The sequence below is a fragment of the Pseudooceanicola sp. genome, assembly GCF_041987405.1.
Lineage (GTDB): Bacteria > Pseudomonadota > Alphaproteobacteria > Rhodobacterales > Rhodobacteraceae > Pseudooceanicola.
Window position 1 is genome coordinate 506,910 of sequence record NZ_JBHIWR010000003.1, and the last position, 55,406, is coordinate 562,315.

Below are 55,406 nucleotides of genomic sequence, written 5' to 3' on the forward strand. Positions count from 1 at the left end.
CGCCGCTTTCATGCCGACCTGATCGGGGCCGATCCGGCCATCGGTTACAAGAACGACGCCGAGATCATCAAACTGATCCACGCCAGCGGGATGGACGTGATCGACACGGTCCAGATGCCCGCCAACAATCTCAGCTTCATCGCCCGCCGGACCGCCTGAGGACCGCCTCGACCGGCGCGGGCGCCGTTCCCGCGTTCTTTTTGCCAGAAGTATCTTGGGGGGAGCGCGGCATGCGCGGGGAGCAAAGCCCCCCTGCCCGCTCAGCCGTCCTTTCGGATGACCTCGTTCTTTGGATCGTAAGGGCTGTCTTCAGTGATCTCGCAATCCCAAAGCTGGTCGAACATCTTCACCTTCAGTTTCGTCCCCGGCACCGCCAGATCGGGCGAGACATAGCCCATCCCGATCGACTTGCCGAAGGCCACGGAATAGCCGCCCGAAGTCAGACGCCCCACCTTGGTATCCCCGTCATACAATGCCTCGCGGCCCCAGGGATCGGCATCCTCCGGCCCGTCGATCAGCAGGGTGACGCATTTCGCACGGATGCCGGTGGCCTCCATCGCCGCCTTGCCGTGGAACTCTTTGGCGAGGTCGATGAAGCGCGGCAGGTCGGCCTCGGCCGGGGTCGCGTCGCGGCCCAGTTCGGTGCCGAAGGCGCGGTAGCTCTTCTCCTGACGCAGCCAGTTCTGGGCGCGCGCGCCGACCAGCTTCATTCCGTGTTTTTCGCCCGCCGCCACCAGCTGATCCCAGAGATAGTTCTGCATCTCGATCGGATGGTGCAATTCCCAGCCCAGCTCGCCGGTATAGGCAACGCGGATCGCACGGACCGGGCACATGCCCAACTCGATCTCGCGCATCGTGAGCCAGGGGAAACGCTTGTTTGACAGGACCGTCTCCGGCTCCGCATCGCGCACGATTTCGTTCAGCACATCTCGCGACTTTGGCCCGGCGATGGCAAAGACGCCCCATTGCGTCGTCACGTCATGGCAGGAGATCCAGCCGAACTCGGGGATCTTGTCCTCAATCGCCTTCTGCAGGAAATCGCTGTCATAGGCCGTCCAGGCGCCGGCGGAGACGAGGTAATATTCATCCTCGGCCAGCCGCACGATGGTGTATTCCGTCCGGGTCGTCCCGGCGGTGGTCAGCGCATAGGTCAGGTTGATCCGGCCCACCTTCGGCAGCTTGTTGCAGGTGAACCAGTCGAGGAAGGCCGTCGCGCCGGGACCTTTCACCAGGTGCTTGGTAAAGGCGGTGGCGTCGATCAACCCGACGCCTTCGCGGATCGCCTTGGCTTCTTCGACCACGTGCGACCACCAGCCGCCACGGCGGAACGATCGCGCTGCGTGGTCGTCAAACCCTTCGGGCGCGTAGTAGTTCGGGCGCTCCCAGCCGTTCACCTGACCGAACTGCGCGCCCGCCGCCTTCTGCCGGTCGTAGGCCGGGGAGGTGCGCAGCGGCCGCGCGGCCTCGCGTTCCTCATCCGGGTGGTGCAGGATGTAGACATGCTCGTAGGCCTCTTCGTTCTTGGCCACCGCATAGTCCGTCGTCATCCAGGACCCGTAACGCTTGGGGTCGAGCGAGGCCATGTCGATCTCCGCCTCACCCTCGATCATAAGTTGGGCCAGGTAATAGCCCGTACCGCCCGCCGCGGTGATCCCGAAGGAGAAGCCCTCCGCCAGCCACATGTTGCGCAGACCCGGGGCCGGACCGACCAGCGGGTTGCCGTCGGGCGTGTAGCAGATCGGACCGTTGTAATCGTCCTTTAGACCCACCTCCTCCGACGAGGGGATGCGATGAATCATCGACATATATTCCTCCTCGATCCGCTCCAGATCCAGCGGGAAGAGGTCGGCGCGGAAGCTGTCGGGCACGCCATAGGCAAACCGCGCAGGCGCGTTGCGCTCATAGGGGCCCAGGATCCAGCCGCCGCGTTCCTCACGGACGTACCATTTGGCATCGGCGTCGCGCAGAACCGGGTGCTCCGCCCCGCCCTGCTTGCGGTACTCGACCAGCGCCGGGTCGGGTTCGGTCACGATGAACTGATGTTCGACCGGAATGGCGGGCGTCTTGATGCCCAGAAGTCGCGCGGTGCGCTGTGCGTGGTTCCCGGTCGCGGTGACGACATGTTCGGCGGTGATCACCGTGGTCTCGTCGGAGGGCACGAGGTTGCCGCCCTTCTCGACCATTTTCGTCACCGTGACCTGCCACTCGGACCCGGTCCAGTGGTATCCATCCACCTGCCACTTCCGCTCGATCATCACGCCGCGCTGACGGGCGCCCTTGGCCATGGCCATCGTCACGTCAGCCGGGTTGATGTAGCCATCGGTCGGGTGGAAGATCGCACCCTTCAGGTCCTCCGTCCGCACCAGCGGCCAGCGGTCCTTGATCTGCGCGGGGGTCATCCATTCATAGGGCACGCCCGCCGTCTCCGCCGTGGAGGCGTAGAGCATGTATTCATCCATCCGCGCATCGGTCTGCGCCATCCGCAGGTTGCCAACGATGGAGAAGCCCGCGTTCAGCCCGGTCTCCTCCTCCAGCGTCTTGTAGAAATCAACGGAGTACTTGTGGATATGGGTCGTCGCATAGCTCATGTTGAAGAGCGGCAGCAGGCCCGCAGCATGCCAGGTGGAGCCGGAGGTCAACTCGTCCCTCTCAAGCAGCATGACGTCATCCCAGCCTCCCCTGGCCAGGTGATAGGCGATGGAGGTGCCGACGGCGCCGCCACCGACAACAAGGGCTTTGACATGGGTCTTCATGGGGGTCACTCCGCTGCGGTCCTCCCCCGGTTTAGCAGGACGCACAGGCAGCGCGCGGTCCAGCCGACATTTTCAGGCCGGAAAGCGACGCGCGTGCGGATTTTCCTAGACGGCCGCGAAGGCGAGGCCGGAACGCGGTCATCCTCGGGCTGGACCCAATGATCCCCTGCCCTACGCGCTCTCGAGCACCAGATCCTCCGGTCAAGCCAGAGGATGACAACGGAAGGACCGGATCACTCCCCGTAGGCGAGCCCTTCGCGCCGTGGGTCGGCCGCGCCCAGCAGACCCTCGGGCGTCACCATCACCGCATGCAGACCGGAATTCATGTCCCCGACTCGCGTCTTGAAACCCCGGGCCTCCATATCAGCGGCCAGACCGTCCGCCCCATTGGCCGTCTCGATCTCGTAGATGCCGAACCTATTGACCAGATGCGGCATCCCGGCGGCGGCCTGAACCTCCTGCCCTTCGCCCAGTACCCGACGGACGTATTCCGCCACATAGCCGATGATCCGCGACCCGCCGGGCGAGCCGACCACCAGGACCGGGCGTCCCTCCTGCAGGACGATCGTCGGTGACATGGAGGACCGGGGCCGCTTGCCGGGCTCCACCCTGTTGGCAATTGGCATCCCGCCGTCATGCGAGCGGAAGGAAAAATCGGTCAACTGGTTGTTCAGCAGGAAGCCACCCACCATGACCCGCGAACCAAAGGCGTTTTCGACGCTGGAGGTCATCGACAATGCGTTGCCGTATTGATCGACGATCGACATATGTGTGGTCGAGGGCAGCGCGCGGCCGAAATGATCCGCCTGCATCAGGGCGTGGTCGAACTCCGGCTCGCCCGGCAGGACCTCGCCCATGGCCGACATGTCGGAGGACAGCTTGGCACGGTCCGTCAGATAGGACGGGTCCAGCAGACCCTTGACCGGCACCGGCACGTAATCGCTGTCCGCCAGATAGCGGCCCCGGTCGGCAAAAGCCATGCGCCCGACATTGCCCCAGAGCGTCAGGAAATCCGCCACCTCGTCGCGCGGGGCCGCGATCCCCGGCAAGGGGCGCCCCGCATCGCGATAGAAGCCTTCAGTCAGCCCAAGGATCTGGCCGACCGCCACGGCGCCGGACGACGGCGGGCCCATGCCGCAGACATTATAGGCGAGGAAAGGCGAACAGACCGGATCGCGTTCCTTGACGGTGTAATTGCGCATGTCCCAGTCGCTCAGCTTGCCGGGCTGCACCGCCGTCTGCACCGCATGTACGATGGCACTGGCCATGGAGCCGTCGTAGAACACCGCCGACCCGTTTTCCGCCAGCGCTTCAAGGCTCGTCGCATAGGCCGGGTTGGTGCGCAGGTCGCCTGCCCGCAGCGGCACGCCCTCGGGCAGGAAGTACGCGGCGGTCACCGGATGCGACGCCAGTCGCTCCTGATCGTAGGCCACCATCGCTGCCAGCCGGGCCGAAACCTCGAACCCGTCCTGAGCCGCGCGGATCGCGGGGGTAAAGAGACGTGACCAGGGCTTGCTGCCCCACCTTTGATGCGTCGCTTCCATCAGCGCGGGGGTGCCTGGGACACCGACCGACAATCCCCCCACGACCGCTTCGAAGAAGCCCATGGGCTTGCCCTCGGCCTGGAACAGGGTCGGCGTCGCGTCCAGCGGCGCGGTTTCGCGACCGTCGAGGGTGAAGACCTCCCCCAACTCCGCGTCGTAATAAACCAGGAACCCGCCACCCCCGAGGCCTGAACTCTGCGGTTCCACCAGCCCCAGCATCGCCTGCGCCGCCACCATGGCATCCGCCGCCGTGCCCCCCTCGCGCAGCACGTCTGCCCCCGCCTGGACGGCCATCGGATGCGCCGCCGCGATCATCCAGCGGTTCGACTGCATGGGCCGTCCCGCCGATTTCAACAGCTGCGCCGCCCGCAGTCCGGGATCGGTGACCGGGGCCGACAGGTCGGTCGTCATTTCCGGCGGAATGGCATCCGCCGCCTGTTGCGCGATGGCCGGGCTTGCGAGGCCCAGGAGGGCCGTCAGGATCAGAATGAATTTCACGGCTGCTCCGCCTGGTGGTGATTCTCTGGCATCATAGCCGTGTTTCCGATAGCGCTACATTATTCCGTCATGCAGAAAAACCAGCCGCCAAGCGGAATTTCGCGACGAGACGTCGCGGCTGATACGTGATTTTGATCTGTCCGACGCTCCCGCAAGATTATATCAACGCGCCTGAACCGGGCTGGCGAATCCGCCATTCCTGATCGAAATGCAATAGGGAGTGACCGCTGATGAAGGTGCTTGTGCCTGTCAAACGCGTGATCGACTACAACGTGAAGGTCCGCGTAAAGGCGGACGGATCGGGTGTCGATCTTGCCAATGTCAAAATGTCGATGAACCCCTTCGACGAGATTGCCGTCGAAGAGGCCATCCGCCTGAAGGAGGCCGGGAAGGCCGAAGAGGTGGTCGTCGTCTCCATCGGTGTGAAACAGGCGCAGGAAACCCTGCGGACCGCGCTCGCCATGGGCGCAGACCGCGCGATCCTGGTCGTTGCCGCCGATGACGTGCACACCGACATCGAACCGCTGGCCGTTGCCAAGATCCTCAAGGGTGTCATCGACGAGGAGGCCCCGGGCCTCGTCATCGCGGGCAAACAGGCGATCGACAACGACATGAACGCGACCGGCCAGATGCTGGCGGCCCTCCTGGGCTGGTCCCAGGCGACCTTTGCCAACGAACTGGACATCGACGGCGACAGCGCCGTGGTGAAGCGTGAAGTCGACGGCGGCCTGCAGACCATCAAGGTCAAGATGCCCGCCATCGTCACCGCCGACCTGCGCCTGAACGAGCCGCGCTATGCCTCGCTGCCCAACATCATGAAGGCGAAGAAGAAGCCGCTGGACGAAAAGACCGCCGACGACTACGGCGTCGACGTCTCGCCCCGGCTGGAGATCGTGAAGACCTCCGAGCCCGAGGCGCGCAAGGCCGGTGAGATGGTGCCCGACGTGGACACCCTCGTGGCAAAACTCAAAGAGAAGGGGATCGTGTAATGGCCGTTCTTCTGCTTGCCGAAGTCAATGACGGCGAACTGGCGCTGGACGCCACCGCCAAGGCCGTCTCCGCCGCAAAGTCCCTGGGCGATGTGACTGTCCTGGCCGTTGGCGCCTCTGCCAAGGCCGCGGGCGAAGCCGCCGCCAAGATTGACGGTGTTGCCAAGGTGCTGGTCGCCGAGGACGCGCTCTATGGCCACCGCCTGGCCGAGCCGGTGTCGGCCCTGATCGTGTCGCTGGCCGGTGATTATTCGCATATCGTGGCCCCCGCCACGACCGATGCGAAGAACATCATGCCGCGTGTTGCTGCCCTGCTGGACAGCATGATCCTGACCGACGTGACCGGTGTGGTCGACGCCGACACCTTCGAGCGCCCGATCTACGCCGGGAACGCCATCCAGACCGTAAAGTCGAAAGATGAAAAGAAGGTTATCACCTTCCGGACCTCCACCTTCGACGCGGCCGGTGACGGCGGCTCCGCCTCCGTTGCGGATGCGGCCACGGCCGAGGATCCGGGCCTCAGCGAGTGGGTCGAGGACGCAATGGCGGCCTCCGACCGTCCGGAACTGACCTCCGCCAAGGTGGTTGTCTCCGGCGGCCGCGGTGTCGGCTCCAAGGACGACTTCGCGATCATCGAGGGCCTGGCCGACAAGCTGGGCGCCGCCGTCGGCGCGTCGCGTGCCGCGGTCGACAGTGGCTATGCCCCGAACGACTGGCAGGTTGGCCAGACCGGCAAGGTCGTCGCGCCCGAGCTCTACATCGCCGTCGGCATCTCCGGCGCGATCCAGCACCTTGCGGGCATGAAGGACAGCAAGGTCATCGTCGCGATCAACAAGGACGAAGAGGCCCCGATCTTCCAGGTCGCGGACTACGGCCTTGTGGCGGACCTCTTCGAAGCGGTCCCGGCGCTGAGCGAGAAGCTGTAAATTTTGAGATGGGTGCAGAGCACCCATCCTACGACATCCGAAAGGCCCGCCATTGGCGGGCCTTTTTCAATATGCCGTCCCAAGCCCGTTCAATTCAGGAATACCGGCGTGTCCTTGGGCACGATCTCACAAAGCACCGGCGCCAGCGCCTCCGCCGCGGTGTGATGAAGGCCGACCCCCAGCTGGCTCTGCGCCGCCGCGTATTCCATCTGGGAGAATACCATCCCCTCCGTTCCTGCGGCCCGTTCGCTGTCCCGCGCGACGACCTCCACCACATCCGTCACCCGATCACGCAGCTGGTCCACCATGCCCCGATCGACGAACAGCGGATCTCCGCGGCCCCAAAGCTGCCCGTCTGCCCCCGGTGCATCTGCCAGCGCATGATCCGCCATCCACAACAACACAACCGGGCTCCCGACCTCCTCGATCAGGCGGATCATCCTGGCCACCCAGGCCTCTTTCAGCTCCACCAGAAGAATACGGAACCGGTCCGGCGACAGGTCCATCAGGTGCTGCAACAGATGCCGCGTGAAGTGGAAGGCCGTGAAGTCCACGTCGCGATAAATGGTCCGCAGCAGTGCCGACGCCTGCAGAAACCGGTCATTGCGGCGCGGGTGCACCGAGTAATAGCGATTGGTAAGGTTCGGCGCTCCGGTGATCTGCACCACCGTCGCCGAGGCCCGCTGCGCCATCTCCATCACGATCGGGTCATTCAGAAACAGGTCCGGCCCCGCATTCACCGCGCCGAGGTTCACACAGGAGAGATGCGTCCGCGCCTCGATCTGCGAGGGGAACGGGCGCGGAATGAATTTCCCATAGGTCGTGGTGCCCCCCAGGAACAGCACATGCGGCCCGTTCAGATCCGCCCTCGGCCCCCGAAACAGGGTCCGCGAGGCACCATATCGGCAAGGTATGTAATCGAGGCCCGAACGGCCCACTCGGTCATAGGTCATGTCACCCACCTTCTTGTCACCCGCGACCGGTGTGCCTTCAAAATCTTTCCAACCTCCTAAATCCGACATTCACCGCAAATCGTCAGCACTTGCGGCCAGCGGCGGCATTGGTCACTGTGACCGGGACGAACAAGGGAGACCGGGATGGAGATCAGATCAGTTGGCGTGATCGGCGCGGGTCAGATGGGCAATGGCATCGCACATGTCTGTGCGCTCGCCGGGTATGACGTGCTGCTGACCGACATCAAGCAGGAGGCTCTGGATGGCGCGCTGACGCAGATCGACCGCAATCTCGGGCGCCAGGTCAGCCGCGGCATGATCACCGAAGAGGACAAGACCGCCGCCCAGTCCCGCATCAAATCCACCCTCACCCTGACCGACCTGGGCCAGATGGACCTGGTGATCGAGGCCGCGACGGAACGCGAGACGGTCAAGGACGCCATTTTCAAGGAGCTGGTCCCGGCGCTGAAGCCCGAGACGATCCTGACCTCCAACACTTCCTCCATCTCCATCACCCGCCTGGCCTCGCGCACGGACCGGCCCGAGAAGTTCATGGGCTTCCACTTCATGAACCCTGTGCCCGTGATGCAACTGGTCGAACTGATCCGCGGCATCGCCACGGATGACGAAACCTACAAGGCCTGCCATGCCGTCGTCGACAAGCTGGGCAAGACCGCCTCCTCGGCCGAGGATTTCCCTGCCTTCATCGTCAACCGCGTGCTGGTCCCGATGATCAACGAGGCGGTCTATGTCCTCTACGAAGGCGTCGGCAACGTCCGCTCCATAGACGAGGCGATGAAACTGGGCGCCAACCACCCCATGGGTCCGCTGGAACTGGCCGATTTCATCGGGCTGGACACCTGCCTCGCCATCATGAACGTGCTGCACGACGGGTTGGCGGATACCAAATACCGCCCCTGCCCGTTGCTGACCAAATACGTCGAGGCCGGCTGGCTGGGTCGCAAGACCGGGCGCGGGTTCTACGACTATCGCGGGGAAACGCCGGTTCCGACGCGGTAGGATGGGGGCTTGGCCCCCCTTGACCCGGTGATGGGTGCCGAGCACCCATCCTACGCCGCAATCGCTACCGCCACCGCACGAACCGCCCCGGCCCGTGCGCCGCCAGCACCAGCAGCCCCCCGGCAACCGCCCAGTTCTTCACCACAATCGTCACCTGCCACGGGTCCGCCCGCAGTTCCCAGTGGAACCAGCTGGTCAGGATGCAATATCCGGCCAGAAGCACCGCCCAGACCCGCACCCGTGGCCCCAGCACCAGACAAACGGCCGCCAGCAGGTTGAACGCGGCCACGACCCAGACAAACCACCCCGGCAACCCGACGGAGCGGATCATCGCCTCCACCGGTCCCGGATCGCCAATTTTCTGCACGAACCCGCCCAGGAAAAGCAGCGCGATCAGCACGCGTCCGGCCAGATCCAGAATGTCCCGCATATTCCGACCTTTTCCACTGTCATCCTCGGGCTGGACCTGAGGATCGCCGACCGCTCTGTTGCGCCCGTGTCAGGTCATCCTCGGATCGCGTCCGAGGATGACCTTTGCGCAAAGGCAATCCGGCACGCTCTACCCCCGCCCGATGTAGGGCATCTTCGTCGCCATCACCGTCATGAACTGCACATTCGCATTCAGCGGCAGCTCCGCCATATGCAGCACCGACTCCGCCGCATGAGACACATCCATCGACGGCGGCGGGTTCTCCGGATCGCGATCAATGATCCCCTGCAAGAGATCGGTCCGCGCATTGCCGATGTCGATCTGCCCGCAGGCGATGTCATAGGGCCGCCCGTCCAGCGACAGCGTCCGCGTCATGCCCGTCACCGCATGTTTCGATGTCGTATAGGCCATCGACCCTTCCCGCGGCACATGCGCCGAGATCGAGCCATTGTTGATGATCCGCCCGCCCTGCGGCTCCTGCGCCTTCATCCTGCCGAAAGCCGCCCGGGCACAGAGGAACATGCCGGTGATGTTGAGATCGATCACCTGCCGCCATTCGTCCAGCGTGATCCCGTCGATCGTATCCGCACGCCCGAACATCCCGGCATTGTTGAACAGCACGTCGATCCGCCCGGCCTCCGCCACAAACCGGTCAAAGGCACCTTCCACATCCGCCTCGCGTGTCACATCCCCCGGCAAGAGCATCGCATTGGCATAGCCGCCAAAGACCTCCTCCAGCACCGCCGACCGCCGCGCCATCACACCGACGCGCCAGCCCCGGTTCAGGAACAACTCCGCCGTGGCACGCCCGATCCCCGCGCTGGCCCCCGTCACCAACAGATGCTTCATCCCTCGCCCCCCTCTGCCGTCAGTTCCAGCGGCGCCACCGGGGCCGCTATCAGATCCGCCACGCCAAGCGGTCCCGTCGGTTTCGCCAGCCGGTTGCGCACCACCCACAGAAGACGCGTTTCCGCCCGGGTGATCGCCACATAGGCCAGCCGCTTCCACAGGGGCTGCCCCGCCTCGATCCGCCCGACCCGCGCCGCCGCCCAGAGATCGGGGGCAAAGACCTGCACATCAGGCCATTGCGACCCCTGCGCCTTATGGATCGTCACCGCCGCCCCATGCAGAAAGGTCGCCCCCATCCGCGCCGCATAGGGGATGAACGGCTCCTCCTCCCCCGGCTTCTCGATCTTCACGATCGAGGCTGCGGAAACCTGCGGGCTTTCCGCCCCCACAACGTGCAGCTTGGAAAAGCCGGGCTTCGACCCGGGGCCCAGATAGACCACCTGCGCCCCCTTGATCAGCCCCCGCGCCTCCAGATCCAGCCGCTTCTTGCGATGCTTCAGCGGCAGTTCGATCCCGTCGCAGATCAGCGGCTCGCCGGGCAGCAACGCATCCTCCGGCGCGCCATGCACGGTTCGGAACGCATTGATCAGCCGGATCCGCGTGGCATTGCGCCAGACCAGAACCGGCGAGCGCGCCATCAGATCGACCTCGACCCGCTGCCCCCAGACGACGCGTTCGTCCTGACCAGCCTTCTCCTCGACCATGCGCTCGAAATCCTCGAACCCCAGCTGCGGGTCCGCCAGCGCATGGGCCAGATCGAGGATCGGGTTATCCGCATCCTGACGATGCACCCGGTCCAGATGCATCACATTCGGCGCACCGACGCGGTCGAACACCATCCGTCCCGATTGCCCCACGGGCGCCAGCTGCGCCGGATCGCCAAACAGCAGCAGCGTCGGAAAGATCTCCCGCAGATCATCGAACTGCTTGTCATCCAGCATGGAGGCCTCGTCGATTAACCCCATGTCCAGCGGATCGTCGCGCCGCTTCCACCCGGTGATGAAATCCGAGCCCCGCAGCCCCGCAGCCGCCAGCGCCGCCGGTACGGATTTGTTGACCTCGTAGGACGCCAGCGCTCGGTCCAGCGCCACATCGGTCAGCCCCTCGATCACCGGCCGCTCGCCCTCGCCCGCCAGCCATTCGGCGATGCGCTCGTACTCGGGGTCATAGACCGGCGTATAGAGAATGCGGTGGATCGTCGTCGCGGGCACGCCGCGCAGCCGCAGGACGGAGGCCGCCTTGTTGGTCGGCGCCAGGATCGCCAGCGTGCGCCGGTCCTTCATCCGCTTCGGCTCATAGTCGCCGGAGATCAGGGTCACCCCAGCCTCCTGCGCCGCCTTGGAAATCGCCGAAAGCAGCAGCGTCTTGCCCGACCCCGCCTTGCCAGTCACCGCCAGCACCTGGCCCTTTCCGGACCCCGGCGGGCGCAGTTCCTCGCTCTCCAGATCGACGCCTTCACCACGCAGCGCCTCGGCGATACGGTCGAAGGCATCGGCCTGATCATGGGAGAAAGTGACAGCTGGCAAACTCATGCGCGGACGCTACAGGGCTTCGGCCGGATGCACCAGCGGAAGGCACGACAAAGGGGGCTCGGCCCCGCGTCCCTCGGACGCCCCCCAAGCAGAAACCCAAAGGGTTTCGCGCCGGGCGAAAGCGGAAACGCTGAGCGTTTCGCGCAGCCGAGATATTTCCGGCAAAAAGAAATTGTTAACCAGAATCACGAAAGCTGTGGGTGCGGTACAGGCGGGGACGCCGATGACCGCGCAAAGAGAAAGCCCCTCGCAGCACCGCCGGATGGGCGGACGGCGAGGGGCCGAACTTTCTTTTTGCCGGAAATATCTCGGGAGGTCTGGAGGGCAGCGCCCTCCAGCCTGGGCCGTAAGATCAGGCCTTGCCCGCTTCCAGCACGTCTTCCACGGTCCGCAATCCGGGGCGCGGCGATTGAACCAGCACGGCCATGTTGCCCGGCTTGTGCTCGTTCCGCATCATCTTCATATGCGCCTCGGGGATTGCGTCCCAGGGGAAGAGCTCCGACATGCAGGGATCGAGCCGCCGTTCCAGCATCAACCGGTTGGCCGAGGCCGCCTGTTTCAGGTTGGCGAAATGCGAACCCTGAAGGCGCTTCTGGTGCATCCACATGTAGCGGACGTCGAAGGTGCAGTTGAACCCGGAGGTCCCGGCGCAGATCACCACGATCCCGCCCTTCTTCACCACCAGCGAAGACACCGGGAACGTCGCCTCGCCCGGGTGTTCGAAGACCATGTCCACCGACACGCCCTTGCCGGTGATGTCCCAGATTGCCTTGCCGAACTTGCGCGCCTCTTTCAGCCACGCATTGTACTCGGGCGAGTTCACCGTCGGCAGCTGGCCCCAGCAGTTGAAATCCTTTCGGTTGATCACGCCCTTGGCACCCTGCGCCAGCACGAAGTCACGCTTGCTCTCGTCCGAGATCACACCGATCGCATTCGCGCCCGCCGTCGCCGCCAGCTGGATCGCATAGGAGCCGAGGCCGCCCGAGGCGCCCCAGACCAGCACGTTCTGGCCGGGCTTGAGCTCATGCGGGTGGTGACCGAAAAGCATCCGATAGGCGGTCGCCAGGGTCAGCGTATAGCACGCCGCCTCTTCCCAGGTCAGGTGCTTGGGGCGCGGCATCAGCTGCTGCGCCTGCACGCGGGTGAACTGGGCGAAGGATCCGTCGCCGGTCTCGTACCCCCAGATCCGCTGCGTCGGGCTGAACATCGGGTCGCCGCCGTTGCATTCCTCGTCGTCGCCGTCGTCCTGGTTGCAGTGGATCACGACCTCGTCGCCGACCTTCCAGGTCTTTACCTTGTCACCCACAGCCCAGACGATGCCCGAGGCATCGGAGCCCGCGATGTGATAATCCTGACCATGCACGTCGAAGGGAGAGATCGGTTCACCCTTGCCGGCCCAGACGCCGTTGTAGTTCACGCCGGCCGCCATCACGAGGACAAGCACCTCGTGGCTGTCGATCTGCCAGGTGTCGACCACTTCCTGTTGAAAGCTGGTCGCAGGTTCGCCGTGACGTTCACGGCGGATCGCCCATGCATACATCTTCTTCGGAACATAGCCGAGCGGGGGCATTTCCCCGATTTCGTACAGGTCTTTCTCGGGGGCCTCGTAGGGGGCGATGCCCGTATCGGTGTCCAGTGCCATCGGAACCTCCGTCTGATCGTGATGCCGCGACGCAGAATCGCAGCGGATTGCCCCGGAGATATCGGTCAGTGCGCAACAATGCAATGCCATTTGCCGTTCATTTGAAATTTTATGTCTCAGCCATTACAGCGTCGCATCGGCAGGCACCGCGCGAAATCGCACGGTTTTCTTAGGAATACGTCACTTTGCCCTGTTCAGCGCGAGTCGGGCCAGGGAAATTGCCCCGCAGATCCGCCAACTCACAGTTTCCATGAAGAATGGCTTCGGATCGTGCCAATCGGGTCCCGTCTTGCCGCAACGCGGCGAATTGACATGGCCACATTCTTTCCGATACTCACAAGCTGACGAAACTTTATTGCGCTCACGAATCCCGAGGCCCGACATGACCGAGACGACGAAGGACACGACCAAGGATCGGCCCTGGCTCTTCCGCACCTATTCGGGCCATTCCACGGCCAAGGCTTCGAACGAGCTCTACCGAAGCAACCTGAAAAAGGGACAGACCGGCCTTTCGGTCGCCTTCGACCTTCCCACCCAGACCGGCTATGACAGCGACCATGTGCTGGCGCGCGGCGAGGTCGGCAAGGTCGGCGTCCCGATCAGCCACCTGGGCGACATGCGCACGCTCTTCGACCAGATCCCGCTGGCGGAGATGAACACCTCCATGACGATCAACGCGACGGCGCCATGGCTGCTGTCGCTCTACATCGCCGTGGCCGAAGAACAGGGCGCCGATCCCAAGGTGCTGCAGGGCACCGTGCAGAACGATCTGATCAAGGAATACCTCAGCCGCGGGACCTACATCTGCCCGCCCGCGCCCAGCCTCAAGATGATCGCGGACGTGGCCGAATACTGTTACCGCGAGGTGCCCAAGTGGAACCCGATGAACGTCTGTTCCTACCACCTGCAGGAGGCCGGCGCGACGCCGGAGCAGGAACTGGCCTATGCGCTCGCCACCGGCATCGCCGTGCTGGACGAGTTGCGCCCCCGGGTCCCGGAGGAGGACTTCCCCCGCGTGGTCGGCCGGATCAGCTTCTTCGTGAACGCCGGCATCCGCTTTGTCACCGAGATGTGCAAGATGCGCGCCTTCGTGGACCTCTGGGACGAAATCTGCGCCACCCGCTACGGCGTCGAGGATGCCAAGTTCCGCCGCTTCCGCTATGGCGTTCAGGTGAACTCCCTCGGCCTGACCGAACAGCAGCCCGAGAACAACGTCTACCGCATCCTGATCGAGATGCTGGCGGTCACCCTCTCGAAAAAGGCCCGTGCCCGCGCTGTTCAGCTGCCCGCCTGGAACGAGGCGCTCGGCCTGCCGCGCCCCTGGGACCAGCAGTGGTCCCTGCGCATGCAGCAGATCATGGCCTATGAGACCGACCTGCTGGAATACGGCGACCTCTTCGACGGCAACCCCGCCGTCGATGCCAAGGTCGAGGCGCTGAAAGAGGGCGCGCGCGCCGAACTCGCCAACCTCGACAGCATGGGCGGCGCGGTGAAGTCCATCGAATACATGAAATCGCGGCTGGTCGAATCCAACGCCGCCCGCGTCAACCGGATCGAAACCAACGACACCATCGTCGTCGGCGTGAACCGCTGGACAGAGGCCGAACCCTCGCCTCTCATGGGCGAGGATGGCGGCATCATGACCGTCGACCCGGCGGTCGAGGCCGACCAGGTGGCGCGCCTGAACGCCTGGCGGGCGGAGCGCGACGAAGAGGCGGTGAAAACCGCCCTCGCGGCGCTACGCGAGGCCGCGCAGAAAGGCGAGAACTGCATGCCTGCCTCCATCGCCGCAGCCAAGGCCGGGGTGACCACAGGCGAATGGGCGGCGCAGATGCGGGCGGTGCATGGAGAATATCGCGGCCCGACCGGCGTCTCGGCTTCCGTGTCGAACCAGACCGAGGGGCTGGACGATCTGCGCGACGCGGTCAACGCCGTCTCGGACAAGCTGGGCCGACGGTTAAAATTCGTCATCGGCAAGCCGGGCCTCGACGGCCATTCCAACGGTGCCGAACAGATCGCCTTCCGCGCCCGCGACTGCGGCATGGACATCAACTATGAGGGCATCCGACTGACGCCGGAGGAAATCGTCACCCGTGCGCAGGAACAGGACGCCCATGTCGTCGGCCTGTCGATTCTGTCGGGATCGCACCTGCCGCTGGTCGAGGAGGTCATGACCCGGATCCGCGACGCGGGCCTGGGCCATGTTCCCGTGATCGTCGGCGGGATCATCCCCGAAGAGGACGCCAAGCGCCTGCTGGGGATGGGTGTGGCGCGGGTCTATACCCCCAAGGATTTCCAGCTGAACCGGATCATGATGGACGTGGTCGAATTGGCTGATCCCAAGGACGTTGCGGCTGAGTGATCGTGTAGGGGGGCTCTGCCCCCGTCCTTCGGCCTCCCCCGGAGTATTTGCCGAAAGGTGAAGCAACGGGCTGGCAGCTCTCACGGCCTGTGCTAGATCGAGGGGAGGAGGCACCATGTCCGACATCACCCGAGAGCTGCGCATCACCGGCCGCGTTCAGGGCGTGGCCTATCGCGCCTGGACCCGGTCGCGGGCCGAGGCCCTTGGCCTGACGGGCTATGTGCAGAATGAAAGCGACGGATCGGTCACGGCCGTGGTCCACGGCGCCAAGGACCGCGTCGAGGCGATGATCACCGACTGTCACTCCGGCCCCGGTGCGGCGGCTGTGCGCGATGTCCGCGTGACCGAGGCGCCCGCGCCCGACCTTGCCACATTCGAAATCAGGAGAGGCTGATGCCCATCCCCACCCTGCCGCTGCGTGGCCAGTGCCGCTGCGGCATCACGACGATTCAAGTCACCGCCGCCCCCATCATGACAGCTGCCTGCCACTGCACCGGCTGCCAGAGGATGAGCGGATCGGCCTTTTCCCTGACCGCCATGATCCCGACCGCCGGATTTGCGGTGACCCGGGGCGAGCCGGTCTTGGGTGGCGCGAGGTCAGACGGGCTTGAGCACATGTTCTGCCCCGAATGCATGACCTGGATGTTCACCCGGCCCTCGGGCGCGGATTTCGTCAACCTGCGCCCCACCATGCTGGATGATCACAGCTGGTTCACGCCTTTCATCGAAACGATGACCGAGGCGAAGCTGCCCTGGGTCTCCCTGCCCGTGGCCCATTCCTTCCCCGCCTTCCCGGCGATGGAGGACTTCGGCCCCCTGATGCAGCAGTTCGCCGCAGCCCAAACCTGAGCACCCGCACCTGAACGCCCTCTACGGCATCCGTGGACAATCCTTTCGGCGCGCGGCATCGTCGGCGCACATCGGACAGGAGCTTTGCCATGACCATCCATATCGGGGCCGAACCGGGCCAGATCGCCGAAACCGTGCTGATGCCCGGGGACCCCTACCGCGCGAAATGGGCGGCGGAAACCTTTCTGGAGGGCGCCGAACTGGTCAACGAGGTGCGCGGGATGCTGGGCTTCACCGGCACCTGGCGGGGCAACCGGGTGACCATCCAGGGGTCCGGCATGGGCATGCCGTCGCTGTCGATCTACGCCAACGAACTGATCCGGGATTACGGGGCCAAGACACTGATCCGCATCGGCTCCTGCGGTGCGATGCAGGAGCATGTGGGCATCCGTGACGTGATCCTGGCCATGTCCGCCAGCTCGATCTCCACCCCCTCGCTCGGTTTCTTCAAGGAGGTCAGCTTTGCCCCGACGGCGAATTTCGATCTGCTCCACGCCGCCTGGTCCGCCGCACAAGCCCGGGGCGTGACCACCCATACCGGCGGCATCTATTCGGCGGATGTCTTCTATGCCGAACGCCCCGACCTCGACGAGGCGATGGAGCGGCACGGCATCCTCGCGGTGGAAATGGAAGCGGCGGAACTTTACACCGTCGCCGCCCGCTTCGGCTGTCGTGCCTTGGCGGTGCTGACCGTCTCCGACCACCTCAAGACACACGAAGCCCTGCCCTCCGAAGACCGGGAAAAGAGCTTTGGCGACATGGTCGAGATCGCACTGGAAGCGGCCTTCGCCTGACGCCGCCGCCAGGCGGAACGGAATCCCCTCCTCCTCTCAGGGGGATGGACAGGGAGGGGATTGGTTCACGTGAAGAAGTGAAGGGGTCAACCCGGCGATGACTCCTTAACCTCCGGCGGTGTCGCCGCCACGGCCTTTTCCTTCCGGCCGAACAGCCCCTTGCCCTCCGGCCCGTACCATTCCTCGTTCCGGGTCGCGAACATGGTCGCGGCAATCGCCAGGAAGGCCAGCGTCGACCCGGCCAACAGCGCGTAATCCTCGCTCTGCAGAATCAGGTAGAGCACCGCATAGACCAGCACCAGCGTCGCCCCCAGCACCAGGCTCCGCCGCCCGAGCGACAGACCCAGCCAGCCAAACAGCGTCAACAGCACCGTCACCGCCCCCGCCGAAACGAGGTAAGCCAGCGCAAACCCGATCTGTTCCGCATAGGACACCATCAGCAGCACGAAAGTCGCCTGCGCCAGGCCGATCAGAAAATACTGCACCGGGTGCACCGGCGTCTCGCGGTGTCGGTCCACCAGCAGCACGGTCAGGAAGGTCAGCGCGATATAGAGGATGCCGTAACGCGCCGCGCGATAGGCCTTTTGATAAAAGTCGTTCGGTTCGATCAGCGATACCCCGAAGCTCATCTGGCTCAGGCCATAGGGTTCCAGATCCGTTCGGCTGATCTGTTGCAGCGACCGGGCGAGATGCGGGATCGACCACTCGGCGCTGAAGCCCGTCTCGGTCACCTCGGACCGGTCGGGCAGGAAGGTGCCGGTGAAACTCGGATGCGGCCAGTCGGAACTCATCGTGACGCGGCTGTTGCGCCCGACGGGGGAGAGCATGAGCGACGCAGCCCCGTTCAGCCCAAGGGTCAGCCTATAAGAGCCGCCCGCGCGCGGATCGCCGGGAAAGGCGACAATGCCGGGCCGGTCGGCGTCGCCTGAGGGCTCCATCGCCAGGGCGCCCTGCGGCCCCTCCAGCGTCGCCTCACGCCGCAACCCGTTGGAGTTGCTGATGAAGAGCGAAAGCTGTGCATCCTCCCAATGGGCCACCTGCGACCCGAGGTCCAGCGCCGCCAGCGCCTCCGCCGGGAAATCGAAGTCGATGTCGATCTGCGCGCGGTAGACCGGGGCGGAGAAGATGCCGCGTTGCCGGACCTCCGTCTCGCTCGTAATCCGAACATCGAACATGTCGGGATAGACATGGATCGGCGCGCGCCGCTCCGTCACCTCACGGCGGATCGTCTCGCGCTGCTCCTGTCCGGTCGCCTGGTCGATGATCGGCTGGCCCGTTGCCGGATCGGTGCGGACGCGGACGATGTCACGCATCACCACTTCGGTCACCGGAATCTCCAATCGTGGGCCGCCAATCGTCTGTTCCCCGCCCCAGGTGCGCCCGATCTCGTCGATCACGTTGCGCGACAGGCGCTTCCGGTCGCCCACAACCTCCGCCACGAAGAAAAGGGGGATGAACATCAACAGGATGAGCACCCCGACAATCAGAAACCGAACCCCGAACCCGCGACGCATGACCAGACCTCCAAGAAACCTGCAATGACGCTAGCGCCTAATTTGCGGCGCGTCATCATCCCTCGGCACGCCTCAGTCAGCGAACCAGCATGTGTCAAACCCCGTGTGTGCCGGAGTAGCCATTGCGCGCCGGGCTCTGCCACCCCTCCAGCGCGCCCTCGGGCGGGTCGAAGGCCTCGATCAGCAGCGGATGGCAGGACGCGGTGTCAGAGGAATGTTCGGCCCCGCAATCGCCGCCGGGACAGGCGGACAAGGCCCCCAGCAGGTCGATCTCGGCGAAGAATTCCAGATAGTCGCCGGGGCGCACCGGGCTGGCCTTCATGAAATACTGGCCGGTGTCTCGGGTGAACCCCGTGCACATGAAGACGTTCAGCACGTCATGCACCTGCCCCGCCGCCTCTGCCACCGGCACGCCCGTCGCCTCGGCATAGGCGCGGGTCAGGTTGGAATGGCAGCAATGGTGATAGTCCTCCCCGCTCAGCAGGTGGTGCGTATGCGGGTCGCAGCGCGTACCGATCACATCGTGAACCCGCCCGCCAAAGGCGTCCACCCCGTACCAGTCCAGCGTATCGGCCACGATGGTCGCCATGGGGCGGAGGTTGGGAAAGCTGCTCCACATCCGGTCGCCTGTGCTCAGATGCGATCCATGCAGCGCGCGGGTCTTGCCGGAGTAGAAGCGTTCAGAGAGATCGGCCGCATTCCACAGGTTCAGATCCCCGACCTGCGGTCCCTCGATCGAGGTGATGCGAAAGAACTGCCCCGCCTTGACGCGAAAATGCGCAGCCTCCCGCGGGGCCGCACTCCATTCGCCGACCTTCGTCGCCCCCTCCCGCGCGCGGGCATATAGCGACAGGTCCGGCGCGGGCAGCGTCTCGGTCGGGTAGCAGATCACCGGGGGAACGGCGCGGCGGGCGGCGGCATCATCAGGCTGGGTCATGTCGGCAGAGTGGCGCGGACCCTGGATCTGCGCAATCCCGATCCGGCTTCTGTACACGCGACCCGTTGCAATGCCCGCCGGGATGACGATTGTATGCCATAGCATTCCCCATCCAACACCAAGGAGCCCCAATGTCCGAGGAAACCTACACCCCGCCAGAGGTCTGGACCTGGGACCGCGAAAGCGGCGGCCGCTTTGCCAGCATCAACCGCCCCATTTCCGGTGCCACCCACGACAAGGAGCTGCCGGTCGGCAAGCATCCCTTCCAGCTCTATTCGCTCGCCACCCCGAATGGTCAGAAGGTGACCATCATGTTCGAGGAGCTGCTGGAGGCCGGTCACACCGACGCCGAATATGACGCCTGGTTGATCAATATCGGGGAGGGCGATCAGTTCGGGTCCGGTTTTGTCGCCGCCAACCCCAACTCCAAGATCCCCGCGCTGGTCGATCACTCCGGCGACAAGCCGGTCCGGGTCTTCGAATCCGGCCACATCCTGCTGCACCTGGCCGAAAAGTTCGACGCCTTCCTGCCCAAGGACCCGGCCAAGCGGACCGAGGCGCTGAACTGGCTCTTCTGGCTGCAGGGCTCCGCCCCCTACCTCGGCGGCGGTTTCGGCCATTTCTACGCCTATGCGCCCTTCAAGATGGAATACCCGATCAATCGCTTCGCCATGGAGGTGAAACGCCAGCTGGACGTGCTGGACAAGGAACTGGCCGAGAAGGAGTTCCTCGCCGGGGACGAGTATTCCATCGCCGATATCGTGACCGTGCCCTGGTACGGCCGCATGGTCACCGATGGCGCCTATGGCGAGGCCAAGACCTTCCTGTCGGCCCATGAATACAAGAACGTCATCAGATGGGCCGAGACGATCTTTGCCCGCCCCGCCGTCAAGCGCGGCCGCATGGTTAATGCCGCCAGCGGCGAGCCCTCGCAGCAACTGCGCGAACGCCATGACGCCAGCGATTTCGAGACGAAAACGCAGGACAAGCTGGAAGGCTGACCCCGCGCGGCCATGTCGCATAAGCGGCATGGCCCAACTAACTTAGCATTCGGGCATCTCAACCGGTTCAAGGTGCCCCCATGGTTCAACGTATCGCGGTCCCCGCCAACAGCCTGATCGCCAGCTATCAGGCCGAAATCGGCGGCTTTGCCGACAGTTTCCGGGCGATGGTCCCCGGCACCGTCACCCTCTCCGACTATGTCACCGCCTTCTACACCACACGCCTGTTTCGCACGGAACGCGCGCTCTTGGGCCTTGCCGGGCAAGGATCACGGGATCACGAAATCGCCGCCCTATTTGACGGGACCGGAACGGACTTTGCGGTCTGGCGGTTATGGCAACGTACCGAGGACGAGCTGCTGATGCGGGAGAAATCCGGCGCCACGGCCTCCTGGTTTCGGGCCCGCCCCACCCCGGAGGGGACGGAGCTATGCTTCGGCTCCGCCGTCCGGCCGAAATCGACGGGCGGCGCATTGCCCGGACCCTACCGGGTGCTCCTTGGCTTTCACTTGCTCTATTCCCGCGCCCTGCTCTCCGCCGCATCGAAAAGACTGACGCGCCGGGCGCCGCAACCCGAACAGCGCGCAACATAAAAAGGCGCGGGGCTAATACCCCGCGCCCTCTTTCACGCGATCCCCGCCTCCCCCGGCGGGGCTCAAGCGGTGATCAGATGACCACGACATCCAGCGGCGGGAAGCCGTTGAACCCGACCGACGCATAGGTCGAGGTATAGGCCCCGCAGTTACGGATGATGAATCGGTCGCCCGAGCGCAGGCCAAGCGGCAGTTCTACCGGGCGCTGCTCATAAAGCACGTCGGCACTGTCGCAGGACGGACCGGCCAGGATGCAGGGGCCAAAGGCTTCGTGATCCCGCTCCGTCAGGAACTGGTACCGGATCGCTTCGTCCATGGTTTCGGCCAGGCCGGAGAACTTGCCGATGTCGAGGTACACCCAACGATGCAGATCGTTGTCGGATTTCTTCGACACCAGCAGCACTTCGGCCGCAATCGCACCGGCTTCGGCGACCAGACCACGGCCCGGCTCTGCCATCACGTGCTCGACTTCGCCGAACCGCTCGGTGACCAGTTCCATGACGCGGGCGGCATAGGCCGTCGGGCGCTGGATCTCTTCACCGTAGTAGGCCGGGAAACCGCCCCCGATGTTAAGCAGGGTCAGTTCGTGACCGGCCTCTTTCGCGGCGTCCCACACGGCGGCAACCTGATCCAGCGTGGTGGTCCACATCTCCGCCCGTTTGGTCTGCGACCCGACGTGGAAGGAGAAGCCGACCGGCTTGAGGCCCAGCTCGACAGCCATGTCCATCAGTGCAACCGCCTTGTCGCGGGAGCAGCCGAATTTCCGCGACAGCGGCCAATCAGCTTCGGAAGCGTCGACGATCAGGCGGATGTAGACCTCTGCACCCGGCGCATATTCGGCAATCTTCTCAAGCTCTTCTTCCGCATCGGCAGCAAAGAGGGTGACACCGGCGTGCCATGCGAACTCGATATCGCGCACCTTCTTGACGGTGTTCCCGAAGGAGATGTTCTCTGGACGGGCGCCGAGCGACAGGCAGAGCTCGATCTCGGCACGCGAGGCTGCGTCGAAGCCGGAGCCGAGGTCCACGAGGCGCTCGACGATCTCACGCTGCGGGTTGGCTTTGACGGCATAGTGGATGCGCGCGCGACCCAGACCGGCTTTCAGCGCGTGATACTGCTCTTCCACGCGGTCGACGTCGATCACCAGCGTCGGGCGGTCGAACACGGTCGAACGAATGAAGGATTCCACGCGGGAGTCACGGCGTACAGAAGTGCGGGCCGAAAATTCGGCTACGTATGCGTTCATTGGTCATCTCCATCAGACCCGGCCATTCCGATTGCTCGGCGCAGACCGCTCAGTTCCAGTGAAGACGTTACCGTCGCTACGTAACCGCAGGGCTTATCGATTTAGCCCTCTCGCCAGAGGCGCGTGCGTTGGCGTCTATGTAAATCCGCATATCGGGCCAAAAGCCGAGTCGATCAAGTGAAAATATTCCGCCGAAACAAAGATTTTTCCCGAAGCGGCAACTCACCACCCTAATCCTTTGTTTTTAATGCAAAACCCCGCCACACGGCATGTGGCAGGGTTGCAATATCCCGTGAACGCCCCGCCGCTCAGGCGGCTTTGACATAGCCGAAATATTCCGGCGCCTCGGATTTCGGGGTCGGCTGTGCGAGCGGCGCGAAATATTCGTAGGCCAGGTTTGCCGCATCCAGCGCGGCCTGCGCCTTGCGCAGCTCTTCGGGGGTGGGTTTTGCAGCGTGGTCCATCAGGTGCCTCATTCGGTTAAAAGGCCCCTCCCTGACACCCAAGATGGAGGTATCCGCCGGTTTACACAGCCCACAACTTCGCATCGCTGCAATGCAGAAAAATCAGACCTCCCGCCCCGCGGTCCGGCCCGAGAACAGGCAGCCGCCCAGAAACGTCCCTTCCAGCGCATTGTAGCCGTGATAGCCACCCCCGCCAAAGCCCGCGACTTCTCCGGCGGCATAGACCCCCTCGATCACCTCGCCCTGCGCATCCAACACCCGCGCCCGCACATCCGTGTGCAGCCCGCCAAGCGATTTACGCGTCAGGATGTTCAGCCGCACGGCAATCAGCGGGCCCGCCGCCGGATCAAGAATGCGATGCGGTTTCGCCGTCCGCACCAGCTTGTCCCCCAGATACCGCCGCGCCCCATGGATCGCCGTCACCTGCGCATCCTTGGAAAACGGGTTTGCCATCTCCCGGTCCCGCGCCTCGATTTGCCGTCGCAGGTCCTCCGCATCCAGCGGACACTCCGGCTCCAGCCGGTTCATCCCCGCCACCAGCGCCTCCAGCGCCTCCGCCACGACAAAATCCGCGCCCTTTTCCTTGAACGCCTCCACCGGCCCCGTCGCCGCCTTGTTCAGCACCCGCTGCCGGATCACCTCGCCCCACTTGCCGGAGGTAAAGTCCGGGTTCTGCTCCGACCCTGAGAGGGCGAACTCCTTCTTGATGATCGCCTGTGTCAACACGAACCAGCTGTGGTCCTGCCCCGTCGCCAGGATCCGTTTCAGCGTCGCCAGCGTGTCAAAGCCCGGCAGGCAGGGTGCCTCCATCCGCTTGCCCTTCGCATCAAACCACATGGAGGACGGCCCAGGCAGGATGCGGATGCCATGGTTCGGCCAGATCGGATCCCAGTTCTGGATCCCCTCGCAGTAATGCCACATCCGGTCGCCATTGATCAGACCGGCCCCCGCCCCCTCGGCAATCCCCTGTAACTGCCCGTCGACGTAATCCGGTACCCCGGCGACCATCCGCTCCGGCGCCGGGCCCAGCCGGTCGACGGGCCAGTGGCGGCGAACCTTCTCATGGTCCCCGCCGATCCCGCCGGAGGTCAGGATGAGGCTCTCCCCCTCCGCCTCGAAGGCACCCGCCACCTCCCGCGACGAACTCTGCCCGCGTGGCAGATCGGAGGGCACAAGCACCTCGCCCGCCACGCGCCGCGCCTTCAGATCCAGATCGGTGACCCGATGCCGAAACTCGAAGGTCAGCGCCCCGCTTTCGACCAGCTCCCGCGCCCGCGCGGCAAAGGGCGCGACAACCCCCGGCCCGGTCCCCCAGGTCAGATGAAAGCGCGGCACCGAATTGCCGTGGCCCGTCGCCATCGCGCCACCCCGTTCCGCCCAGCCGACCACGGGGAACCAGCGCATCCCCATCCCGGCCAGCCAAGCCCGCATCTCTCCGGCCGCGAAGTCCAGATAGGCCTCCGCCACGGCGCGCGGATTGGCATCCTCCGCCCGGTCGAACCCGGCCGAACCCATCCAGTCCTGCGCCGCCAGATCGCGGCTGTCCCGGATCTTCATCCGCCGCTGTTCCGGCGTATCCACCATGAAGAGCCCGCCAAGCGACCAGAAGGCCTGCCCGCCCAGGCTCTGCTCCCCCTCCTGATCCAGCAGCAGGACCTTGCGCCCGCGCCCCGCCGCCTCCGTCGCGGCGACAAGCCCGGCCAGTCCTGCGCCGACGACAATCACATCAGCCTTGTACTTCTGCATCCGCCTGCCCTTCCCTGGGTCCCTTGACCACGCCTGTCAGACCAGGCCCGACACGGGGCACACGTCCTGACTTACCGCGCCTTAAGATCCGTCGCCCTCACTCCCCGATGCCCAGCCGCTTCATCCGGCGGTAGAGCGTCGCCCGCCCCACGCCCAGCGCCCGCGCCGCCTCCGACACATTGCCCCGGGCCCGGGCCAGCGCCCGCATCACCGCCGCGCGTTCGGCCTTTTCGAACCCCGTCGGCCCGTCCTCCCGTCCGAACAGGTCCGAGGCCGGAATCGCCGCCACCGGCCCCGTCGCCGCCATGCCAAAGGCCCGCCGCGCCCCGCGCGTGGCCCCGATGACAATGTCATCGCCATCCACCGCCAGCAGCATCGCCGCATCGCTGTCATCGCCATCCGTCACCACGATCCGCGCGCCCGCATACGACGCCCGGAAATAATCCGCCTCGATAGTCTTGGCCGTCTGCGCCACCGTGGCCGCGATCACCCGGTTGAAGGCCTCCGTCTGATCTGCCCGGGCCGAGGAGACGTCCAGCGCCGCCACCAGCCGCCCGTCCGGCCCGAAGATCGGCGCATCCATGCAGCTCATCGCCGTGTTGCGCGCCAGGAAATGCTCCTCCCGATGGATCGTCACCGCCCGCCGGTCTGCGAGGCAGGTCCCGATCCCGTTGGTCCCCTCGCTCTCCTCGCTCCAGTCCGCGCCAAGGGCCAGGCCCCAGCTCTCGAACACCCTCAGATCGCCGTCCGTGCACCGCCGGTCCAGCACGATCCCCTTCTCATCGGTCAGCAAGACGCCGCAGCCCGAATTGCCGACCAGCCCGAAAAGCTGATCCAGCTTCGGCGCGGCCACCAGCATGAACCGCTCCAGCCGCCCGCGATGGTTTCGCACCTCCGCCTCGCTCAACCGCGACGGTGCGCGGCTCTCGCCGGGGTCCAACCCATGCCGGTCCATCGACCGCCGCCAGGACGCCGCCAGCGGCGATTTCGCCGCCGCCGACCCCGACAGCACCGTGCTCATCACACGATCCACATGGCTGTGCTTGTCCATGATGTCTCCTCCGCCGAGGAGCCTAGCGCCGCGCAATGCGTCTGGCAAACACCACCGCAGGCTTCTTTTGATCCCAAATAAATCGGTGTCCGAGAGACAAAGCCCCGCAAAGAAAAACGGCCCCCCGAAGGGAGCCGTCCGTCACATTAGCAAAACCGGAGGGATCAGACCGTCCGTTCCACCATCATCTGCTTGATATGCGCGATGGCCTTGGCCGGGTTCAGACCCTTCGGGCAGGTCTTGGCGCAGTTCATGATCGTGTGGCAGCGGTAGAGCTTGAAGGGATCCTCCAGATCGTCCAGCCGCTCGCCCGTCGCCTCATCGCGCGAGTCGATGATCCAGCGATAGGCATGCAGCAGCGCCGCCGGGCCAAGATACCGGTCGCCGTTCCACCAATAGCTGGGGCAGGAGGTCGAGCAGGAGGCGCACATCACGCATTCATACAGCCCGTCCAGCTTCTTGCGGTCCTCGATGGATTGCTTCCACTCCTTCGCGGGCCGGTTCGTCTTGGTCTCCAGCCAAGGCATGATGCTGGCATGCTGCGCGTAGAAATGCGTCAGGTCGGGGATCAGGTCCTTCACCACCGGCATATGCGGCAGCGGATAGATCTTGACCACGTCGCCGTCGATCTCGTCCAGACCAAAGATACAGGCCAGCGTGTTGCGCCCGTCGATCATCATCGCGCAGGACCCGCAGATCCCCTCGCGGCACGACCGGCGGAAGGTCAGCGTCGGGTCGATCTCGTTCTTGATCTTGATCAGCGCGTCCAGAACCATCGGGCCGCATTTGTCCATGTCCAGGAAATAGGTGTCGACCCGGGGGTTTTCGCCAGTATCCGGGTTCCAGCGATAGATCTGGAACTTGCGGATATTGGTCGCGCCATCCGGCTTCGGCCAGGTCTTGCCGGCCGTGACGCGGGAATTCTTGGGGAGTTTGAATTGTGCCATCTCGTCCTCCTCAGAACGTCCGCGCCTTGGGCGCGATCTTCTTCAACTCGATCCCGCCATCCGTCTCCGCCGTCAACGGATCGGTGATGACCGGGCGATAGCTCAGTTCGACCTTGTTGTCCTCGACACGGGAAATCGTGTGAACGCGCCAGTTCTTGTCGTCGCGTTCCGAATGATCCTCATGCGCATGGGCGCCGCGGCTTTCCTTGCGCGCCTCCGCCCCGACGATCGTCGCCAGCGCGTTCGGCATCAGGTTGGTCAGCTCCAGCGTCTCCATCAGGTCCGAATTCCACACCAGCGACCGGTCGGTGACCTTCACGTCGGGCATCTTGGCCGCGATCTCGGTCATTTTCTTGACGCCCTCTTCCAGCGTCTTGCTCTCGCGGAAGACCGCGGCGTCCGACTGCATGGTCCGCTGCATCTCCAGCCGCAGCTCGGCGGTCGGGATGCCGCCGCTGGCGTTGCGGTAGAAATCGAACCGGTCAAAGGCCTTGTCGACAGACGCGGTGTTCAGCGTCGGCGCGGGCGCCTCCGGATCCACGACCTTGCCCGCCCGGATCGCCGCCGCGCGGCCAAAGACCACAAGGTCGATCAGCGAATTCGACCCAAGGCGGTTCGCCCCATGCACGGAGGCACAGCCCGCCTCGCCCACGGCCATCAGGCCCGGCACGACGGCGTTCGGATCGTCCTCGGTCGGGTTCAGCACCTCGCCCCAGTAGTTCGTCGGGATACCGCCCATGTTGTAATGCACGGTCGGCAGAACCGGGATCGGCTCCTTCGTCACGTCGACACCCGCAAAGATCTTCGCGCTCTCCGAAATCCCCGGCAGCCGTTCCGCCAGCGCCTCGGGCGGCAGGTGGCTGAGGTTCAGGTGAATATGGTCGCCATGTTCGCCGACGCCACGCCCCTCACGGATCTCCATGGTCATCGACCGCGAAACATAGTCACGCGGCGCGAGGTCCTTGTACTGGGGCGCATAGCGCTCCATGAACCGTTCCCCTTCGGAGTTGGTGAGGTAACCGCCTTCGCCGCGTGCCCCCTCGGTGATCAGACAGCCGGAGCCGTAGATGCCCGTCGGGTGGAACTGCACGAACTCCATATCCTGCAGCGGCAGACCCGCCCGCGCCACCATGCCGCCACCGTCACCGGTGCAGGTATGCGCGGAAGTTGCCGAGAAATAGGCACGGCCGTACCCGCCCGTCGCCAGCACCACCATCTTGGCGTTGAAGACATGCATCGTGCCGTCGTCCAGCTTCCAGCAGACGACGCCGGTGCAGACGCCATCATCCGACATGATCAGGTCGATGGCGAAATATTCGATGTAGAACTCGGCGTTGTTCTTCAGCGACTGACCGTAAAGCGTATGCAGGATCGCGTGGCCGGTCCGGTCGGCGGCGGCACAGGTCCGCTGCACGGCGGGGCCTTCGCCGAACTCGGTCGTGTGACCGCCGAACGGGCGCTGATAGATCTTGCCCTCTTCGGTGCGCGAGAACGGCACGCCGTAATGCTCCAGCTCATACACAGCCGCAGGCGCCGAGCGGGCCAGGTATTCCATCGCATCCGTATCGCCCAGCCAGTCCGACCCCTTCACGGTGTCGTACATGTGCCACTGCCAGTTGTCCGGGCCCATGTTCGACAGAGAAGCCGCAATCCCACCCTGCGCCGCAACCGTGTGCGAGCGGGTCGGGAAAACCTTGGTCACGCAGGCCGTCCGCAGGCCCTGTTCGGCCATGCCAAGCGTGGCGCGCAGCCCGGCGCCACCGGCACCTACAACCACGACGTCATAATTATGCGTCTCGTATTCGTAAGTTGCTGTCATTCGCTTTGTTCCTTCTCGCGCGTCACGTCAGAGGGCGAGTTTCAGTAGTGCAAGAAGCCCCATGGCCATCAGCACATAGGTGGCTGCATTCACCGCGATGAGGATCAGTTTCTGGGCGACGCCGTGGACGTAATCCTCGACCGCCTCGTCGATTTCCATCTTGATATGGACCAGCCCGACGATCAGCCCCAGGGCCATGACCAGCGCCACGAAGGGGCTGGAGAAATAGGCCAGGACCTCCTCATGACTGCGGCCCAACCCGCTGCCGAAGGTGAAGACGAAGAAGGGCACCAGCACCACGAGGCAGAGCGAGGTCACCATCATCTTCCAGTGATGATGCGTCCCTTCGCTGCCTGCGCCGGTTCCCACTGCACGTTTACGGTCGGTTAGATAGCTCATCTCTCTGCCTCCTCAGACCACGACGAATGTGAACAGTGCCAGCACGGTCGCGCCGATGAACATGCCCCAGCCCATCTTCTCGGACGTCTCGAGATCCAGGCAGTAGCCGAAATCCCAGATGACATGCCGCAGGCGCCCCAGAACGTGATACCAGATTGCCCAGGTCGCCAGGGCCATGATCACATCGCCGATCAGGCTGGTCAGCAGCCAGTTGAACCAGCCGAACGCCGCCTCGGATGTCGCTGCGGCCAGAAGCCAGCAGATAATCAGGAACGCGGTCCCGAAGGATACGATCCCGGTGATCCGCACCATGATCGACGAAATCGAGGTGATCTGAGGTCGGTAGTACGGGCCAATCATGAAAGGAGAAAGCGGGCGTTTGCCCCGGTTCACATCTGCCATGGCGGTGCCTTTTCTGGGTTCCGTTGGTGCCTCTGTATCGTTTTTTTCTGGATTGTCATTAGCGCAGGGTCAAGTTTCCTGCTCTGAACCCGCAGGTTTCGGCCATTGTGATCACGTGCCTTCGTCATGTGATCACATTTTGGGCCCCGCTGAAGCGGCGTCCCGCGGCGCTCCGCCCGATTCCGCCTAAAATGGGATCAAAACTGTCGGGAAATTCGTGATCACACCCAGGCCATTCGGGCCCGCGGCCGCTCAGCCGCGCCGCGCCACCCGCCGCCGCAGCAGCCCGAACACCCCCAAACCGCCGATCAACAACGGGGCCGTGGCACCGATCGGCACCTCTGCCCCAGTCTTCGGCAGGACGACACCATCATACATGACGACATTGTCCACCTGGTACCGATCCCGGATTTCCTTGCCGCCGATCGTGGCGATATCCTCGGCATCGAACCGCACCGATTGGAACGGCGCCGCCCCGATAAACCCGACATACCCGTTCAGGCCACCTGCCAGTTCGGACAGGATGAAACTCTGCGGGCCCGATCCGTCATCGACAGTGATCCGCAACTCCTCGCCTTCAACATCCCGCCCGTCCGGCCCGGCGTTGTAGATCTCGAACCCGAAGGCATTGACCCCGGTGGCAAACGACCAGTTGTGCCCCTTGGGCCCGTCGACCCGCGCTTCCAGCCGGTTGTTTCCACTGTAGGACTGCACCCGAAAACTGTCGCTCAGGAAATCGGCGGTCACGATAAGACCGGAGGCGAACTGCTGATTGTCGTTCGGTGCCTCGTAGGCCACGTCGAACTCTTCAAGCGACATGCCCGTCGCCGATGCCACAGCCGCGTCAAAGGATGCCTTGTCGGAAAAGCCGACAACAACGGCCAACGCGGGTCCGGCCATCAGGCCAAGCACCGTCGTAGCACTGAAAATCAATCTCATTATCTTCCCCTCGGAATGCGCTTATGTCGCGCAAACGCCTCAATGCGGGAATCTTCCCATTCCCGACGCGGGATTGCAACTGTCACAGCCGCTTTTTCCGCAATGTGCTCCGAAGGATACAGGTCAACGCTCTCTCATCCGGCAACGCCTGCCCCATGCCGTCACACCGGCATCAGCGCCCAGTAGTCGAGGTCCAGCAGCACCTGAGGCAGGTATTTCCCGTCCTCGCCCTTCAGCTCGCCGACCGAGGCATCGTCGACCGCCACCAGCCGCAGACGCATGGCACCGACCCCCGGCGCCGCGGTCTCTGCCTTGTCCAGCACCTCGGACCAGGCCTTCACCGTCTTGCCGCTGAAACAGGGGTTCGCATGCGCCCCGCCGTTCAGCCCGACGATCATCTGCGCATTGGCCAGACCGTTGAACGACAGCGCCCGCGCCATCGAAATCACATGCCCGCCGTAGATCAGCCGCTGCCCGTCCGGCCGGAAGGTCGCGTCGAAATGCACCTTGGCCGTGTTCTGCCACAGCCGGGTGGCCATCATGTGCTCGGACTCTTCTATGGTCACCCCATCGACATGGCCGATCACCTCGCCCACCTCGTAATCCGCCATCCGGTGCGGCTCGCCCGCCAGCGTGAAATCATACCCGGAGAAATCCAGCCCTTCAGGGATCACCAGATCCGCCGGGTCGATCACAGATGCCAGTTCCGGCACCACCGTCTCCGGGGCGGGGGCCTCGACATCCTTCTTCCGCACCATGACCCAACGCACATACTCCATCACGACCTCACCGCGCTGGTTCATCCCGCGCGTGCGCACATAGACCACCCCGGTCTTGCCGTTGGAGTTCTGCTTCAGCCCGATCACCTCCGACGACGACCGCAGCGTATCCCCCGCATAGACCGGCTTCAGCCAGCGCCCCTCCGCATAGCCCAGGTTCGCCACCGCATTCAGCGACACGTCCGGCACCGTCTTGCCAAAGACCACGTGGAAGGCCGCCAGATCATCCAGCGGCGCCTCCGGCAGCCCGCAGGCCCGCGCGAATTCATCCGAGGAATAGAGCGCATGCCGCATCGGATAGAGCGCGTGATACAGCGCCCGCTCCCCGCCCGACACCGTGCGCGGCACGGCGTGGTCGATCACCTGACCGATGGCATAATCCTCAAAGAAACGGCCCGCGTTGGTCTTGGTCATTCACAGCTCTCCCAGCTTCATGTCGGGGTCATAGTCGCCCGCGACCTCCTTGGTCACCGCCTGGCCACAGCGCATCACGCCGGTGGTCGCGTCATGCGCATAGGTCGGGTCGCCATAAAGCTCCCACCCCTTGGCCAGCGCCGCGGTCACCTTGTGGCAAAAGGCCGAAGTGTCGTCGGCAGTCAGGAATCGATAGGCTTTCATGATCTCTCCTCAACCAAATGTCGGATAGCCCAGCCAGGTGTGGATCCAGCCGATCACGCCCAGCAAAACGATGGAAATGGCCAGGAACATCCCGTCCTTGGCCAGGCTCCCCTTGGCGGGCGGCGTCCACTCGGGTTCGCTCCGGTTGATCACCACCATCTCCGCAATCGCCCACAGGCCCAGCCCGCCGAACAGGATGAAGGAGGTCGTATCCCCGTTCACCAGCAGATGCGCCACGGTCCACAGCAGGAACCCGGTCAGCATCGGATGCCGCATCCGGTAGAACAGCGCGCCCTTCTTCGGCCCCGGCGATGTCAGGTAGAGCGCGGCGATCATCAGCAGGTTGTTGATCCCGACCGTGGCCGGATGCCGCCCCCAGAACACCGTCGTGTCAGACACGCGGTAGCCAAAGATCATCATCAGCACGGCCAGCACCAGCGCCAGCGCGACCAGCCCGCGCCCCCTGTCGCCGGCCTCCGCCCGCCAGCCGGGGGCAATACGTTTGAAGAAATGGGCAAAGGCCCAAAGCAGGACACCCAAAACGAGGATAAGCATGGCGACGGTTCCCGTGGCTAGATGTGAATCATCTTCACATTGGCAGGCTCATCCCATCCGCGCAATGGCCTCTGCCTTCGCGAGGGTCTTCTTGGCGGTCTCCACATGCAGGTTCTCGACGATCTTGCCATCCACGACGGCCACGCCCTGCCCGGTGCGCTCGATCTCCTCATGTGCCTCGATCTGGCGTTTCGCCAGGTCCACCTCCTCCTCCGACGGGGCAAAGGCGGTATTCGCCCCCGCCACCTGCGCCGGGTGGATCAGCGTCTTGCCGTCGAACCCCAGATCACGGCCTTGCTCGCATTCCGCCGCCAGCCCCTCTTCGTCAAGGTACTGGTTATAGACCCCGTCAAGGCAGATCACACCATGCGCCCGCGCCGCCAGCAGCATCTGCTGCAGGGCGAACATCATCGGCAGCCGGTCCTCGCGGTTGCGGCAGTTCAGCTCCTTCGCCAGGTCGTTGGTCCCCGCGACGAACCCCTTCACCCGCGGATGCGCGGCGATCTCCAGCGCGTTGAGCACGCCCAGCGGCGTCTCGATCATGCACCAGATGTCCATCTGCGCACCCATCAACTTGTTCAGCGCCTCGACATCCGCGACGCCGTCGACCTTGGGCAGCAGCATCGCATCGGCCTTGGCATTCTTCAGAACGGCCACGTCATCCGCGCCCCAATCGGTATCCAGCCCGTTGATGCGGATGATCTTGGCCCGCTCGCCATAGCCGTCGTGCTCCAGTGCCGCCTTCAGCGTCTCGCGCGCCGCACCCTTGGCATCCGGCGTCACCGCATCCTCCAGGTCAAAGATGATTGCGTCACAGGCCAGCCCGCGCGCCTTGTCCAGCGCCCGGTCTTTCGAGCCGGGGATATAAAGGACGGATCGGTAGGGGCGAAAAGCGGTATCCATGGGCAGCTCCGAGTCGTGGCCGGGTAACAATCTTGCGCATCCTTCGCATTATTTGAGCGATTAGTTCAAGGTATCCCGTGCCGCGACGCAGAAAAAACATGCCCGACCGGCCCGACGGATCGCATCGCCCCACCCTGCGTACGCACCGTTAACCGCTTCTTCGCATCCTGGCGGCACACTTTCCCCATGCGGAGATCGGACCAACCCAAAAACCCCGACCCCGGAGCAGAGGACAGATCGGACGGCGCGCACCGCCTCGCCCGAAACCAGAAAGGACTGCACCATGACACATCGCACAATGCTGGGCACAATGCTGGGCGGATGCCTGACCGCCGCTCTCCTGACCCTCCCCACGGTCGTACACGCCGGGGCCTGTGCCCCGCGCGACATCGTACTGGAAAGGCTGGCCTCGACCTATGGCGAGACGCGCCAATCCATCGGTCTCGGCCCCAACAACCAGATGGTGGAGGTTTTCGCCTCCGACGACACCGGCACCTGGACAATCACGGTGACCAAGCCGACCGGCCTGACCTGCCTTGTCGCCAGCGGCCAAGCGTTCGAGACATTGGCAGAGGCGCTACCAACCGCGGACAGCGACGCCTGACCCGGTCCGAGAATCGCCGCGCCCTCATGCGCTCGTCGGCCCGCCGCGCCCCGGCCGGGTCGTCCACCCGACGGTCAAGACATCACCAAGTTGATGTTTTTACTGTCGTTCTCACCTGGGGTTGCGCCCATCAACACCGGATATCACGGCCCCGACACGGCCTCACCCTTGCGCAAAGCACCCAAAACTCCTAGGCATCGGCCCGAGATTTCATCGGACTGGAGAAAAGTTCCATGGCACGACCCAAGATCGCCCTTATCGGCGCTGGTCAGATCGGCGGCACCCTCGCCCACCTCGCTGCAATCAAAGAACTGGGCGACGTCGTTCTCTTCGACATCGCCGAAGGCATCCCCGAGGGCAAGGCGCTCGACATCGCGGAATCCGGTCCGTCGGAGGGCTTCGACGCGACCCTGAAAGGCACGCAAAGCTACGAAGACATCGCAGGCGCGGACGTCTGCATCGTCACCGCCGGCGTGCCGCGCAAGCCGGGCATGTCCCGCGACGACCTGCTGGGCATCAACCTCAAGGTCATGAAATCCGTCGGCGAAGGCATCAAGGCCCACGCCCCGGACGCCTTCGTGATCTGCATCACCAACCCGCTCGACGCGATGGTCTGGGCGCTGCAGCAGTTCTCCGGCCTGCCCGCGAACAAGGTCTGCGGCATGGCGGGCGTTCTCGACAGTGCGCGCTTCCGCCACTTCCTGGCGACCGAATTCGGCGTGTCCATGAAGGATGTCACCGCCTTTGTCCTCGGCGGCCACGGCGACACCATGGTCCCCTCCGCCCGCTATTCCACCGTCGCCGGCATCCCGCTGCCCGACCTGGTGAAAATGGGCTGGACCACGCAGGAAAAACTCGACGCGATCATCCAGCGCACCCGCGACGGCGGCGCGGAAATCGTCGGCCTGCTGAAAACCGGGTCGGCCTTCTACGCCCCCGCGACCTCCGCGATCGAGATGGCCGAAGCCTACCTTAAAGACCAGAAGCGCGTCCTGCCCTGCGCAGCCTATTGTGACGGCGAACTGGGCGTGAAGGACATGTATGTCGGCGTGCCCACGGTCATCGGCGCCGGTGGCATCGAGAAAATCGTCAACATCCAGCTCAACAAGGAAGAGCAGGAGATGTTCGACAAATCGGTCACCGCGGTGAAAGGCCTCGTGGAGGCCTGCAAGGGCATCGACAGCTCCCTCGCCTGATCGCGCGCGTCAACCGAAGACAAAAACGCCCGCCTTCCCCGAGAAGGCGGGCGTTTTCTTTTGGGCCTTCAGGTCCGCCTACCGACGGTGGCCCGACACCTCGTCCAGCAACCGCGCGGCAATCATGGCCGCCCCGGCAATCGCCAGCGACGACCCGATCTTCGTGGTCACGTTGTCCGGCGCCACACGCTCGGCCCCGTCGCGCGTCACCCGGACCGCCTTGCCGATCCGCCCCGATCGCACGTCGCGCATCGGGGACGGGTTGGGCATGTCGAGCGCGGATGGCCGGAAGCGCGACAGCAACGCCCCGACTGCAATGAGCCCCGCCCCGAAGGCCAGGGGTTTCCACCGCTCGCGGTGCGTAGCCACCGGCGGGCGGTGGCGTTTCAATGCGGGAAGTTTGTCGGCGACGCTCATCTGGGATCTCCTTTAAAAGGAAAACACCCGAGCGCCCGGTCGGTTCCGCAGGTCACGTTCCACACCCGGCCCTCACCCTGCCAACGCCCGTGAATCGGTCACTTTTGCGGCCGATCGGTCATTTCGACAGCGGAGCGGCAAAGTTGTGATCACACCCTGCATTCGTGTGATCACAAACCCCAGAAAAACGGCGGGAATCCCCGATTCAACTCACAAAACGATTCATCGCATGGTCACCTTGTGTCACTACCGATGCAAATCGTAGCAACGAGGGACGGATTTCATGAACATCCATGAATATCAGGCGAAGGCAATCCTTCGCGATTATGGCTGCCCGGTGTCTGACGGCCGCGCCGTCACGAAGGCCGAGGACGCCAAGACCGCCGCAGGCGAACTTGACGGACCGCTCTGGGTCGTCAAGGCACAGATCCACGCAGGTGGCCGCGGCAAGGGCAAGTTCAAGGAAGCCGATGCAGGCGAAAAGGGCGGCGTCCGCCTTGCCAAATCGGTCGAAGAGGCCGCCGAGGAAGCCAAGAAGATGCTGGGCCGCACCCTGGTGACGCATCAGACCGGTGCCGCAGGCAAGCAGGTCAACCGCATCTACATCGAGGACGGCTCCGACATCGAGCGTGAGCTCTACCTCGCCCTGCTGGTCGACCGTCAGACCTCCGCCGTCTCCATCGTCTGCTCCACCGAGGGCGGCATGGACATCGAAGAAGTCGCGGCCTCCACGCCCGAGAAAATTCTCTCCTTCTCCATCGAGCCCGCCACCGGCTTCCAGCCGTTCCACGGCCGCCGCGTCGCCTTCGCCCTCGGGCTGGAAGGCGCGCAGGTCAAGCAGATGGTCGGCCTGCTGTCCAAGCTCTACACAGCCTTCACCGAGAAGGACATGGAGATGCTGGAGATCAACCCGCTGATCGTCATGCCCGACGGCAACCTCAAGGTGCTGGATGCCAAGGTCGGCTTCGACGGCAACGCCCTTTACCGTCACTCCGACATCCAGGCGCTGCGCGACGAGACGGAAGAGGACCCCAAGGAACTCGCCGCCTCCAAGTACGACCTGAACTACATCGCCCTCGACGGCGAGATCGGCTGCATGGTCAACGGCGCCGGCCTCGCCATGGCGACGATGGACATCATCAAGCTCTACGGCGCGGAACCCGCCAACTTCCTCGACGTCGGCGGCGGCGCCACGAAGGAGAAGGTGACCGAGGCCTTCAAGATCATCACCTCCGACCCGAACGTGAAGGGTATCCTGGTGAACATCTTCGGCGGCATCATGCGCTGCGACGTCATCGCCGAGGGCGTGGTCGCCGCGGTGAAGGAAGTCGGCCTGCAGGTCCCGCTGGTCGTCCGTCTCGAAGGCACCAACGTCGAGAAGGGCAAGGAGATCATCAATACTTCCGGCCTGAACGTCATCGCCGCGGACAACCTCAGCGACGGGGCGGAGAAGATCGTGAAAGCGGTGAAAGGCTGAGCGTGACTGTGGCGATCGACACATCCGGCGTTACCGTCTTCGGCAGGGACTGGACCAAGTGCTTTGGCGCTGTGGGCATCGGTCTGGGCCTGACGGCAATCGGATATGTCATGCTGATGCAGGACGGGACGGACCTGATGGACCGCCGGGCGCGCCAGGGCGGGATCCTTATCCTGCCCTTCGGGGCTCTTTTCGGCCTATACTGGTTGGGCCGCCTTCTGGACCCCAGGCGCGACCTCGTCCGCCTGACCCCGGAAGGCATCCGGGACATCCGCGTCTACCCTCAGCAGCTCGCCTGGTCCGACATCACGAATGCCCGCACAGTCGGATCTTACGTGATACTGACGATAACCCGTGCCATGGCTCGCAGCCTCCCCCTCACGCTGTCGCAGAAATTGCGGAAACGGCTCCGCGCTTCCGCCGGACCCGGTCACCTGCTTTTGCCATCTGAAGGGCTCAAAGCATCCCAGACCGCTCTTTTTGAGGCCATTGAGGCCTATCGCTCAACCTATCCCAACAACATGCCACGCGCCTGAGCGCGACCACGGAACAAGGAACCAAACTCGTGGAAGTCCTCGCAGCAAAGAATACCAAGGTCATCTGTCCGGACGTCACCGGCTGCGAGGGTGCATTGCAATCTGGCGACGTCATAAGCGGCGACAACAACCGGGAGAAGGCATGAAACTGACAACCTCACTACTGACCCTCACCCTGCTCACCGCCAATACGGCCTCCGCAGGCAGTCACACGCCCGAGGAAGCCGCGCTGGACGACGTGATGTCTGGCTGCATCCGCATTGTCGCGCAGGATATCCCGCCGATGCGCGCCCTTCCCGGAGCACAGGAGACGGACGGCAAGTGGCTGCACGTGACCGACGTGTCCACCACCACCTATGACCCTGGCCAGAATACCTGCCTCATCAGCCTGCCCTCGATGTCGTACGATCAAGACGCGTCGGAGAAGTTTGTCCGCAACGAAATGCTCGGTGCCGATATCACCGACCTGGAAAGTATGGACATTGGCCGGACGACGCGGGGTATCATTGGCAAGGTGAACGAAAAATGGGTTCACATCGGATATCTTGGCATGGATGGAGGCCCGGGGTCCATGTTCGTGGTCAAGGCAAATCATTAGGACATCCGGGAAGCCCGAACCTTGCGTCACGCGATCCGCACATATGCTTCGACCCTCTGCCTGGCCCTCGCCGGGCAGCTCGGTCTGGTCTCCGGGGTCTCCGCACAATCCGGCGAGGTCGCGGACTTCGTGACCGAGGCCATGACGCTCTGCATTCAGAACTACCGCGATCCCAACGTGCTGGTGCAGGAGCTGGACGCCCGCAGCTACAGCTACACCCCCGAGCAGATGGATGAAGAAACCACCATCCACTGGTTCACCGCTCCGCAGCCGGACCTCGGGTCGGTGATGATCACCTACGAGAACTTCTCGCTGCATTGTGCGATCGGCACCGACCGGATGGGCGTGACCGAAATGATCCCGCTGGTCGGCACGATCCTGGAGACGACCTTCCCCGGTCTCTTCACCCCCGGCGCGCACGAGGGCGGGCCGGTCATCACGCCGAACACTGCGGCCAACGACAGCTGCACCGGCTATGCGGCCTTTCTGCCGCAAAGCGCGACAGAGGTGACCATCGGCATGCGCGGGCAGGATCCTGTTTGCGTCGAGAATGGCACGGCACAGGTGATGTTATGGTTCTGACACGTGATCCGATCCAAGGGCGCGGCGCGGCGCGGCGCCACATGGCCCGGGGCATAGGCCCTCTCGCGATGGCCCTCCTGCTGACCGCCCCTGCCCAGGCCCAGGACACGGGCGCCGCCGAAACCGCCGCCACCACCTGGTCGCGCTTCCTCGAATTCTGCGGCGCGGTCGGCACCGACCCCGCGGCCTTCCTGGAGGAGGCCTCGGATAAGGGCATCGCGATCGACCGGACCGATGACAACGGCGTCGTCGCGGTGACCGACCTGGCCGGTGCCGATGGCGTCAAGACTGAGGTTTACTATTACGGCATGCCCGAGGGCCTGCAGACCAGCTGTGCGGTGACCGGGCGCGATCCCGGTGGCTTTGCCGCGATCATTCAGAAGTACGCGATGACCGATCCGGGTCTTGTCGAATACGCACGCGCTCTGGATGCCGGTCTGACCTCCGTCCTGGACGAGGCGGAGGTGCTGCGCGTCGGAGGCGTGCTCACCCTGCCCGGCGATCCCGGCGGCGCGGCCGACGAGGTGATCATGCCGCACTACCGCGCCATCGTCGAACTGGCCGGCGAACCCCGCTACGCGACCGTGCACATCGCCGGCGGCGCGATCTTCATCGACACGATGTTCCTTCCCGCAAAGCTGCCCGAATGACCCGCCGGAGCCGGAATGATGACGAGAAAGGACCTGACAGGACATGAGACCCGCAGACTGCACACCGCGCGAAACGGTCCTGCGAACCCCGCCTTCCGGAGCCACGCGCACCCGGAATTCACCACTTCCCGACGCAGAGATCTCTCTCGCGTCGATCCTGACTGAAAATTACTGAAAAGGAGACGCCCAACATGGCAGTCCTCGTAGACGAAAACACCAAGGTTATCTGTCAGGGCTTTACCGGCTCGCAGGGCACCTTCCACTCGGAACAGGCCATAGCCTACGGCACCAAGATGGTCGGCGGCGTGACCCCCGGCAAGGGCGGCACCACGCACCTTGACCTGCCGGTCTTCAACTCGGTGCACGAAGCCGTGGACGTCACCGGCGCGAATGCCTCCGTCATCTACGTGCCGCCGCCGTTTGCAGCTGACTCGATCCTCGAAGCGATCGACGCCGAAATCCCCCTGATCGTCTGCATCACCGAAGGCATCCCGGTCCTCGACATGATGAAGGTGAAGGCCGCGCTGAAGAATTCGCCCTGCCGCCTGATCGGCCCGAACTGCCCCGGTGTCATCACGCCGGACGCCTGCAAGATCGGCATCATGCCCGGCCACATCCACAAGCGCGGCTCCGTCGGCGTGGTCTCGCGCTCCGGCACGCTGACCTACGAGGCGGTCAAGCAGACCTCCGACGCCGGTCTCGGCCAGTCCTCCGCTGTCGGCATTGGCGGCGACCCGATCAAGGGCACCGAACACATTGACGTGCTGGAAATGTTCCTGGCCGATGACGAGACCGAATCCATCATCATGATCGGCGAAATCGGCGGCTCCGCCGAAGAGGAAGCCGCGCAGTTCCTCGCCGACGAAAAGAAGAAGGGCCGCTGGAAGCCGACCGCTGGCTTCATCGCTGGCCGCACGGCGCCTCCGGGCCGCCGCATGGGCCACGCGGGCGCGATCGTCGCCGGCGGCAAGGGCGGCGCCGAAGACAAGATCGAGGCGATGAAAGCCGCCGGGATCGTGGTCGCCGACAGCCCCGCCGGTCTGGGCGAGGCTGTTCTCAAGGCGATCAAGGGCTAAGTCCCGGTACGAAAAGACGGTTCCGGGCGATCCCCGCCCGGGACATCACAGGTAAGGATCGGCCATGGGCCAGTTGGTAAAGACGCTGCGAGAGACCTGCTTGGCACCCTGTCGGGGTGAACCCAAACCGGCCTCCCTGCGCCCGAAATCGGAGACGCAGACGGAGACCACCCCATGACCTTCCAGGACGCCGTCAAAACCTGCTTCCGCAAATACATCACCTTCTCGGGCCGCGCCACGCGCCCGGAATACTGGTGGTTCGTCCTGTTCGTGTTTCTGGGCAGCATCCTGGCTGAGATTCTTGACACCGCAATCTTTGGCTTCACCGAGATCGAGGTTGAACGCAGCGCCGGTCACATTGTGACCGAGGATCGGACCGGCCCCTTTGACGCCCTTTTCTCGCTCGCCACGCTGCTGCCGCTGCTCGCAGTCGGCTGGCGGCGGATGCATGACACGGGCCGCTCCGGCCTCTACCTGCTTTACCCGATCCTCGTCTGGGTCGGCATCGGCACCTTCGCCAGCATGGCCGGGGTCACCGGGGAACTGATGTCCGGCAATTTCGCCGCCGCGTTCACCGGTCTCGTCGGCATCATCATGATCATCTCGATCCTCATCGCGATCTTCTCTCCGCTTATCGTCATCTGGTGGCTCACCCGCCCCACGCAACCCGGCCCGAACGACTACGGCCCCAACCCCAATGAGGTCTCGCCATGACCGAACAGTCTCCGAACGACGTCTTCCATGCCTCTTCCTTCATGCAGGGGCACAACGCGGAATATCTGGAACAGCTTCAAGCCAGATGGGCCAATGACCCCGCAGCGGTGGACGAGGCATGGGCCGATTTCTTCCGCCAGCTCGGCGACACCGAAATGGACGCCAAGAAGGAGGCCGCCGGCCCCTCCTGGGCTCGCGCCGACTGGCCGCCCGCCCCGAACGACGACCTGACCGCCGCGCTGGACGGCCAGTGGCCCGCCCCGGCCGAAGGCAAGGCCGCCGGTGACAAGATCAAGGCGAAGGCCGCCGAACAGGGCGTGGCCGTCAGCGACGACGCGATCAAGCAGGCGGTGCTGGACAGCGTCCGCGCCATCATGCTGATCCGCGCCTACCGTATCCGCGGCCACCTGGCCGCCGATCTGGACCCCCTGGGCATGCGCGACGAAACCAACCATCCGGAACTCGACCCCCGCTCCTACGGGTTCAGCGAGGCCGATATGGACCGCCCGATCTTCCTCGATCAGGTGCTGGGCCTGCAGATCGGCACGATGCGCCAGATCGTGGACATCGTGAAACGCACCTACTGCGGCACCTTCGCGGTGCAATACATGCATATCTCCAACCCCGAAGAGGCCGGCTGGCTCAAGGAACGGATCGAGGGCTACGGCAAGGAAATCGCCTTCACCCGCGAGGGCCGCAAGGCGATCCTGAACAAGCTGGTGGAGGCCGAGGGCTTTGAGAAGTTCCTGCATGTGAAATACATGGGGACCAAGCGGTTCGGCCTCGACGGGGGCGAGGCCCTGGTGCCCGCGATGGAGCAGATCATCAAGCGCGGCGGCAACCTGGGCGTCAAGGAAATCGTCATCGGCATGCCGCACCGCGGCCGACTGTCGGTCCTGGCCAATGTGATGAACAAGCCCTATCGCGCGATTTTCAACGAATTCCAGGGCGGCTCGTTCAAACCCGAGGACGTGGATGGCTCCGGCGACGTGAAATACCACCTCGGCGCGTCGTCTGACCGCGAATTCGACGGCCACCCCGTCCATCTCTCGCTCACCGCCAACCCCTCGCATCTGGAGGCGGTGAATCCCGTCGTCCTGGGCAAGGCCCGCGCCAAGCAGGATCAGCTGAACGACAGCGACCGCACCACGGTCCTGCCGATCCTGCTGCACGGCGACGCGGCCTTTGCCGGTCAGGGCGTCGTGGCCGAATGCTTCGGCCTCTCGGGCCTGCGCGGTCACCGCACCGGCGGCACGATCCACATCGTGGTGAACAACCAGATCGGCTTCACCACCGCGCCGCACTTCTCGCGCTCCTCCCCCTATCCCACGGACATCGCCCTGATGGTGGAGGCCCCGATCTTCCACGTGAACGGCGACGATCCGGAGGCCGTGGTCCACGCCGCCAAGGTCGCGACGGAGTTCCGCCAGAAGTTCCACAAGGACGTGGTCATCGACATCTTCTGTTATCGCCGCTTCGGCCATAACGAAGGCGACGAACCGATGTTCACCAACCCGATCATGTACAAGAAGATCAAGGGCCATAAGACGACCCTGAGCCTCTACACCGATCGGCTGGTCAAGGACGGTCTCATCCCCGAAGGAGAGATCGAGGACATGAAGGCCGCCTTCCAATCCTATCTCAACGACGAATTCGAGGCCGGCAAGGACTACAAGCCCAACAAGGCCGACTGGCTGGACGGCAAATGGTCCGGGCTGGAGCGGGAAAAGGACGACTACCAGCGCGGCGAGACCTCCATCAAGCCGGAAACCTTCACGCAGATCGGCGAGGCGCTGACCCGCGCACCCGAGGGCTTCCCGACCCACAAGACGGTCGACCGCCTGCTGGAATCGAAGAAGAAGATGTTCGACAGCGGCGAAGGCTTCGACTGGGCGACCGGCGAAGCCCTGGCCTTCGGCTCCCTCCTGACGGAGGGCTACCCGGTCCGCCTGGCCGGGCAGGATTCGACCCGCGGCACCTTCTCGCAGCGTCACTCCGGCCTCGTGAACCAGGACACCGAGGAACGGTACTACCCGCTCAATAACATCCGCGAGGGGCAGGCCCGGTATGAGGTCATCGACTCCATGCTCTCCGAGTACGCGGTGCTGGGCTTCGAATACGGTTATTCGCTGGCCGAACCGAATGCCCTGACCCTCTGGGAGGCGCAGTTCGGCGATTTCGCCAACGGCGCGCAGATCATGTTCGACCAGTTCATCTCCTCCGGTGAATCCAAATGGCTGCGGATGTCGGGCCTCGTCTGCCTTCTCCCCCACGGGTACGAAGGCCAGGGTCCGGAACACTCCTCCGCCCGCCTCGAACGCTTCCTGCAGATGTGCGGTCAGGACAACTGGATCGTCGCCAACTGCACGACGCCGGCCAACTACTTCCACATCCTGCGTCGGCAGCTGCACCGGTCCTTCCGCAAGCCGCTGATCATGATGACGCCGAAATCGCTTCTGCGGCACAAGCTGGCCGTGTCGGATGCCGACGAATTCACCACCGGCTCCAGCTTCCACCGCGTCCTCTGGGACGATGCGGATGCGCAGTACGGCAAGAACCGGTCGACCACCAAGCTGGTCGAGGACAAGAAGATCAAGCGCGTCGTCATGTGTTCCGGCAAGGTCTACTACGACCTGCTCGAAGCGCGCGACGAGGCCGGTCTGGACGACGTCTACATCCTGCGTCTCGAACAGTTCTACCCCTTCCCCGCGATCTCGCTGGTCAAGGAGTTGGAACGCTTCAAGGGCGCGGAAATGGTCTGGTGCCAGGAAGAGCCCAAGAACCAGGGCGCCTGGACCTTTGTCGAGCCGAACATCGAATGGGTCCTCACCCGCATCGGCGCCAAACATCAGCGCCCGGTCTACGCCGGCCGCGTCGCCACCGCATCGCCCGCCACGGGCCTTGCCGCCCAGCACAAAGCACAGCAAGCCGCCCTCGTTGCCGAGGCGCTGAACATCGAAGGGAAGTAACACCCCATGAGCACCGAAATCCGCGTACCCACCCTGGGCGAATCCGTAACCGAAGCCACCGTCGCCACCTGGTTCAAGAAACCGGGCGACACCGTCGCGGTCGACGAAATGCTCTGCGAACTGGAAACCGACAAGGTCACGGTCGAGGTCCCCTCGCCCGTCGCAGGCGTCCTCTCCGACATCGTCGCAGGTGAAGGCGAAACCGTGGGCGTCGACGCGCTCCTCGGCAATATCACCGAATCCGGCAACGCCGGCCCCGAGGAAACCAAACCACGCGCCGAGGACACCAAGGCCACCGACGCCGAAAAGGCCCCCGATGGCGGCACGAAGAACGGCGGCGAAACCGTCAAGGTGATGGTCCCCGCCCTGGGCGAATCCGTCTCCGAGGCCACGATCGCCACCTGGTTCAAGAAGGAAGGCGATCAGGTCGCCGCCGACGAGATGCTCTGCGAGCTGGAAACCGACAAGGTCTCCGTCGAGGTGCCCGCCCCCGCTGCCGGCATCCTGTCGAAGATTCTCAAGGCCGAAGGCGAAACCGTCGAGGCCGGTGGCCAGCTGGGCGAGATCTCCGGCGGCGCCGGGGCGGCCGCCGCAGGCCCCGAGGTCCAGACCGAGGGCGCGAACGGCGAGGCCTATAATGCCACCGCCCGCTCCGGCACCCGCACGGATGTGGAGGACGCCCCCTCCGCCAAGAAGGCCATGGCAGAGGCCAACGTCTCCCGCGATCAGGTCACCGGCACCGGCCGCGACGGCCGCATCATGAAGGAAGACGTGGCCAAGGCGCTCTCCTCCGCCACCTCCGCGCCCGCCCCGGCCGCCGCAGCCCCGCGCGCCCCGGTTCCGGCCGACGACGCAGCGCGCGAGGAACGGGTCAAGATGACCCGCCTGCGTCAGACCATCGCCCGCCGCCTCAAGGACGCGCAGAATACCGCCGCGATCCTGACGACCTACAACGAGGTCGACATGACCGAGGTCATGGCCCTGCGCAGCGAATACAAGGACCTCTTCGAGAAGAAGCACGGCGTCCGCCTCGGCTTCATGTCCTTCTTCACCAAGGCCTGCGTCCACGCCCTGAAAGAGGTCCCCGAAGTCAACGCCGAGATCGACGGCACCGACGTGGTCTACAAGAACTTCGTCCACATGGGCATCGCCGCGGGCACGCCCCAGGGCCTCGTCGTCCCGGTCATCCGCGACGCCGACAGCATGTCCTTTGCGGAAATCGAAAAGGCCATCAACGAAAAGGGCAAGCGCGCCCGTGACGGCAAGCTGTCGATGGCGGAAATGCAGGGTGGCACCTTCACCATCTCCAACGGCGGTGTCTACGGCTCGCTCATGTCCTCGCCGATCCTCAACCCCCCGCAGTCCGGCATCCTCGGCATGCACAAGATCCAGGACCGCCCCATGGTCATCAACGGCGAGATCAAGATCCGACCGATGATGTACCTTGCGCTCTCCTACGATCACCGCATCGTCGACGGCAAAGGCGCGGTCACCTTCCTCGTCCGCGTGAAAGAGGCGCTGGAGGATCCGCGGCGGTTGTTGATGGATCTGTAAGTGGTGCGTGAATCACGCACCCTACGGGCGGTCGTGCTATCGTAGGGTGTGTGGTTCCGGCCATCGGCCGGGTTCACGCACCGCTCGGCCATCGAGCGCCACCCCGAAAGGACCCACCCCATGACCCTCACCACCATCCTCGCCATCTACGGCATCGTGGTCCTCGCCACGATCCTCCTGCAGGTCCTCGCCGCCGCGCAGAAGCTCGACTTCTCCCAGCTTGCCGGCAACCGCGAAAGCCTGCCCTCCCTCACCGGCCTCGCGGGCCGTCTCGACCGGGCGCAGATGAACTCCGTCGTCGCCCTCGCCCTCGTCGCCCCGGCGATCCTGATCCTCGCCCAGATGCCGGAAACCCCGGGCAGCGCCACCTTGGCCGCCACGCTCTTCCTGCTGGCCCGCATCGCCTATGTCGTGATCTACGCCATGGGCATCGCCTATCTCCGCACCATTGTCTGGCTCGTGGGTTTCGCGATGACCCTCTGGCTCTACCTTCTGGCCCTCTGACCCCGACAACCGGAGCCGCCCCATGCCCCTTCAACTCCTCTGCCAGCTCACCAGCACCGACACCGCGGCGACCCTCGCCGCCCTCACCGCCGATACCGAGGATCAGGCGCTGGCCGGTCTCACCCGCCTCCAGCTCTGGACCGAGGACACCACCGCCGTCTGGGCCCTCTTCGAGGTCAACGACCGCGCCAAGGCCGAAGGCTGGCTGACGCGCGCCACCGCCGACACCCATGGCCGCCCCTCGCAGGTCACCGCCTCCACCGCTCACTTCCTGGCCACCGCATGACCCCAGAACTCGCCGCCCTCGCCGCCACCGCATTCATCCACCTCGCCGCCGTCGGCTGGTCGCAGAAATGCCTGACCGACGACATCGGCAAGGCGGGCAACGTCGCCCCCCGCGACGGCGATCTGAACCTGTCGACCCGGACCAATCGCCTGCGCCGGGCGCTCGCCAACCACACCGAAAACATCGGCCCCTTCATCATCGCGGTGGTGCTGGTGGAACTGACCGAAAGCAACGGCCTGCTGACCGCCACCGCCGCCTGGGTCTTTGTCGCCGCCCGCGCCCTCTACCTGCCCGCCTATGCCTTTGGCTGGGTGCCCTGGCGCAGCCTGATCTACACCACCGGCCTCGTCGCCACCTTCGCCATGATCGTCCGGAGCCTGTTCTGATGACCCCCGAACTCACCGCCCTCACCCTCGCCGCCCTGCTGCAGGTCATCCAGATCGCGATGTATTCGGTGGCCGGTCAGTCCCAGGCCGGTCGCAAGGCCGCCCTCAAACCCCGCGACGAAAAGATCGAACTCACCGGCAAACCCGGCCGCATCCAGCGGGCGATGAACAACCACTTCGAGGGCCTTCTCCTCTTCGCCATCGCCGCCCTCGTGACCGCCCATGCCGGATCGACCGCCTTCACCGCCGCCTGCGCCTGGATCTACCTCGCCGCCCGGGTGCTCTACATCCCCGCCTACATCTTTGGCTGGGTGCCCTGGCGCAGCCTCATCTGGCTCACCGGTCTCGCGGCGACCACCCTGATGCTCCTGTCAGCCCTGACATGAAGTTCTTTTTGCCAAAAATATCTCGGAGTGAATTGGCCCGGCACGGGCCAAGAGAGGCAGCGCCTCTCCCCCTTCAAAAACCGACGCAACACCGACACAATACCGACGTGATACCGACGTCGCAAAACCCCGAAGGAGACCCCCATGGCAGCCTATGATGTGATCGTGATCGGCGCAGGCCCCGGCGGCTATGTCGCCGCCATCCGCTGCGCCCAGCTGGGCCTGAAAACCGCCTGCGTCGAGGGCCGCGAAACCCTGGGCGGCACCTGCCTGAACGTCGGCTGCATCCCGTCGAAGGCCTTGCTTCACGCCACGCACCAGCTGCATGAGGCAGAGCATAACTTCGCCACCATGGGCCTCAAGGGCAAGGCCCCCTCCGTCGACTGGAAGGTGATGCAGGAGTACAAGCAATCCGTCGTCGACCAGAACACCGGCGGCATCGAATTTCTGTTCAAGAAGAACAAAATCGACTGGCTCAAGGGCTGGGGCTCCATCCCCGAGGCCGGCAAGGTCAAGGTCGGGGACGAGGTCCATGAGGCCAAGAACATCATCATCGCCACCGGCTCCGAACCCGCCTCCCTGCCCGGTATCGAGATCGACGAGAAAACCGTCGTCTCCTCCACCGGCGCCCTGGCGCTCGGCAAGATCCCGAAGAAGATGATCGTTGTCGGCGCCGGTGTGATCGGGCTGGAAATGGGCTCGGTCTACGCCCGGCTCGGCACCGAGGTGACGGTGATCGAATTCCTCGACCATATCACCCCCGGCATGGACAAGGAGGTGCAGCGCAACCTTCAGAAACTGCTCAAGAAACAGGGGATGGAGTTCATACTCGGCGCCGCCGTGCAATCCGTCGCCACCTCGCGTGGCAAGGCCAAGCTGACCTACAAGCTGCGCAAGGACGACAGCGAACACCAGCTGGATGCCGACACCGTCCTGATCGCCACCGGCCGCAAGCCCTATACCGACGGCCTGGGCCTCGCCGACCTGGGGGTGGAGCTGACCGACCGGGGCCAGGTGAAGACCGACAACCACTGGTCGACAGCTGTCAACGGCATCTACGCCATCGGCGACGCCATCACCGGCCCGATGCTGGCCCACAAGGCCGAGGACGAGGGCATGGCGGTGGCCGAGGTCATCGCGGGCAAGCATGGTCACGTGAACTATGACGTCATCCCCGGCGTCATCTACACCCACCCCGAGGTCGCCAGCGTCGGCAAGACCGAAGACCAGCTGAAAGAAGAGGGCCGCAAGTACAAGGCGGGCAAGTTCTCCTTCATGGGCAATGCGCGGGCCAAGGCGATCTTTGCCGCCGAGGGCTTCGTCAAGATCCTGGCCGACAAGGAAACCGACCGCATTCTCGGCGCCCATATCGTGGGCCCGGCGGCGGGCGACCTGATCCACGAGGTCTGCGTCGCGATGGAATTCGGCGCCTCCGCCCAGGACCTCGCGCTGACCTGCCACGCCCACCCCACCTATTCCGAAGCGGTGCGCGAAGCGGCGCTCGCCTGCGGGGACGGGCCGATCCACAGCTGACCGCCCCTTGGGCATCGGACAGGAATGATGCGGCCCGGAGCCATCGAGGCTCCGGGCCGCAGTGCCTCCGGCGGGAGTATTTCTGGAAAAGTGGACGGGATCGCCGCGCGCTGCGGCATCAGGCCAGCGTCAGGCCAGCGGCAGCGCCTCGTCCGTCATCAGCTTGTCGCTGGCCACTTCGACATCCGCCTCCAGCCGTTTCATGAAGGTTTCGCGGTCGAGCCCCGGCTCGATTGGTTCCAGAAACTCCACAACGGCCAGGCCGGGTTTGCGCAGAATGCCACGGCGCGGCCAGAAGATGCCGACATTGGTCGCCGCCGGGACGCAGGGTTGCCCGGTGGCGCTGTAGATCACGAAGGTGCCGATCTTGTAGGGCAGATAGCTGAAGGGCGCGACGCGCGTGCCCTGGGGAAAGATCACCAGCTGCCCGGCTGGCGCGTCGCCGGAGGTGACCGCGTCCATCATCTGGCGGATCGCCTCGGCCCGCTTGCCCCGGTTGACCGGGACACAGCCGATGCGATTGGCATACCAGCCGACGATCGGGGCGAAGCGCAGGCTGGATTTCATGATGAACTTCGGGCGTGGCAGCACGCTGACCAGCAGGATGATGTCGAAGAAGCTCTGGTGTTTGGAGGCGACGATGACCTCCGCCTCGGGCACCTGCCCGCGCACCTCGGATCTCAGCCCGACGATATGGTGGGCCGTCCAGCGGATCCATCTGCAATAGGTGTGGACGGCGCTGTAGGCAAACCGGCGGTCCACCAGCACAAAGGGCAGATAGGCCACGGCCAGCACCAGCATGGACAGATACATCTGCCCGATGAAGATCAGCGACAGGACATATTGCATCAGCTCAACGCTCCCAGAACCCGCAGGGCGGCGCGGCGGGTTGCCAGAAAAGCCACCAGCCCCGCCACCGGCGGCAGCAGAAGAAGCCAGAGCCATTCCGCCCCTTGGAACCCAAGCCCGGTCAGAAACCCGGCCTCCGCCTGTGACGGCAGGGCCAGAACGGCCAGCATACCCGCCACCCCGCCGACCGTGGCGCCCGCCAGGGTCCGCATGGTGAACCGGCGCACGAAGGCCCCGGCGATATAGCTGTCCTGCGCCCCGACCAGGCGCAGCACCTCGATCACCTGGGCATTGGCCGCCAAGGCCGCATTGGCCGCCAGGGTGATCATCGCCGCCATCGCCCCCCCGATCAATAGGATGGAGATCAGCCCGAGCGCCCGGAGCCGGTTCGCCGCCGCGATGAGCGGACGGCGCCAGCGCGTGTGATCGTCCAGCACCGCGCCCGGCGCCTCGGCCGAAAGGCGCATCCGCAACCCCGCCGCGTCGTACCCCTCCGGCGTCTCGATCACCTCGATCAGCTGCGGCACCGGCAGGTCCTCGACCGGCACATCCGGCCCGAACCACGGCGCCAGCAAGGCGCGCTGTTCCTCGGTCGTCAGGGCCCGGGCGCTGGCGATCCCTTCGGTCGTCGACAGCACGCGCAGCGCCGCCTCGGTCTGGGCCGCCATCTGGCCTTCGGGCGCGGAGATGCGCAGGGTGGAGGCATGGGCCAGCTCCTCCCCCCATCTGTCGGCCAGCCGCCCGGTCGCCAGCGACAGGGCCAGGGCGAAGACCGCCAGAAAGGCCATGACACCGGAGGTGAAGAGCGTCAGATGCGCGGTGAAGCCCGAGGGCGGCACCACACGGTCAGCGGAGGCATCGGCGGCCAGCGCATTGGCCAGGAAGCGCGGCGCCCTCATAGATCGGCCCCCGCCAGCTGCAACCGCCGGTTGGAGATCCGCAGCACCCGCGCCTGAACCTGCTGTTTCGCCGCCCGGATCAGGCCCAGATCATGCGTGGCGATCATTACCGTCTTGCCCATTCGGTTGAGCTCGACCAGCAGTTTCAGCAGGCGCTGCGACATCTCCCAGTCGACATTGCCGGTCGGTTCATCCGCCAGGATCACATCCGGCGACAGGATCACCGCCCGGGCCAGGGCGGCACGCTGCCGTTCGCCCCCGGACAGCTGCGGCGGCAGGGCATTGGCCCGCGGGGTCAGCCCGCACCAGGCCAGCAGCTCCGCCAGGTTCTGCGCCTCGGCCTGGACATCATGGCCCGCGACGGTCAACGGCAGCGCGACATTGTCGGCCATGGAGAGATGATCGAGGAACTGGCAGTCCTGATGCACCACGCCGATCCGCCGCCGCGCCAGAGCGATATCCTCGCGCGTCATCTCGCGCAGGTCCTGCTCGAATATCCGCGCATGGCCCGAGGTGGGCACAAGTGCGCCGTAGCAGAGTTTGAGGAACGTGGTCTTGCCGGAGCCCGACGGCCCGGTCAGGAAATGGAAACTGCCCGGGGCCAGCTTGAGAGAGACATCGCTCAGCAATTCGCCACCGCCGTAGCTATAGGCCACATTCTCTAGCTCGATCACGTCCCGCCCCCGGTTTCCGCGACGTTTCTGCACCAGACCGAGGGAGGTTTCAATCGCGCGCGTCCGACCGGCGATTGCGTTTTGCGCCAGAGCATATACAAAATAAGCCATATCGAGCTACTGTGAAGGCCTGGAACGGGCGGAGATTCATGCGACTGACATGTCCAAACTGCGGCGCCGAATACGAGGTGCCCGACGAGGTGATCCCGACCACCGGGCGCGATGTCCAATGTTCGAACTGCGGCGACACCTGGTATCAGTATCATCTCGACCACATGCCCGAAGGCGCAGAGGAAGAAAACGCCCTGGCCGAGGATCCGGCCCTGCCGGAGAAGGAGCCGGAACAGGATCCCGCGGACACCGAGCTTCCCGCCATGCCCGACATCTCGGATCCCGAAATTGAGGACGAGGACACCGACGATCTGGGCCTTGCCGATCTGATAGCGGCGGAAGACGCCGCTTCGGAAGAGGACACCGGGGACGTGCCCGAAGACGATGACCCGGAGGACGAGCAGGACGCGCCCCCCGCGCCCGGCCCCTCCGTCTCGCTGCGCCGCCGGGAACTGGCCCCCGAGGTCCAGTCGATCCTGCGCGAAGAAGCGGAATACGAGGAACGCGTCCGGGGGATGGAGCAGGACCCGCTGGAAAGCCAGCCCGACCTGGGCCTGGGAGAGCCGGAACCGGTCCGGCGCGAAGACCGGGCGGGGGATCGTCTGGCCCGCCTGCGCGACCAGGACCGCGACGAGGGCCCGGGCCCCGCGCAGGACCCTGAGGAGGCCGCAGCCGCCGCAGCCGGGTCGTCCCGCCGCAACCTCCTGCCGGATATCGAGGAAATCAATTCCACCCTGCGCCGCAAGGGCGACACCGGGCGCACCGCTGCGGACGCACGCGTGACCCGGCAGCAACGCAGCAGCACGCGCCGCAGCTTTGTCGCCGTCCTGGCCCTGCTTGCGGTCGGCGCGATCCTCTATCTGCAGGCCCCAGCCATCGGCAATGCGATCCCGCAGCTCAAGGGGGCGATGACCACCTATGTCGATCTGGTCGACCGGGGGCGGGGATGGCTGGACACCAAGGCCTCCGCCCTGGCGGAGAAGCTGGACGAAATGGCCAACGAGACTCCGGCAGAGACCGGGACGGGGAATTGACAGCTGTCAATTGATCACCCCACGCACGGGGTACGGCACAGGCCCCGCGATCAGAACCGTTCGAGCAGACGTTTCAGGTAATCGCGTTCGACCTCGGGCCGGTCGCCCTCGCCAGAGCGGCGGCGCAGTTCCTCTTCCAGCTCCAGCGCACGGCGATAGACATCGCGGTCCTGCAGCATGTCCTGCTGGCTGCCCATCTCGCCGTTGGTTCCGGCCTGACGGCCCAGGGGATCGTTGCGCTCGCCCCCGGCATTGCCATCGGCCTGACCCTGCTGTCCGCCGCGCTGGCGCTGTTCCTCGGCCATGGCCTCGCCCATGTTGCGCAGCCCTTCGCGCAGCGCCTCCATGGCGTCGGACTGTTGGTCGATCGCCTCCGCCAGGTCGTCGCCGCGCAGCGCCTCTTCGGCCCCGCGCATCGCGCGTTCCGCCCGTTCCAGCGCCTCGCGCGCGGCCCGGCCGGCCTCGCCGCTCATGCCGGGCAGGTTGTTGCGCTGGCGGTTCAATTCGTCCCGCAGGGCCTGCTGACGATCTGCCAGATTGCCCTCCAGCGACTGGTCGCCGCCGCCGCCGGGCTGTCCCTGCTGCCCCGGCTGACCGGGTTGCTGGCCCTGACCGAACTGCTGACCCTGGCGATTGCCCTGCCCGGGTTGCGGCTGCCCGCCCCCCTGACCTTCGCGCTGGCCTTGGGCGCCCTGTCCGTGCTGCTGGCCCTGGCCCTGGTTGCCGTCGCGCCCCTGGTTCTGGCCGCTCTCGCCACGGTTGGCATTGGGGTTGAACTGTTCCTGAAGATCGCGGAAGGCCTGATCCGACAGGCCCTGCTGGTCGCGCAGGGTTTCCGACAGCCCCTCCATGGCCTGCTGGCCTGGCGACTGCTGCTGCCCCTGCTGGCCCTGGGTCACGCGCATGTTCTCCATCATGCGCTGCAACTCTTCCAGCGCCTGCTGTGCCTCGGCCATGCGGCCCTGTTCCATCAGCTCCTGGATGCGGTCCATCATCGCCTGCAGGTCGTCCTGGCTGAGGCGCATGGCATTTTCCATCTGCTCGGCCGACAGTTCCTCGCCCATCTGGCCATCCTCGGCGGCCTCGCGCGACAACTGCCGCATGTAGTCCTGCGTGGCGTCGCGCAGCTCCTGCATGAGGCGGGCGATTTCCTCGTCCGAGGCGCCGTTCTTCATCGCCTCCGACAGGCGTTCCTGCGCGCGTTGCATCCGTTCGCGGGCATCCTCCAGATCGCCGTCCTCGATCAGCAGGGCCAGATCCCAGAGCGCCTGGGCCATTTCCTCCACCTGCTCGTCATTCAGGCTGGCATACTGCGTGATCGTATCCATCCGCCGCAGCAGCACCCGCATCCGCAGATAGGCGGTCTCGTTCCGGAACAGCCCCTCCGGCTGCCAGGAGATCGCCTTCATCACCTGCACGATCCGGCGGGCGTTGTCGCGGTTCCACAGCAGATCCCGGCGCTGTTCGATCAGGGCGGCTGCCAGGGGGTCGAAGAAGCGGCGCGCGGACAGGCGGGTCTCGAACGGCGCGGACAGGCCGACCTGCTCGGCGGCATCGCGCGCGCTGATGGTCACCGTCACCGGCATGTTGGCCCAGGGGTGCTGGGACAGATCCTCGATCAGGTCCTGCCGGAACTTTGTCCGGTCCCCGGCGATCGGCAGCGGCATCACCATGCGGATCGGGTCGCGCGGCTCGGGATCAATCGCCAGCCCGTACCGGCGGTCCACCGCGTCCAGATCCAGCTCGATAACCGCCTCGCCGCCCTCGACGCCGAAATCATCCGCCGCCTCGAAAGGCAGCTTGAACTCGCCCCGCAGGCTGGCCTCCGCCGGGCCGGCCACCGTGACCGTCGGCGCCATGTCCGCGGTCAGGCTGACCTGCCAGCTTTCCCCGCCGGGGCCGGTGATCGCCAGTTCCCCGTCCTGCGTCATCTGGAAACTCTGCGCCGGGGCCGTCGGCTCTTCGGTGGAGGTCCCGACGCTTTGCTCCACTGACAGCGCCCCGACCTCGCCGTAAAGGCGCAGGGTCGCCTTGCTGCCCTGCGGCACCCGGATTTCGCCGTCGAGGTCAGCAAGGTAAAGAACCGGCAGGCCGGTATAGAACGGCGGTTCGATCCAGCCCTCCCAGGCCGGTCCCGCAGCAAGGGCGGCCCCGCCGCCCGGGGCCATGCCGGTGACCGAGCCGACCCGCCAGAACGAGCCGAAGAGCATTGCGACCATGAAGACCGTCAGCGCAATGAACCGCAGGCCGAAGATATCGCGCGAGGAAACCCGCAGATCGGGCTCCACCGCCCGCGCCGAGGCCGCGCGCTGTGCCATCCGGTCCTGATGCGCCCGCCAGAGGGTTTCGGACCCGAAATCGCCCGCGCCAATCGCCTGATCGTCGCGCAGCGCCTGCAATGGCCGTCCGCGCAGCGAGGCATCCAGCCGCCCGATGGCCTCCTCCCGGCGGGGCCAGCGGAACCGCAACCCGCCCCGGATCGCGAACACAAGCGCCATGAGGATCAGCGCCGCACCGACACCCCAGACGACCTCCACCCGCACCATGTCGTGAACGCCCAGCATCAGCAGGGCCAGTGCCAGGATCACCACGGACCAGAGCGGCCAGAAGGCACGCGCCAGCCGTTCCGCGACCAGCCCGGCATGGGTCAGCATCAGGGGGCGCGCAATGCGCGTCAGCGTTTCGGTGAATCGGGTCTGGTCGGTCATCAGCTCCTCATGGCGGGGCGGTTATCGCCCTAGAGCCATGAAGGTAGCGTATCGCGGTTTATCATCTCGTCAAAGCTCGGACGCGGGCGGATGACAGCGAATTGATGCTCATTGACCATGACCTCGGGGATCAGCGGGCGGGAATTGTACTCGCTGCTCATCACCGCGCCATATGCGCCCGCGGAGCGGAAGGCGACGAGGTCCCCCTCCGTCAGTGGCGGCATCATCCGCTGCTTGGCAAAGGTATCGCCAGATTCGCAGACCGGGCCAACGATGTCATAGGGCTGATACTCCACCCCCGCCGCCGGTTCCCTGACCGGGACGATGTCGTGATGCGCATCATACATGGCCGGACGGATCAGATCGTTCATCGCCCCGTCGAGGATCAGGAAATCCCGCCCCTCGCCCGACTTCACATAAACCACCTTGCTGACCATGATCCCGGCATTGCCCGCAACCAGCCGCCCCGGCTCGATCTCAATCTCGCAGCCCTTGTCGCCCAACTCCTCCTGGATCAGCCGCCCGTAATCCATCGGCAGCGGCGGCGCCTCGTTCCCGCGCGTGTAGGGGATGCCCAGCCCGCCGCCGAGGTCGAGGCGCAGGATCTCG

55 protein-coding genes (2 of these 55 cut by a window edge) are annotated in these 55,406 nt (G+C 64.9%); 27 read left to right on the forward strand and 28 right to left on the reverse strand.

Annotated elements, in window-relative coordinates; all coding sequences use genetic code 11:
- Positions 1–159: the 3' end of a DUF938 domain-containing protein gene (locus ACFC2Y_RS10455; protein WP_375174544.1), read on the forward strand. It extends 504 nt beyond the left edge of the window; only the last 159 of its 663 coding nucleotides appear in the window; its start codon lies beyond the left edge, outside the window; it ends in the stop codon at positions 157–159.
- Positions 160–260: 101 nt separating this feature from the next.
- Here ACFC2Y_RS10455 and ACFC2Y_RS10460 read toward each other — a convergent pair whose 3' ends face one another.
- Together ACFC2Y_RS10460 and ggt are read right to left on the reverse strand one after the other, a co-directional pair.
- Complete coding sequence (locus ACFC2Y_RS10460) at positions 261–2,753, reverse strand: FAD-dependent oxidoreductase (RefSeq protein ID WP_375174543.1); 2,493 nt, start codon at positions 2,751–2,753, stop codon at positions 261–263.
- A 233-nt stretch (positions 2,754–2,986) separates the two neighbouring features.
- Positions 2,987–4,795, reverse strand: coding sequence for a gamma-glutamyltransferase (gene ggt, locus ACFC2Y_RS10465; RefSeq protein WP_375174542.1), 1,809 nt, complete (start codon positions 4,793–4,795; stop codon positions 2,987–2,989).
- A gap of 230 nt (positions 4,796–5,025) precedes the next feature.
- Between ggt and ACFC2Y_RS10470 the strand changes: the two genes are divergently transcribed.
- Positions 5,026–5,784 (forward strand): electron transfer flavoprotein subunit beta/FixA family protein, encoded by a 759-nt coding sequence (locus ACFC2Y_RS10470; protein ID WP_375174541.1) that lies wholly within the window; start codon positions 5,026–5,028, stop codon positions 5,782–5,784.
- The gene (locus ACFC2Y_RS10475) at positions 5,784–6,710 is read left to right on the forward strand and encodes an electron transfer flavoprotein subunit alpha/FixB family protein (RefSeq protein ID WP_375174540.1); all 927 of its coding nucleotides are present in this window, start codon (positions 5,784–5,786) and stop codon (positions 6,708–6,710) included. The genes ACFC2Y_RS10470 and ACFC2Y_RS10475 overlap by 1 nt, the downstream gene beginning before the upstream one ends.
- Positions 6,711–6,799: 89 nt before the next feature.
- On the opposite strand, the gene ACFC2Y_RS10480 is transcribed toward ACFC2Y_RS10475, so the two are convergent.
- Complete coding sequence (locus ACFC2Y_RS10480) at positions 6,800–7,663, reverse strand: DUF6473 family protein (protein WP_375174539.1); 864 nt, start codon at positions 7,661–7,663, stop codon at positions 6,800–6,802.
- A 144-nt stretch (positions 7,664–7,807) separates the two neighbouring features.
- Here ACFC2Y_RS10480 and ACFC2Y_RS10485 point away from each other — a divergent pair, with 144 nt between their 5' ends.
- Complete coding sequence (locus tag ACFC2Y_RS10485) at positions 7,808–8,683, forward strand: 3-hydroxybutyryl-CoA dehydrogenase (protein WP_375174538.1); 876 nt, start codon at positions 7,808–7,810, stop codon at positions 8,681–8,683.
- Positions 8,684–8,747: 64 nt separating this feature from the next.
- Here ACFC2Y_RS10485 and ACFC2Y_RS10490 read toward each other — a convergent pair whose 3' ends face one another.
- From ACFC2Y_RS10490 to ccrA, 4 genes are all read right to left on the reverse strand, one after another.
- On the reverse strand, positions 8,748–9,113 hold the full coding sequence (locus ACFC2Y_RS10490; RefSeq protein ID WP_375174537.1) for a DoxX family protein: 366 nt from the start codon (positions 9,111–9,113) through the stop codon (positions 8,748–8,750).
- Between the two features lie 129 nt (positions 9,114–9,242).
- Positions 9,243–9,962, reverse strand: a complete 720-nt coding sequence (locus tag ACFC2Y_RS10495) for an SDR family oxidoreductase (RefSeq protein ID WP_375174536.1) — start codon at positions 9,960–9,962, stop codon at positions 9,243–9,245.
- A complete protein-coding gene (locus ACFC2Y_RS10500; protein ID WP_375174535.1) occupies positions 9,959–11,494 on the reverse strand; it encodes an ATP-dependent RecD-like DNA helicase in 1,536 nt (511 codons plus the stop codon). Before ACFC2Y_RS10500 ends, ACFC2Y_RS10495 begins: the two co-directional genes overlap by 4 nt.
- 352 nt (positions 11,495–11,846) lie before the next feature.
- Positions 11,847–13,136, reverse strand: coding sequence for a crotonyl-CoA carboxylase/reductase (ccrA, locus tag ACFC2Y_RS10505; RefSeq protein WP_375174534.1), 1,290 nt, complete (start codon positions 13,134–13,136; stop codon positions 11,847–11,849).
- Between the two features lie 382 nt (positions 13,137–13,518).
- Here ccrA and ACFC2Y_RS10510 point away from each other — a divergent pair, with 382 nt between their 5' ends.
- The 4 genes from ACFC2Y_RS10510 (at position 13,519) to deoD (ending at position 17,141) form a co-directional block, all read left to right on the forward strand.
- Complete coding sequence (locus ACFC2Y_RS10510; RefSeq protein WP_375174533.1) at positions 13,519–15,498, forward strand: methylmalonyl-CoA mutase family protein; 1,980 nt, start codon at positions 13,519–13,521, stop codon at positions 15,496–15,498.
- A 115-nt stretch (positions 15,499–15,613) separates the two neighbouring features.
- Positions 15,614–15,892, forward strand: a complete 279-nt coding sequence (locus ACFC2Y_RS10515; RefSeq protein WP_375174532.1) for an acylphosphatase — start codon at positions 15,614–15,616, stop codon at positions 15,890–15,892.
- The gene (locus tag ACFC2Y_RS10520) at positions 15,892–16,347 is read left to right on the forward strand and encodes a GFA family protein (RefSeq protein ID WP_375174531.1); all 456 of its coding nucleotides are present in this window, start codon (positions 15,892–15,894) and stop codon (positions 16,345–16,347) included. Before ACFC2Y_RS10515 ends, ACFC2Y_RS10520 begins: the two co-directional genes overlap by 1 nt.
- A gap of 89 nt (positions 16,348–16,436) precedes the next feature.
- Positions 16,437–17,141 carry a purine-nucleoside phosphorylase gene (gene deoD, locus ACFC2Y_RS10525; protein WP_375174530.1) on the forward strand — a complete coding sequence of 235 codons (705 nt, stop codon included), beginning with the start codon at positions 16,437–16,439 and terminating at the stop codon, positions 17,139–17,141.
- Between the two features lie 86 nt (positions 17,142–17,227).
- Here the strand turns inward: deoD and creD are convergent, their stop codons facing one another.
- Together creD and ACFC2Y_RS10535 are read right to left on the reverse strand one after the other, a co-directional pair.
- On the reverse strand, positions 17,228–18,655 hold the full coding sequence (creD, locus tag ACFC2Y_RS10530) for a cell envelope integrity protein CreD (protein ID WP_375174529.1): 1,428 nt from the start codon (positions 18,653–18,655) through the stop codon (positions 17,228–17,230).
- 94 nt (positions 18,656–18,749) lie between these two features.
- Positions 18,750–19,592: an urea carboxylase-associated family protein gene (locus tag ACFC2Y_RS10535; RefSeq protein WP_375174528.1), complete on the reverse strand. Its 843-nt coding sequence runs from the start codon at positions 19,590–19,592 to the stop codon at positions 18,750–18,752.
- A gap of 131 nt (positions 19,593–19,723) precedes the next feature.
- Between ACFC2Y_RS10535 and yghU the strand changes: the two genes are divergently transcribed.
- Together yghU and ACFC2Y_RS10545 are read left to right on the forward strand one after the other, a co-directional pair.
- Positions 19,724–20,593: a glutathione-dependent disulfide-bond oxidoreductase gene (gene yghU, locus ACFC2Y_RS10540; protein WP_375174527.1), complete on the forward strand. Its 870-nt coding sequence runs from the start codon at positions 19,724–19,726 to the stop codon at positions 20,591–20,593.
- A gap of 80 nt (positions 20,594–20,673) precedes the next feature.
- Positions 20,674–21,186: a hypothetical protein gene (locus ACFC2Y_RS10545; RefSeq protein WP_375174526.1), complete on the forward strand. Its 513-nt coding sequence runs from the start codon at positions 20,674–20,676 to the stop codon at positions 21,184–21,186.
- A gap of 73 nt (positions 21,187–21,259) precedes the next feature.
- On the opposite strand, the gene ACFC2Y_RS10550 is transcribed toward ACFC2Y_RS10545, so the two are convergent.
- The 13 genes from ACFC2Y_RS10550 to ACFC2Y_RS10610 form a co-directional block, all read right to left on the reverse strand.
- A complete protein-coding gene (locus ACFC2Y_RS10550; RefSeq protein WP_375174525.1) occupies positions 21,260–22,432 on the reverse strand; it encodes a type III PLP-dependent enzyme in 1,173 nt (390 codons plus the stop codon).
- A gap of 308 nt (positions 22,433–22,740) precedes the next feature.
- Entirely contained in the window at positions 22,741–22,896 is a 156-nt protein-coding gene (locus tag ACFC2Y_RS10555) for a hypothetical protein (RefSeq protein ID WP_375174524.1), read from the reverse strand.
- A 102-nt stretch (positions 22,897–22,998) separates the two neighbouring features.
- Complete coding sequence (locus tag ACFC2Y_RS10560) at positions 22,999–24,642, reverse strand: FAD-binding dehydrogenase (protein WP_375174523.1); 1,644 nt, start codon at positions 24,640–24,642, stop codon at positions 22,999–23,001.
- 97 nt (positions 24,643–24,739) lie between these two features.
- Complete coding sequence (locus ACFC2Y_RS10565; protein ID WP_375174522.1) at positions 24,740–25,693, reverse strand: GAF domain-containing protein; 954 nt, start codon at positions 25,691–25,693, stop codon at positions 24,740–24,742.
- A 164-nt stretch (positions 25,694–25,857) separates the two neighbouring features.
- A complete protein-coding gene (locus tag ACFC2Y_RS10570) occupies positions 25,858–26,640 on the reverse strand; it encodes a succinate dehydrogenase iron-sulfur subunit (RefSeq protein WP_375174521.1) in 783 nt (260 codons plus the stop codon).
- Positions 26,641–26,650: 10 nt separating this feature from the next.
- A complete protein-coding gene (gene sdhA, locus ACFC2Y_RS10575) occupies positions 26,651–28,459 on the reverse strand; it encodes a succinate dehydrogenase flavoprotein subunit (protein ID WP_375174520.1) in 1,809 nt (602 codons plus the stop codon).
- 27 nt (positions 28,460–28,486) lie between these two features.
- Entirely contained in the window at positions 28,487–28,858 is a 372-nt protein-coding gene (gene sdhD / locus ACFC2Y_RS10580; RefSeq protein ID WP_375174519.1) for a succinate dehydrogenase, hydrophobic membrane anchor protein, read from the reverse strand.
- 12 nt (positions 28,859–28,870) lie between these two features.
- Positions 28,871–29,260, reverse strand: coding sequence for a succinate dehydrogenase, cytochrome b556 subunit (sdhC, locus tag ACFC2Y_RS10585; protein WP_375174518.1), 390 nt, complete (start codon positions 29,258–29,260; stop codon positions 28,871–28,873).
- Between the two features lie 252 nt (positions 29,261–29,512).
- Positions 29,513–30,199 (reverse strand): VPLPA-CTERM sorting domain-containing protein, encoded by a 687-nt coding sequence (locus tag ACFC2Y_RS10590; RefSeq protein WP_375174517.1) that lies wholly within the window; start codon positions 30,197–30,199, stop codon positions 29,513–29,515.
- Between the two features lie 161 nt (positions 30,200–30,360).
- Entirely contained in the window at positions 30,361–31,392 is a 1,032-nt protein-coding gene (locus ACFC2Y_RS10595; protein WP_375174516.1) for a MaoC family dehydratase, read from the reverse strand.
- Entirely contained in the window at positions 31,393–31,596 is a 204-nt protein-coding gene (locus ACFC2Y_RS10600; protein WP_136636649.1) for a DUF1737 domain-containing protein, read from the reverse strand.
- A 9-nt stretch (positions 31,597–31,605) separates the two neighbouring features.
- Positions 31,606–32,151 carry an NnrU family protein gene (locus ACFC2Y_RS10605; protein ID WP_375174515.1) on the reverse strand — a complete coding sequence of 182 codons (546 nt, stop codon included), beginning with the start codon at positions 32,149–32,151 and terminating at the stop codon, positions 31,606–31,608.
- 48 nt (positions 32,152–32,199) lie between these two features.
- Positions 32,200–33,054, reverse strand: coding sequence for an HpcH/HpaI aldolase/citrate lyase family protein (locus ACFC2Y_RS10610; RefSeq protein WP_375174514.1), 855 nt, complete (start codon positions 33,052–33,054; stop codon positions 32,200–32,202).
- A 310-nt stretch (positions 33,055–33,364) separates the two neighbouring features.
- On the opposite strand from ACFC2Y_RS10610, the gene ACFC2Y_RS10615 reads away from it, so the two are divergent.
- Together ACFC2Y_RS10615 and mdh are read left to right on the forward strand one after the other, a co-directional pair.
- Complete coding sequence (locus ACFC2Y_RS10615; protein WP_375174985.1) at positions 33,365–33,658, forward strand: hypothetical protein; 294 nt, start codon at positions 33,365–33,367, stop codon at positions 33,656–33,658.
- Positions 33,659–33,891: 233 nt separating this feature from the next.
- Complete coding sequence (gene mdh / locus ACFC2Y_RS10620; protein WP_375174513.1) at positions 33,892–34,854, forward strand: malate dehydrogenase; 963 nt, start codon at positions 33,892–33,894, stop codon at positions 34,852–34,854.
- Between the two features lie 78 nt (positions 34,855–34,932).
- On the opposite strand, the gene ACFC2Y_RS10625 is transcribed toward mdh, so the two are convergent.
- On the reverse strand, positions 34,933–35,271 hold the full coding sequence (locus ACFC2Y_RS10625) for a hypothetical protein (protein WP_375174512.1): 339 nt from the start codon (positions 35,269–35,271) through the stop codon (positions 34,933–34,935).
- A 283-nt stretch (positions 35,272–35,554) separates the two neighbouring features.
- On the opposite strand from ACFC2Y_RS10625, the gene sucC reads away from it, so the two are divergent.
- From sucC to lpdA, 14 genes are all read left to right on the forward strand, one after another.
- Complete coding sequence (gene sucC / locus ACFC2Y_RS10630; RefSeq protein WP_375174511.1) at positions 35,555–36,748, forward strand: ADP-forming succinate--CoA ligase subunit beta; 1,194 nt, start codon at positions 35,555–35,557, stop codon at positions 36,746–36,748.
- Positions 36,749–36,858: 110 nt separating this feature from the next.
- Complete coding sequence (locus tag ACFC2Y_RS10635) at positions 36,859–37,284, forward strand: hypothetical protein (protein WP_375186436.1); 426 nt, start codon at positions 36,859–36,861, stop codon at positions 37,282–37,284.
- A gap of 142 nt (positions 37,285–37,426) precedes the next feature.
- A complete protein-coding gene (locus ACFC2Y_RS10640) occupies positions 37,427–37,882 on the forward strand; it encodes a hypothetical protein (RefSeq protein ID WP_375174509.1) in 456 nt (151 codons plus the stop codon).
- Positions 37,883–37,903: 21 nt separating this feature from the next.
- Positions 37,904–38,464, forward strand: a complete 561-nt coding sequence (locus ACFC2Y_RS10645) for a hypothetical protein (RefSeq protein ID WP_375174508.1) — start codon at positions 37,904–37,906, stop codon at positions 38,462–38,464.
- A complete protein-coding gene (locus ACFC2Y_RS10650; RefSeq protein ID WP_375186139.1) occupies positions 38,455–39,114 on the forward strand; it encodes a hypothetical protein in 660 nt (219 codons plus the stop codon). Before ACFC2Y_RS10645 ends, ACFC2Y_RS10650 begins: the two co-directional genes overlap by 10 nt.
- Before the next feature lie 191 nt (positions 39,115–39,305).
- Positions 39,306–40,190: a succinate--CoA ligase subunit alpha gene (gene sucD / locus ACFC2Y_RS10655; RefSeq protein WP_375174506.1), complete on the forward strand. Its 885-nt coding sequence runs from the start codon at positions 39,306–39,308 to the stop codon at positions 40,188–40,190.
- Positions 40,191–40,364: 174 nt separating this feature from the next.
- Positions 40,365–40,904 (forward strand): DUF805 domain-containing protein, encoded by a 540-nt coding sequence (locus ACFC2Y_RS10660; RefSeq protein ID WP_375174505.1) that lies wholly within the window; start codon positions 40,365–40,367, stop codon positions 40,902–40,904.
- The gene (locus tag ACFC2Y_RS10665; protein ID WP_375174504.1) at positions 40,901–43,873 is read left to right on the forward strand and encodes a 2-oxoglutarate dehydrogenase E1 component; all 2,973 of its coding nucleotides are present in this window, start codon (positions 40,901–40,903) and stop codon (positions 43,871–43,873) included. The genes ACFC2Y_RS10660 and ACFC2Y_RS10665 overlap by 4 nt, the downstream gene beginning before the upstream one ends.
- 6 nt (positions 43,874–43,879) lie before the next feature.
- Positions 43,880–45,427, forward strand: coding sequence for a 2-oxoglutarate dehydrogenase complex dihydrolipoyllysine-residue succinyltransferase (gene odhB / locus ACFC2Y_RS10670; RefSeq protein ID WP_375174503.1), 1,548 nt, complete (start codon positions 43,880–43,882; stop codon positions 45,425–45,427).
- A 120-nt stretch (positions 45,428–45,547) separates the two neighbouring features.
- Positions 45,548–45,931 carry an MAPEG family protein gene (locus ACFC2Y_RS10675; protein WP_375174502.1) on the forward strand — a complete coding sequence of 128 codons (384 nt, stop codon included), beginning with the start codon at positions 45,548–45,550 and terminating at the stop codon, positions 45,929–45,931.
- A gap of 22 nt (positions 45,932–45,953) precedes the next feature.
- The gene (locus ACFC2Y_RS10680) at positions 45,954–46,217 is read left to right on the forward strand and encodes a hypothetical protein (protein ID WP_375174501.1); all 264 of its coding nucleotides are present in this window, start codon (positions 45,954–45,956) and stop codon (positions 46,215–46,217) included.
- Positions 46,214–46,603 carry an MAPEG family protein gene (locus tag ACFC2Y_RS10685; RefSeq protein WP_375174500.1) on the forward strand — a complete coding sequence of 130 codons (390 nt, stop codon included), beginning with the start codon at positions 46,214–46,216 and terminating at the stop codon, positions 46,601–46,603. The genes ACFC2Y_RS10680 and ACFC2Y_RS10685 overlap by 4 nt, the downstream gene beginning before the upstream one ends.
- The gene (locus tag ACFC2Y_RS10690; protein ID WP_375174499.1) at positions 46,603–46,989 is read left to right on the forward strand and encodes an MAPEG family protein; all 387 of its coding nucleotides are present in this window, start codon (positions 46,603–46,605) and stop codon (positions 46,987–46,989) included. Before ACFC2Y_RS10685 ends, ACFC2Y_RS10690 begins: the two co-directional genes overlap by 1 nt.
- Before the next feature lie 144 nt (positions 46,990–47,133).
- On the forward strand, positions 47,134–48,522 hold the full coding sequence (gene lpdA, locus ACFC2Y_RS10695; protein ID WP_375174498.1) for a dihydrolipoyl dehydrogenase: 1,389 nt from the start codon (positions 47,134–47,136) through the stop codon (positions 48,520–48,522).
- A gap of 129 nt (positions 48,523–48,651) precedes the next feature.
- Here the strand turns inward: lpdA and ACFC2Y_RS10700 are convergent, their stop codons facing one another.
- Genes ACFC2Y_RS10700 through ACFC2Y_RS10710 form a run of 3 tightly spaced genes read right to left on the reverse strand, consistent with a single transcriptional unit; the run spans position 48,652 to position 50,944 of the window.
- Positions 48,652–49,371, reverse strand: coding sequence for a lysophospholipid acyltransferase family protein (locus tag ACFC2Y_RS10700; protein WP_375174497.1), 720 nt, complete (start codon positions 49,369–49,371; stop codon positions 48,652–48,654).
- Complete coding sequence (locus tag ACFC2Y_RS10705; RefSeq protein ID WP_375174496.1) at positions 49,371–50,270, reverse strand: cell division protein FtsX; 900 nt, start codon at positions 50,268–50,270, stop codon at positions 49,371–49,373. Before ACFC2Y_RS10705 ends, ACFC2Y_RS10700 begins: the two co-directional genes overlap by 1 nt.
- Positions 50,267–50,944 carry a cell division ATP-binding protein FtsE gene (locus tag ACFC2Y_RS10710; RefSeq protein ID WP_375174984.1) on the reverse strand — a complete coding sequence of 226 codons (678 nt, stop codon included), beginning with the start codon at positions 50,942–50,944 and terminating at the stop codon, positions 50,267–50,269. Before ACFC2Y_RS10710 ends, ACFC2Y_RS10705 begins: the two co-directional genes overlap by 4 nt.
- A gap of 149 nt (positions 50,945–51,093) precedes the next feature.
- Here ACFC2Y_RS10710 and ACFC2Y_RS10715 point away from each other — a divergent pair, with 149 nt between their 5' ends.
- Entirely contained in the window at positions 51,094–52,089 is a 996-nt protein-coding gene (locus tag ACFC2Y_RS10715; protein WP_375174495.1) for a zinc-ribbon domain-containing protein, read from the forward strand.
- 50 nt (positions 52,090–52,139) lie between these two features.
- On the opposite strand, the gene ACFC2Y_RS10720 is transcribed toward ACFC2Y_RS10715, so the two are convergent.
- Positions 52,140–54,797, reverse strand: coding sequence for a DUF4175 domain-containing protein (locus ACFC2Y_RS10720; RefSeq protein ID WP_375174494.1), 2,658 nt, complete (start codon positions 54,795–54,797; stop codon positions 52,140–52,142).
- Positions 54,798–54,826: 29 nt separating this feature from the next.
- Positions 54,827–55,406, reverse strand: the 3' portion of a protein-coding gene (lysA, locus tag ACFC2Y_RS10725) for a diaminopimelate decarboxylase (RefSeq protein WP_375174493.1). The gene runs 686 nt beyond the window's last position; 580 of the gene's 1,266 nt are visible here — the last part of the coding sequence; its start codon lies beyond the right edge, outside the window; its stop codon occupies positions 54,827–54,829.

Excerpts from the sequence above, each read along its gene's own strand:
- mdh (WP_375174513.1), top strand. The coding sequence starts at position 33,892 with ATGGCACGACCCAAGATCGCCCTTATCGGCGCTGGTCAGATCGGCGGC.
- ACFC2Y_RS10490 (WP_375174537.1), bottom strand. The coding sequence starts at position 9,113 with ATGCGGGACATTCTGGATCTGGCCGGACGCGTGCTGATCGCGCTGCTT.
- sdhC (WP_375174518.1), bottom strand. The coding sequence starts at position 29,260 with ATGGCAGATGTGAACCGGGGCAAACGCCCGCTTTCTCCTTTCATGATT.
- ACFC2Y_RS10560 (WP_375174523.1), bottom strand. The coding sequence starts at position 24,642 with ATGCAGAAGTACAAGGCTGATGTGATTGTCGTCGGCGCAGGACTGGCC.
- ACFC2Y_RS10600 (WP_136636649.1), bottom strand. The coding sequence starts at position 31,596 with ATGAAAGCCTATCGATTCCTGACTGCCGACGACACTTCGGCCTTTTGC.
- ACFC2Y_RS10555 (WP_375174524.1), bottom strand. The coding sequence starts at position 22,896 with ATGGACCACGCTGCAAAACCCACCCCCGAAGAGCTGCGCAAGGCGCAG.
- ACFC2Y_RS10510 (WP_375174533.1), top strand. The coding sequence starts at position 13,519 with ATGACCGAGACGACGAAGGACACGACCAAGGATCGGCCCTGGCTCTTC.
- ACFC2Y_RS10590 (WP_375174517.1), bottom strand. The coding sequence starts at position 30,199 with ATGAGATTGATTTTCAGTGCTACGACGGTGCTTGGCCTGATGGCCGGA.
- ACFC2Y_RS10475 (WP_375174540.1), top strand. The coding sequence starts at position 5,784 with ATGGCCGTTCTTCTGCTTGCCGAAGTCAATGACGGCGAACTGGCGCTG.
- ACFC2Y_RS10605 (WP_375174515.1), bottom strand. The coding sequence starts at position 32,151 with ATGCTTATCCTCGTTTTGGGTGTCCTGCTTTGGGCCTTTGCCCATTTC.
- ACFC2Y_RS10570 (WP_375174521.1), bottom strand. The coding sequence starts at position 26,640 with ATGGCACAATTCAAACTCCCCAAGAATTCCCGCGTCACGGCCGGCAAG.
- ACFC2Y_RS10685 (WP_375174500.1), top strand. The coding sequence starts at position 46,214 with ATGACCCCAGAACTCGCCGCCCTCGCCGCCACCGCATTCATCCACCTC.
- ACFC2Y_RS10495 (WP_375174536.1), bottom strand. The coding sequence starts at position 9,962 with ATGAAGCATCTGTTGGTGACGGGGGCCAGCGCGGGGATCGGGCGTGCC.
- creD (WP_375174529.1), bottom strand. The coding sequence starts at position 18,655 with ATGCGTCGCGGGTTCGGGGTTCGGTTTCTGATTGTCGGGGTGCTCATC.
- ACFC2Y_RS10615 (WP_375174985.1), top strand. The coding sequence starts at position 33,365 with ATGCTGGGCGGATGCCTGACCGCCGCTCTCCTGACCCTCCCCACGGTC.
- ACFC2Y_RS10720 (WP_375174494.1), bottom strand. The coding sequence starts at position 54,797 with ATGACCGACCAGACCCGATTCACCGAAACGCTGACGCGCATTGCGCGC.
- sdhD (WP_375174519.1), bottom strand. The coding sequence starts at position 28,858 with ATGAGCTATCTAACCGACCGTAAACGTGCAGTGGGAACCGGCGCAGGC.
- lpdA (WP_375174498.1), top strand. The coding sequence starts at position 47,134 with ATGGCAGCCTATGATGTGATCGTGATCGGCGCAGGCCCCGGCGGCTAT.
- ACFC2Y_RS10625 (WP_375174512.1), bottom strand. The coding sequence starts at position 35,271 with ATGAGCGTCGCCGACAAACTTCCCGCATTGAAACGCCACCGCCCGCCG.
- ACFC2Y_RS10500 (WP_375174535.1), bottom strand. The coding sequence starts at position 11,494 with ATGAGTTTGCCAGCTGTCACTTTCTCCCATGATCAGGCCGATGCCTTC.
- ACFC2Y_RS10545 (WP_375174526.1), top strand. The coding sequence starts at position 20,674 with ATGGTTCAACGTATCGCGGTCCCCGCCAACAGCCTGATCGCCAGCTAT.
- ACFC2Y_RS10680 (WP_375174501.1), top strand. The coding sequence starts at position 45,954 with ATGCCCCTTCAACTCCTCTGCCAGCTCACCAGCACCGACACCGCGGCG.
- ACFC2Y_RS10565 (WP_375174522.1), bottom strand. The coding sequence starts at position 25,693 with ATGGACAAGCACAGCCATGTGGATCGTGTGATGAGCACGGTGCTGTCG.
- ACFC2Y_RS10635 (WP_375186436.1), top strand. The coding sequence starts at position 36,859 with ATGCTGATGCAGGACGGGACGGACCTGATGGACCGCCGGGCGCGCCAG.
- odhB (WP_375174503.1), top strand. The coding sequence starts at position 43,880 with ATGAGCACCGAAATCCGCGTACCCACCCTGGGCGAATCCGTAACCGAA.
- ACFC2Y_RS10715 (WP_375174495.1), top strand. The coding sequence starts at position 51,094 with ATGCGACTGACATGTCCAAACTGCGGCGCCGAATACGAGGTGCCCGAC.
- ACFC2Y_RS10515 (WP_375174532.1), top strand. The coding sequence starts at position 15,614 with ATGTCCGACATCACCCGAGAGCTGCGCATCACCGGCCGCGTTCAGGGC.
- ACFC2Y_RS10520 (WP_375174531.1), top strand. The coding sequence starts at position 15,892 with ATGCCCATCCCCACCCTGCCGCTGCGTGGCCAGTGCCGCTGCGGCATC.
- ACFC2Y_RS10640 (WP_375174509.1), top strand. The coding sequence starts at position 37,427 with ATGAAACTGACAACCTCACTACTGACCCTCACCCTGCTCACCGCCAAT.
- ACFC2Y_RS10485 (WP_375174538.1), top strand. The coding sequence starts at position 7,808 with ATGGAGATCAGATCAGTTGGCGTGATCGGCGCGGGTCAGATGGGCAAT.
- ACFC2Y_RS10480 (WP_375174539.1), bottom strand. The coding sequence starts at position 7,663 with ATGACCTATGACCGAGTGGGCCGTTCGGGCCTCGATTACATACCTTGC.
- ACFC2Y_RS10665 (WP_375174504.1), top strand. The coding sequence starts at position 40,901 with ATGACCGAACAGTCTCCGAACGACGTCTTCCATGCCTCTTCCTTCATG.
- ACFC2Y_RS10700 (WP_375174497.1), bottom strand. The coding sequence starts at position 49,371 with ATGCAATATGTCCTGTCGCTGATCTTCATCGGGCAGATGTATCTGTCC.
- ACFC2Y_RS10535 (WP_375174528.1), bottom strand. The coding sequence starts at position 19,592 with ATGACCCAGCCTGATGATGCCGCCGCCCGCCGCGCCGTTCCCCCGGTG.
- ccrA (WP_375174534.1), bottom strand. The coding sequence starts at position 13,136 with ATGGCACTGGACACCGATACGGGCATCGCCCCCTACGAGGCCCCCGAG.
- ACFC2Y_RS10470 (WP_375174541.1), top strand. The coding sequence starts at position 5,026 with ATGAAGGTGCTTGTGCCTGTCAAACGCGTGATCGACTACAACGTGAAG.
- ACFC2Y_RS10660 (WP_375174505.1), top strand. The coding sequence starts at position 40,365 with ATGACCTTCCAGGACGCCGTCAAAACCTGCTTCCGCAAATACATCACC.
- ACFC2Y_RS10675 (WP_375174502.1), top strand. The coding sequence starts at position 45,548 with ATGACCCTCACCACCATCCTCGCCATCTACGGCATCGTGGTCCTCGCC.
- ACFC2Y_RS10550 (WP_375174525.1), bottom strand. The coding sequence starts at position 22,432 with ATGAACGCATACGTAGCCGAATTTTCGGCCCGCACTTCTGTACGCCGT.
- sucD (WP_375174506.1), top strand. The coding sequence starts at position 39,306 with ATGGCAGTCCTCGTAGACGAAAACACCAAGGTTATCTGTCAGGGCTTT.
- sdhA (WP_375174520.1), bottom strand. The coding sequence starts at position 28,459 with ATGACAGCAACTTACGAATACGAGACGCATAATTATGACGTCGTGGTT.
- ACFC2Y_RS10690 (WP_375174499.1), top strand. The coding sequence starts at position 46,603 with ATGACCCCCGAACTCACCGCCCTCACCCTCGCCGCCCTGCTGCAGGTC.
- ACFC2Y_RS10650 (WP_375186139.1), top strand. The coding sequence starts at position 38,455 with ATGGTTCTGACACGTGATCCGATCCAAGGGCGCGGCGCGGCGCGGCGC.
- ACFC2Y_RS10705 (WP_375174496.1), bottom strand. The coding sequence starts at position 50,270 with ATGAGGGCGCCGCGCTTCCTGGCCAATGCGCTGGCCGCCGATGCCTCC.
- ACFC2Y_RS10610 (WP_375174514.1), bottom strand. The coding sequence starts at position 33,054 with ATGGATACCGCTTTTCGCCCCTACCGATCCGTCCTTTATATCCCCGGC.
- ACFC2Y_RS10595 (WP_375174516.1), bottom strand. The coding sequence starts at position 31,392 with ATGACCAAGACCAACGCGGGCCGTTTCTTTGAGGATTATGCCATCGGT.
- ACFC2Y_RS10460 (WP_375174543.1), bottom strand. The coding sequence starts at position 2,753 with ATGAAGACCCATGTCAAAGCCCTTGTTGTCGGTGGCGGCGCCGTCGGC.
- sucC (WP_375174511.1), top strand. The coding sequence starts at position 35,555 with ATGAACATCCATGAATATCAGGCGAAGGCAATCCTTCGCGATTATGGC.
- deoD (WP_375174530.1), top strand. The coding sequence starts at position 16,437 with ATGACCATCCATATCGGGGCCGAACCGGGCCAGATCGCCGAAACCGTG.
- yghU (WP_375174527.1), top strand. The coding sequence starts at position 19,724 with ATGTCCGAGGAAACCTACACCCCGCCAGAGGTCTGGACCTGGGACCGC.